Source organism: Gemmatimonas sp. UBA7669, from assembly GCF_002483225.1.
Classification (GTDB): domain Bacteria; phylum Gemmatimonadota; class Gemmatimonadetes; order Gemmatimonadales; family Gemmatimonadaceae; genus Gemmatimonas.
The window spans coordinates 57,672-113,149 of the sequence record NZ_DLHL01000037.1 but is presented as its reverse complement, the minus strand read 5'-3'; the positions used below and the strand labels follow the sequence as shown (position 1 = coordinate 113,149).

The following is a 55,478-nucleotide window of genomic DNA, read 5'->3' as shown; positions in this document are numbered from 1 at the left end:
AGCGTGGGGAGCAAACAGGATTAGATACCCTGGTAGTCCACGCCGTAAACGATGGGCACTAGGTGCTTGGGGGAACGACCCCCCGAGTGCCGGCGCTAACGCATTAAGTGCCCCGCCTGGGGAGTACGGCCGCAAGGCTGAAACTCAAAGGAATTGACGGGGGCCCGCACAAGCGGTGGAGCATGTGGTTTAATTCGACGCAACGCGAAGAACCTTACCCAGTTTTGACATGGCCGGGAAAGCCTCTGGAAACAGGGGCCCCTCTTCGGAGCTCGGTCACAGGTGCTGCATGGCTGTCGTCAGCTCGTGTCGTGAGATGTTGGGTTAAGTCCCGCAACGAGCGCAACCCTTGCCCTTAGTTACCAGCGGGTAAAGCCGGGGACTCTAGGGGGACTGCCGGTGCCAAACCGGAGGAAGGTGGGGATGACGTCAAGTCATCATGGTCCTTACGACTGGGGCTACACACGTGCTACAATGGCCGGTACAGAGGGCTGCTACGTAGCAATACGATGCCAATCCCTAAAGCCGGCCTCAGTTCGGATTGTCGTCTGCAACTCGACGGCATGAAGCTGGAATCGCTAGTAATCGCGGATCAGCGACGCCGCGGTGAATACGTTCCCGGGCCTTGTACACACCGCCCGTCACGCCATGGAAGTTGTGAGCGCCCGAAGTCGGTGTCGGAACCCGCAAGGGACCAAGCCGCCTAAGGCGAGCGCAATGACTGGGGCGAAGTCGTAACAAGGTAGCCGTAGGGGAACCTGCGGCTGGATCACCTCCTTTCCGGAGCGATGAGTAGACGGCCTCTTCGGAGGATCCGCTGAAAGTCCCGGATTTTGTCGTCCGCCTCGCACGTTCGCGATCTCTGCTGGATTTGTTGCGCTGCTCTGCGGAGTGGCGCCGCTATTTGACAACGGAAGTGGGAAGTGATCGTGGGTACTCCTGCCAGCATACGCGGCGGTCGAAAGACCGACCCGGGTATGGGTGGCAGCGAGGACGAAGAACCTCAGTGAGGCGTAGTACCGATTCCGCGGATCGCGAGATCTGCGGTTCTGTTAACGCATCACTCGTTCGAAATAGCGCGTGCTTTGCTTGAACGATTTGCACCAGAGGATTACCCGAAAGGGTGGATCGGCTGGGAACGAGTCAAGCGAACGAAGGTATGTGGGGGATGCCTGGGCACACAGAGGCGATGAAGGGCGCGGTAAGCTGCGAAAAGCGCGGGGGAGCGGCACACACGCATTGATCCCGCGATGCCCGAATGGGGAAACCCGGCCGTCCGAAGGGGCGGTCACCACGCAAGTGGAGCAAACCTGGGGAACTGAAACATCTCAGTACCCAGAGGAAGAGAAATCAACCGAGATGCCCTCAGTAGTGGCGAGCGAACGGGGTAGAGGCCAAACCGATCTCCTTGTGGGATCGGGGTTGTAGGACCTACGGACGCGGCAGGGAACGGTATTCGAAGTCGCCTGGAACGGCGCGCCAGAGACGGTGATAGCCCGGTAGGAGAAACCTAGTAGTTGTCGTAGTAGTGTTCCTGAGTAACGCCCGACCCGAGTAATCGGGCGTGAAGCCGGGGGGACCACCCTCCAAGCCTAAAGACTCCTGTGTGACCGATAGTGGACGAGTACCGTGAGGGACAGGTGAAAAGCACCCCTGTGCGGGGAGTGAAAGAGATCCTGAAACCACATACCTACAAGCGGTCGGAGGTTGGCATGGGCAACCATGCACGACTGACGGCGTGCCTTTTGCATTATGATCCGGCGAGTTACTCCTCAGATGCGAGGCTAAGGTGCTCAGCACCGGAGCCACAGCGAAAGCGAGTCCTGTCACGAGGGCGCATGAGTATCTGGGGGTACGACCCGAAACCAGGGCGATCTACCCATGAGCAGGGTGAAGCTGAGGTAACACTTAGTGGAGGCCCGAACCCGTACGGGTTGAAAACCGTTGGGATGACTTGTGGGTAGGGGTGAAAGGCCAATCAAGCCTGGAGATAGCTGGTTCTCCCCGAAATCTATTGAGGTAGAGCCTCGAGGCGTGTTGACAGGGGGTAGAGCGACTGGCAGGGCGCGGGGGGTCGTAGACCCTACCAACCCCTACCAAACTCCGAATACCTGTCCAATGGACCTCGGGAGGCAGTCGCTGAGCGATAATGTCCAGCGGCGAGAGGGAAAGAACCCAGAACCACAGCTAAGGCCCCGAAGTGGCCGCTGAGTATAGCGAAGGATGTCGTCGTGCCGAGACAACTGGGAGGTTGGCTTAGAAGCAGCCATTCCTTGAAAGAGTGCGTAATAGCTCACCAGTCCAGCGTGATGGCGCCGAGAATGGTCGGGATTAAGCGGCCCGCCGAAGCTTGGTCTTGCGACTTTGTCGCAGGGGTAGGGGAGCGTTCTCTGTGCGTGGAAGCGAGCGTGGAAACGATACTCGTGGAGCGAAGAGAAGTGAGGATGCCGGATTGAGTACGCGCAAATGCGGGTGAGAACCCCGCACACCGTAAGCCCAAGGATTCCTGCGCCATGGCAATCAGCGCAGGGTGAGGCGGACCCTAAGGCGAGGCCCCAGAGGCGTAGTCGATGGATAGCCGGTCAAGATTCCGGCCCCATGGGGGAGACGTTGAAGCGATCAGGGACCCTGGAACGAAACGCGAGCGATCTTGTGGATGGTCGTTCAACGCGGTAGGCGCAAGCCGAGAGCGGAGTACGAGACGGCGGGGCAACCCAACGTCAAGTCGTGTGGAGTCGGCAGGCAAGAAAAGCTGATCGGGGAGTCTCTTTCATGTCCGTACCGCAAACCGACACAGGTGGGCTAGGCGAGTAGCCTCAGGTGAACGAGTGAAACGTGGTCAAGGAACTCGGCATAATGATCCCGTAACTTCGGAAGAAGGGATGCCGCTCCTGGTAGCCAGCCTCGCGCTGGTCGCTGGGGGAGGCCGCAGAGAATCGGCCCAAGCGACTGTTTAGCAAAAACACAGGTGCGTGCCAAGCCGCGTAAGGCGCCGTATACGCACTGACGCCTGCCCGGTGCCGGAAGGTTAAGGGGAGATGTTCGCCGCAAGGCAAAGCATTGAGCCGAAGCCCCGGTAAACGGCGGCCGTAACTATAACGGTCCTAAGGTAGCGAAATTCCTTGTCGGGTAAGTTCCGACCTGCACGAATGGCGTAACGACTTGGGCACTGTCTCGACCACGCGCTCGGCGAAATAGCAGTCTCGGTGAGGATTCCGAGTCCCCGCGACAGGACAAAAAGACCCCATGCACCTTTACTGTAGCTTGTCATTGGCGTTTGCATAGGACTGTGTAGCATAGGTGGGAGCCGTTGAGCCGGAGGCGCTAGCTTTCGGGGAGGCACCAGTGAAATACCACCCTGTGCTGTGTGAACGCCTCACCGCGGTAGGCAAACCCTATCCGGGACCGTGGCAGGTGGGCAGTTTGACTGGGGCGGTCGCCTCCGAAAGAGTAACGGAGGCGCGCAAAGGTTGGCTCAGCGCGGTCGGTAATCGCGCTTATAGAGTGTAACGGCAGAAGCCAGCCTGACGGCGAGACCGACGGGTCGAGCCGAGACGAAAGTCGGCCGTAGTGATCCGGTAGCCCGGTGTGGATCGGCTATCGCGCAACGGATAAAAGGTACGCTGGGGATAACAGGCTTATCGCGCCCGAGAGTTCATATCGACGGCGCGGTTTGGCACCTCGATGTCGGCTCGTCACATCCTGGGGCTGGAGAAGGTCCCAAGGGTCCGGCTGTTCGCCGGTTAAAGTGGCACATGAGCTGGGTTCAGAACGTCGTGAGACAGTTCGGTCTGTATCCGTCGTGGGCGTTGGAGAATTGAGGGGAGCGGACTTTAGTACGAGAGGACCGAGTCGGACGATCCGCTCGTGTCCCGGCTGTGGCGCCAGCTGCAACGCCGGGTAGCGATGATCGGTGGCGATAACCGCTGAAAGCATCTAAGTGGGAAGCGCCCCCCAAGATGAATTCTCCCTGGAGCCTTGAGCTCCCTGAAGGGCCGGAGGAGACGACTCCGTCGATAGGCAGCACGTGGAAGCCCTGCGAGGGGTTCCAAGCGCAGCTGTCCTAATCGCCCGTGCGGCTTGACTCTCCCCCGCTGGCTCCGCGCCAGTGTGGGGGCTGTAGCATCACCGCAAAGCACGCAACGTCTGAGAGCCCGCGTGGCTCTCCCTACGATCACCCCACCCGTTTGTCGAATCGTCATCGCGACTTGTCGCAACCGATTCGCTGGCAACTAGAGCGTCAGGGCCATACCCGTTCCCATCCCGAACACGGTCGTCAAGCCTGACAGCGCCGATGGTACTCCGGGCGAGAGCTCGCGGGAGAGTAGGCCGTTGCCGGCACCCTTAGCAACGCCCCCGTCATACTCCGGTATGGCGGGGGTTTTGCGTTGTTGTGATGCTGACTTCGCAGAGAACGGCAGTCCGTGAGCTACGCATGAATCACGGATGAATCATGTGCTGCAGTCGCCGCACCGCTTCCGTTACCGCCTCTTCGCTTGGTCCGAACGAGAAGCGCAGATACTGACGGAAACGCGACGCATGATTGCCGCGGCGCTTGCCGGGATTGATGTCGAAGAATGTGCCAGGCACGGTGATGACCCGCTGCGCGAGCGCGGCCTCAAAGAACGCATCACCGTCATTGAATGGCGCCGGCAGATTGGCCACGCTGGCCCACACATAGAAGCCGCCGTCGGGCTCGTGCTCCACCACCAGGCCCGCGGCACGCAGACCATCGATGAGCAGTCGACGCTTGCGCGCAAATGCCTCGTGAATGGCCACCACTTCCACCCTCGCCCTCGATGGCTCCACCAGCGCACAGGCGGCCTCCTGAAGCGGCCGGTTGCCACCACCATCGAGGAAGCTGCCAGCGCTCGTCACGGCCTCAATGACCGACGCCGGACCCACGATCCAACTGATGCGCCAACCCGGGCAACGCCAACCTTTGGTGAGTCCGTCGAGAATCACCACGGGATCACTGTTCACATCATCCACGAATTCAGCGGCGCTCACCGTCGCGCCCTCGACCAGTCCTTCATCCCAGAGGTAGTGGCTGTAGAACTCGTCGAGGATGAGTGAGCAGCGGAGCTCACGGGCTTCGTGGACCCAGGCCGAGAGCGCACTGCCACGCAGCACTCGGCCGGTGGGGTTGGCGGGATTGCTGAGCAGCAGCGCACCGAGTCCGCGGCCGGTGATTTCGCGGCGCAGGTTCTTGGTGCTGAGTGCGTAGCCGGCCTCGGGCTCGAGCAGCAGCGGGATGGCGCTGAAGGTGCCGAAGATCTCGAGCAGTTCTTCGTACGCGGTGTAGTCGGGCAGCACGTGACCAAGATTCACGTGACCGAGCGACGCCACGACGCGCGTGAGCGAAGAACGACCACCACCGCAGATGCACACGTTTTCGGGCCCGTACTGCGACGCTTTGCCCTGGCGGTAGCGCGCGTTGTAGAGGTTGGCTACCGCGCGACGCAGTGCATCAATGCCACCGACCGGCGCATACTCGTAGTCGTCCGGATCAATGCGCACGTCGGCCGGCCGCGCCGGTGAGCCCGGGAGTTCACCGGTCTCGGGCTGTCCCTGACCGAGGTTGCACCAGTCCGCAGCCCCCGGCGTGTAGCCGTGCTCACGGGCGCGGTCCATGACGTAAATGACGCCGGTGCGCGGGACCGGGCGGAAGGCGGGGATGAGCGATGGGCTGGAGTCGTTCATGATCTGAATGTAGTGAGACCCAGAACTCACGACTTCAACTCAAAGCTCAGAGCTCACCGGTCGTGCGGTCAGCTCTGAGCTTTGAGTTCAAGTTCTGCGTTGCCAGTTGCCGCGGCTGGCCTACGGCACCACCGCCCGCGCCGGCTCCACCTTGCCCCCCTGCTTCACGTGCACGTCCATCCACGCCACCCAGCGTGCCCAGAGATCGAGATCGCTGGCGTAGGTGGCCACGCTGTGATCCTCGTACGGGTACATGTACAGCGAGGCCGGCTTGCCCAGTCCCTGCAGCGCGGCGAAGAGCCGCGTGGATGACATCGGGGCCGTGCCCTGATTCTGGTCTTCCCAGGCATGATAGAGCAGCAGCGCGCCCGCGATCTTGTCCGCGCGCAGGAACGGCGACATGTCGAGGTAGGTGGCCTGCGCCTGGAAGAAATTGCGGCGCTCGCTCTGGAAACCGAACGGCGTGAGCGTGCGGTTGTACATGCCGTCGCCGGCAATGCCGGCCTTGAAATTGGGCATGAGCGACATGGCGTTCACGGTGCTGAACGCGCCGTAGCTGTGACCACCCAGCCCCATCCTGTCGCGATCCACGAAGCCCGAGTCGACCACGGCGTCGAGCACCGCGTCGAGATTCTCCTTGAGGTCACGCGTGTAGTTGTCGTTCATGCGCCCGGCGTCACCGTAGATGGGGATGTCGGGCTGAATGAACGCATACCCCTGTGATACCCACAGCTGCATGCTCGACGCCGGACGCGCCGACGGCACGACCGGGAAGGCGTTGATGTTGGTGCTCCACTTCGTGCGCTCGTAGTCGCTGGCGCTGGTGAATTCACGCGGATAAAACCAGATGATGCCGGGCAGCTTGTTGCCCGGCTTCCAGTCGCGCGGCAGCAGCACGTCCACCCAGAACTTCGTACCGTCGCGTGGGCGACTGACCTGGAAACGCTTGCTCAGCGCACCGCTGACCTCGGGCCCCACGTCGATGTTCCGGGTCAGCTGCTTCGCGTCGCTGCTGCCCGCCGTACGCAGCCACACATCGGGCAGTACCGTGCGCGATTCGCGTGTCACCAGAAAGCGTGACACATCTCGGTCAAGCGCGGCCACGAAGTCCTCGAACAGGTCGGACGGACTGTCCATGACGCGCGTACGATTGCGCGTGGCAAGCTCCAGTCGGTCCACCCACGGACGCGGCGCCTGCTGGTGCCAGTTGGCACCGGGTACTCGCGTGCCGCTCAGCGCCACCTGCTTGCCGTCAGCCGAGAGCAGGATGTAGCTGGCGTTGCCTACGCGACGCGAGAGCAGAGTGCCGGCCGTGGAATCCGACGTGGCATTCGCGCCACCGCCAAATCCGCCGCCGGGGCCACCGCCAAATCCACCACCGCTCGAGGGAAGACGTACGTTGCGCCCCAGATTGTAGCGTTCCGCGGCATTCCCCACCCGCACCGCAATGACGGCGCCACTGTCGCTCACAAAGAGCGTCGTGCTGTCCACCGAGTACAGGGCGTTGCTGAGTTGCGGCCCGCCCTGATACAGCACCGTGGTGTCGTTGGCCCCAAACGGCGGACGCCACAGCACCAGTTGGGCGCGGGGGGCCTGCACACGAATGGCCGTGCCACCCGCGGCGCCCCGTGCCGAGGGCCCGCCTTCCGCGCCATTTCGGGACGGCGGTGTGGTCGTGCCCGGAGCGGCCGCGACGTTCTGCAGGTACACGAGACCCGGACCGATCGGATTCCACTGCAGGTTGCGCTTGCCGGTATCGGCGCCCGCCAGAGCGGCCACGTTGGCACCACCCTGCGTTTCGCGCAGCGGCGTGACGGCCAGCGTGGTGACGACGCGGCCCGCCGCATCCCACAACTCCGTGCGGCCACCAAAGTTGTTCACCGGCACCAGATACGAAAACGGCTCCAGCATGCGTGTCACACGGAGATAACTGCCGTCGTGATTGGCGTCGACACTGCGCACCATGGTGGGACTCCCCACGTTGCGCACGGCGCGGCTCCGCACGTCGAGCAGTGCCACCTGGCCGGTGGTGAGGTACTTGAGACGCTCCTTGTCGTACGGATCGGCCAGCAGCGAAAAGTGCACCGGCTGCGGCACGGCGCGCGACTCGGTCAGGCGCACCTGCGGGCCGTCTTCAATGTCATCACCGCCGCGTGTGGGGGCCGGGCCGCGATTGCCGGGCACCAGCACGGCCACCACGTAGCGCCCGTCGCTCGTGAAATCGATGTCGGTGACGAGCGTGGCCAGGAGGGGCCGCTCGCTGAGCCGTGTGCTGCGTCCGCTGCTGGCGTCGGCCACATACACGTAGCTGCCGCCCGGGAAATTGGCGATGAACGCCACGTGAGTGCCGCGTGGCGACCAGATGGGGGACGACAGGGTGGCGCCCGAGGGGACCTGCACGCTGGTGGTGCGGCCCGTGCCGGGTTCAACGATGACCAGACCCGTGCGCGTGCTGGTGGTGAGACTGCGCGCCCGATTGGCGCGCGTATCGATCTGCAGGCCGCCCAGCCAGATGTGCGGCGCCCCGTAGGCCAGAATGTCACCGCGGTCCGCACCGGTGGCGCGCAGGAAGCGCGTGCCGTCGGGACTCTGGTTGGTAAAGCTGATGTCCACGCGCGGCGTCATGATCATGCGCTCGATGTTGGCCGGCGGCTTGACGAAGGCCTCCGTGCGCAGGATCTGCTGCGGGTCCCAGCCACCAGCGGCCGGAGAGGCGTTGCTGGGCCCGTTCTGGGCGGACAGGGAGACGGTACATGGAATGGCCAGCGCGAGGGCTGCCGGCAGGGCGAGAATACGGCGGGACGGGCGGGACATGCAGGCTCCGATTGAGGGGCAACGGAAAATTACGCGCGAGCGGCCCCCACCGTTTGTCTGCTCATCGCGCGCATTGCGTCACGCATTGCGCTCGGCGTCCCGGGCAGTAGTTTCGCGCATGGACCGTCGTCACTTCTTTGCCCTGTCGGCCGCCGCACTGGCCGCCCGCCGCGTGCCACATCACTGGGGCGGCGCGGGCCGCCTCGAGCGCATTGGCCTCGAACTCTACGCGGTGCGCGGTGCGATGCGCGCCAACCCGGAAGCCACGCTCGATGCCATTGCCGCCATCGGCTACACCGACGTGGAGCTGCTCTGGAGCTTCAAGAACTTCGATCGCTCGGTAAAGCAGGTGAAGGCCGCGCTCAAGGCTTCGGGGCTCAAGGCGCCCTCCGCGCACATGGCGCCGGAAACCATTCTCACCGAATGGGAAGCGCGGCTGGCCGAAGCGAAGGAGTTGGGGCATCAGTATCTCGTGGCGCCGAGTCTGCCGGCCGAGGCCAATCGCTCCATTGAGGCCGTGCGGCTCTGGGCCAATCGCTTCAACGTGGCCGGTGAGGTGGCGCGTCGCAACGGCGTATGGCTGGCGCTGCACAACGAGCCCAATCACGAGAAGCCCATCATGGGTGAACGGCCCATGGACGTGTTCCTGCGCGAGACCGATCCCAAGGTGGTGCGCTTTCAACTCGACGTGGGCAACATGCTGCTCGGCGGCGGCGACCCGATGGCCTTTCTGGCCAAGCATCACGATCGCTGCTGGTCGTTCCACCTCAAGAACGTGGCGGCGGGCGCCACACGTGACACGGAGCTGGCCAAGGGTCGCTTCGACCTGCGGGCGTTTCTCGCGCAGGTGAAGGACCTGAACAAGAAGCCGTGTTTTGTGGAGCAGGAGGGGAGCGCGGATGAGCTGGCGAGTGCGCGGGAGAACTACGGGTATCTCAAGTCGCTCACGTGGTAACCAAGCATTTGCAGTCTGCGAGCGACTCAGGACACGAAACCTGAACCCAAAACTCAAAACTGATCAGTTCCGAGTTTTGGGTTCAGGTTTCGTGTCATAGGTTCGTTGGTCGCCTACCAATCCGTCGGCTTGTAATCCTTGAGAAACTTCCCCCACACATGCTGGCCGGTGTTGATCCCGTCGATGATGGGATCGACAATGCGTGCCGCGCCATCGACGATGTCGAGCGGCGGATGGAAGCGATGCTCCTCCACTTTGCGCGCGGCAATGTGCACGGGATCTTCGTCCGTCACCCAGCCGGTGTCCACGGCATTCATGTGGATGCCATCGTTGACGTAGTCGGCCGCCGACGTGCGCGTCATCATGTTGAGCGCGGCCTTGGCCATGTTGGTGTGCGGGTGACGCGTGGTCTTGAACTTCCGGTAGAACTGGCCCTCAACGGCACTCACGTTCACGATGTGCTTGTCGCGTTCGGGCGTGCGCATCATGAGGGGCTTGAGTCGCGCATTAAGCAGGAAGGGTGCGATGGCATTCACCAGCTGCACCTCCAGCAGTTCCACGCTTGGCACCTCGTGCATGAGCAACCGCCACGAGTTGCGTTCGCGCAGATCGACCTGCTGCAGGTCCTGGTCGAGACGACCCTCGGGGAACAGGTGCGCCTGGTCCTGATACTCCTCGGCCAGGAGCGCCACCTGCGAGAGCTCGGCGGCGTGCGTGATGCCTGCCACCTCCGCGAGTTCGCGGGGCAGCGTGGCGGGGGTGATCATCTCCTGCTCACGTGAGACGCCGGCTTCAGGCAGCAGGTGATAGCCGCGCACGCCCTCGTAGGCACCCAGCAGCTTGCGCGCAGGCTCCGGCATGTCCGACAGCGACGCTCGCTCGAGGTCCATCATGTGCTTGTAGAAGTCGGGCGGGCGCCGGACGGTCTGACAGGCGTTGTTGACGATGAAATCGAGACGGTTGTGCGTCTCCATGAGATGGTGGCAGAACGCCTCCACACTCGGCGTGTGTCGCAGGTCGAGCCCGTAGATCTCGAGGCGATGCTTCCACTGCTCGAAGTCGGGTTCGGCCGCGTAGCGCTGCGCCGAATCGCGCGGGAAGCGCGTGGTGACAATGAGATGGGCACCGGCGCGCAGCAGCTTGATGCCGGCCTGGTACCCGATCTTCACGCGACCGCCAGTGAGCAGCGCCGTGCGTCCGTGCAGATCGGCCAGCTCACCACGCTTGCGGAAATTGAACTCCGCGCAGCTCGGGCAGAGCTGGTCGTAGAAGTGGTGCAGCACCGTGAATTCCTGCTTGCACACGTAGCAGTGCTGCGCTTCGAGTGCCTCGCGGAACTCCGGCTCGTCCACCGTGTCCTGCGCATCACTGCCCGGCGGCAGGTAATTGGGCGTGGTGAACACCGTCTGGCGGCGCAGACGACGGATGCCCGTTTCCTGCAGCTGATTCTCGGCTTCGCGAATCTTCTCGGTGCGCTCGGCCTTCTTCTGGCGCTTGGTGGCCTTCACCATCTGCCGGCGCAGAATGGCATCGGGGCGCGAGACTTCACCGGCTGCCTTGAGCAAACGGGTGCGCTGGTCTTCGGGAATGTCGAGCAAGCCCGCGCGGTCGTTGGCCAGTTGTTCCAGCAGACGCGTGGCGGCCGCGACCTGGGCCGCGAGGACCTCGGGATCGGACGATGCGTCGGGCTGGGCGGATGACGGAAGCGGGGGCGTTTCGGACATAGCCTTGAAATCTAACCAGTCCAGCTCCCGAACCAGCGTTCCCGCGCGTCAGCCTTCCGGAAACGCCGGTCCGGGGTGAGTGGGCAGGCGCCAGTAGTACCAATCCCGCTCCCGGTCCCAGCCCTCGGCGTCCGCATTCTCATCCCCCCACACGCAGGCGCCGGAGGGATAGCTGTGGGCCTTGAAGCGGGTATCGAGCTCACGCAGCACGTCACGTCGTGCATCGTCGTCGGGCAGGGCGCGCAGTCCGTGGCGGAGGTCGAGATCGTTGAGGTAATCGTCGAAGGTCAGCGAGTACCCGCTTTCGATTTCCGCCACGATGTGCGCCCAACGATCGAGCAGGCGATCCAGCGGATCCGGCGACGCCTCGTGCGCTGCACTCCGCGCATCATGCGAATTCATGGTCCGGCTGGGCTGGACGACGGGCGTCGTCGCGCCTGACGACGGAAGTAGGCCTCGCCGTCCTCCGGCTTGAAGAAGGTCCGAATGGTGCCGTCCGGATCGTAGGCACCAAACGCCCCAGTGCGGCGATCAAATCGGGAGATGACGCCGTCCACGGGCCGCACGATCTCGAGCACATCGCCGCCAACGATGGCGTCGCGCAGGGCCTGGGCACGTGCTACGTAGGCCTCGGGAGTCGAAGCGCCCACGTCTGCCCCGTGCCGCGCGAAATGATCGGCCAGCTGTGCGGCGCCGCGGAAGCCTCGGCCCTGCGGAGCGGGCGCAGCCTCAGTACTGGGCCGGGCTCCTGTCGATGTCGGCGCGGCGGGCACCGACACAGGGACCGACTCAGGGGCGGATGCCCCGTCCGGCGGCGGGCCTTGTCTGGGACTGCACAGCGCCCAGGTGCCGAGCACCAGGCAGATCAGAGCCAGCAGAAACGAACGCATCGCGCGATTCACCGGCGCTCCATGGACAGAAAGTGACCGTGAAATGTTCCGCGGCTTCGGCAATATTGCAGAGGAGCTCGGGGCACGCCATGTGCTTCGCGCAGATCCCTTGCGGCCGATCACCCCGCACCGAGGCGCCCGATGTCACAACTCCCCATTCTGCACCGCGTGAGATGGCGTACTCTGCCACTCCTCGTGCTCCTGTGGGTGGTACCGGTGCCCGTCGTCGCGCAGGCCCCCACACCACAATGGACCGTCGGCCTTGCGGTCGGTGGCGCGTTCAGCCGGGTGCGGCGCGATCGGGAGACCGCCCGCGGGGGGGCCAACGTGGCGCTGGCCTGGCGGATCATGTACCACGTCAGTGATCACGCGGCGCTTGGCATCCACGCCGGAGCGACCCCATATCGACACACGGGAGAGGGACGCGCCCGCCGTCGTGGCTTTGAAGGCGTCTACCCGGCCATCGAGTGGCATCCTGATGCTGAGCACTGGGTGGCGGCTGGTGTCGGGCTCCATCTCGATGCACCCGTCTTCTACGACGTGCGCCCCAGAACTCCCGGCGAAGCCCGCTTTCGCGTAGGGCTCGGCGGTATGGTGGCGGCGGCGCGGCGAATCAGTACGCCAACCACCGGCTACTCGGCTGGTGAAGTGGTGGCGAGGGCCTGGGCAGGCCGTGTGCACACTACCGACGGTCGTCTCTCGGGATGGGCGACCGCCTTGTTGGCCGGCGGGCGCTTTGCGCCCGAGTGAGCGCGTCGATTTTTCCCTATCTCCGTCTCCCATGCACATCGTTCACGAATTGCTGTCGCTTCTTGAACTCGAGAAGCTGGAAGTCAACATCTACCGCGGACAGAACCGCGACCTCGGTACGGGGCGCGTGTTTGGCGGTCAGGTGTTTGCGCAGGCCCTGGTGGCGGCGCGCCGCACCGTGGACGACGCGCGGGAAGCGCATTCGGTGCACGGATACTTTCTCCGCCCCGGTGATCTCAAGGCGCCCATCGTGTACTTCGTGGACCGGCCGCGTGATGGCGGCACGTTCACCAGTCGGCGTGTCACGGCCATTCAGCACGGCGAGGCCATCTTTCATCTCTCGGCGTCGTTTCATGTCGTGGAGCCCGGGCTTGATCATCAGGTGCCCATGCCCGATGTGCCTGACCCGGACAGCCTGAAACCGGAGCTCGAGCAGATTCGCGAAAAGGCGCATCGCCTGCCGCCCGAAGTGCGGCATGTGCTCACGCAGGACCGGCCCATCGACTTTCGCTCCTCTGAGTCGCACGTGGGCGGTGCACCGGGCCTGCATGAGCCTGAGCGCTTCGTGTGGTTCCGCGTCATCGATCAATTGCCCGATGATGCCATCACGCATCAGGCCATTCTGGCGTACGCCAGCGACTACGGCTTTCTCCCGACGGCCCTGCTGCCACACAACGTGGCCTACGGTGATCCGCGATTGTTTGTCGCGTCACTCGATCACACGCTGTGGATGCACCGGCCGTTCCGCACCGACGAGTGGTTGCTGTACGTGATGGACAGCCCGTCAGCGGCGGGCGCACGCGGCTTTGTGCGCGGTCAGGTGTTCACGCGAAGCGGCACGTTGGTGGCGTCGGTTGCGCAGGAAGGCCTGTTGCGCATGCGGGAGCGCGAGACCAGGTAGATCGCGTACCGTATTGCGCGACGCGCTACGGTCGCACGAACTGCACGATACGATTGATGACGCCGGGGGTCTGGCTGGGCGACACGATGCGTCCAGCCAGCACGTGCCCGCTCTCTCCATCGAGCGGATAGATGGGCACCCGCTCCACGGCAGCCGTACCCACCGTGGAAATGGCGGACATCCACGCGTCGGTTTGTCGCGTGTCCACCACGTCGTCCTGTTCATTCACCAGCAGCAGGGTGGGCACGGCATACCGTCGCCAGTTCATGGCGCGCACATGCTCCACGAGCGCCTGCATGGGCACGAGCGCCGCCGTGGGATAGCGCACGGTCCAGTAGCGGCGCTGCTCTTCGTTGGCGGGTGCCCATTCGCGCACCGGCGAGAGCTGCGGCACCAGCACATTGAGCCAGGGCCACGTCATGAACTTCGCGCGGCGATCTGCTGGCCCAAGGTTGGGTGAGATGAGCACGAGGCGACGCAGACCCGCACGCACGTCGTCGGGCTGAGTGGCCAGCCAGATGGCCAGGGTACCACCGGTGGACGTACCGATCACCAGCACCGAGTCACCAAGGCGCCGGCCAATGGTCATGGCCTCCACCACGTCGCCCAACCACTGCCCGGCCTCAATGTGCGAGAGTGAATCGCCGGGCAGTCCGTGTCCGGTAAGCCGCGTCTCGAAGAGATTGGCGCCGAGTGAATCGGCGACACGCTCGGCCACGGGCGCGGTTTCCTGACGCGTGGCCGAAAATCCGTGCAGATACACCACGCTCCACGGGGTGCGACGCGGCGCGGCTTCGTTGAAGAAGCGCACGCGCTTGGCCACCGAGGTGTCGGCGACACCGGCGTCGAGTTCGCGTCGCATGACCCAGGTGCGCAGTGATGCGAGCTGTTCGGGAACGCCGGCCATGATGGGCGCGGGATCCGGACTGCGCACGGAGGTGCGCGGTCCGGCCGCCAGCACGAGTGCGGCGATTCCCACGATCCAGAGCCATCGCGTCCTCCGGCGGGCAAGCGGCATGTGATGAATTTATCACATATTGCCGCCGCTGGTACGAACTGTTTGTCGGCCGGCAAGCGCACGTTCGATTGCGGCTCGTGCCGCCGGCAGCGCTCCGTGAATATTGCCTGCGGTCTTCCAGACGACGCGGCCAGTGCCGTCAATCAGATAGGTCTCGGGCACCCCGACCACACTGAACGCCTGCTGAATGCTGTTGAGCGGATCGTGCGCGACGGAGAAGCCGAGCTTTTCGCGAGCCACGTAGCGCAGCACCTTGTCCGTATTGCCCTGGTCGACGCTCACGCCGAGGACGCGGAGTCCCTGTGGGCCATAGGTCTGGTGCAGGCTGTCGAGATCCGCCATTTCCTCGCGGCAGGAGGTGCACCAGGTGGCCCACACATTCAGCAGGGTCACCGTGCCGGGCTCGGCGACCTGCAGACTGTCACCCGCAAAGGCACCGTGGCGCACGCGCGCTCCATACGCCGGTGCGAGGTCGCCCACAGCCAAGGGTGTGAACTGGTCCGCGTTTGCCGTGGCGCTGCGCGCGGCGGACGTGAGCGTGCCCGTGCGCAGCAGGACCTGCGTCTGTCCGACGCTGGGCAGCGGCATGACCGCCTTGGGGTCGCGCATGTTGGGGCGACTGGCCACAGCCTTGCTTGCCGTCTCGGGAGCCTGCTGCGACCACGCGACCATGACGGTGGCGCGTTGTGCATCGACGGCCAGCACGGGAAAACTCGCCGCCGGGCCGTTCTCGCTGACTGATATGGCTTCACCAAACGTCGCGCCGCCGTCGCCTGAGCTGCGCAGCATGACCTGTGGCACGCGACGGGTGCCATCATCCCATGCGGCGAGCACGCGCGGGGCGCTGCCCGGTGTGCCCTCCATGACAGCCAACTGCACGTGCGCTGGTTGTGAGGCGCTGGCCACCCCCAGTGGGGTGGCGTTCGCAAATGAGGCACCGCGGTCGGTGGACTGCGTGTAGAACACGCCCGCAGCGCCAGGCTTTCCGGTCCACCATGCGGCATGCAGCGTGCCCAGCGCATCAACCGCGAGCGACGGACCAGCGTGCGGGCATCCATCGAAGACCCAATCGTCGGAGTGCACGCGGACAGGCGCTTCCCAGGTCGCGCCTCGATCGGTGCTGCGCGCGACGACAATGTCGCGAATGGTGGGGCCGTTCGCACCATGCTGGCCATGCTGCGCATGATTGCCAGCCTGTTCTCCCGTTGCCTCACCGGACGCCGCGCTGGCACGTGCCGTGGCCACACCACCTGCGGTGTCGGCAGGCAGCACCGCACGCCATGCGAGATACACATGGCCGGTTGCGTCGGCGGCAATGGCCGTGCGGCAGCAGGGGCAGGCCTCGGTCATGGGCGCGGAAGGCGGCACGACGCGCACATTGCGCGCCCAGCTGCGTCCACCGTCGATGGAGTGCGTGGTGTACACCGCCGACTTGCCGGCACGTCCGTCCAGCCACGCCACATGAAAGGTGCCATCCGGTGCGCCATGCAGTGCGTGAAAGTTGTGCGAGCCAAAGTGTGCGCCGTCGGCCAGTGTAGCGGTGGTATCGTCGGTAACGGTCACGGGTGCACTCCAGGTGCTGCCCCCGTCTTCCGACCGCACAAAGCGCAGGGCGCTGGCCGGAAAGCGCTTCCCCGGAACCAGTCGGCCTACCACATACAACGCCCCCAGCGTGCGCTGTCCCGCGGCGTTCTGTACCCAGGCCAGCTTGGGCGGCGCTTCACCATGTGGTTCAATGGGTCCGAGGGGATCGCGGAGTTCGCGTACGACACCGGCACTGTCGGTTGCACTCGTGACCAGCACATGCAACCGGCCATCGGTGCCCCCATCGGGCGCCGATACCCAGGCAGTGGCACGTTCACCGCTCGGGGCGATGGCCAGAATGGGCGCTGCGCCCACCACGGTCATGGCGGAGATCGCGCGCGCACTGTCGAAGGCCACCGTCATGGCGGCTGCCGTCATGGCGGCCGCCGCATTCCCGTCGCTCTGCGCGGCATTGCTGCGACGCTCGGCGCCGCAGGCGGTGATGACGAGTACCGCCATGGCCTGCGCGGCGACGCGCGGCACACGCGCCGCATGCTGCAGGCGGTTGTACATCCGTTGCGCGTTCATGCGTTGCACGTTCATGCTCAGCGTCCTCCCGTGAACAGCGTGAGCCCGGCGTTGATGACACGACCGGCGCCGGGGAAGAAGAACCGTCCGTTGCCACTGTTGGCCGCGACGGCCGCCACGTAACGACGGCCCAGGATGTTCTCCACGTTCACGAACATCTCCGCACGTGAGGCCCCGGTGCGCGTGCCACGCAGCTCGGGCAGCTTGTATGCCACGGTGGCGTGCGCCAAGGCATAGCCCGGTGCGGCGCCGAAATTCACCGGGACAATGGCCGGCGGACGACCAGCCTGCGTGACCTGCGTGAACAACGTGCCGCGTTCGGTGTTGGCGTTGTCCACGAACACGGCGCTTTGTGCTTCGCCCCAGAGCGTGATGCCAAGCGAGGAGGCCGGGCGGAGGCGCAGCTCCACGGCCGCGCGCTGCGACGGTACACCGGGGATGCGCTTGCCGGCGTAGTCGGCTGCAACCGACTGACCCTGGGCATTGATTTCCGTGCCGGTGAACTGCGTCATGACGTAGCGCGCGTAGGTGTACGACGTCACCACATCCATCCACGGCGCCACGAGGGTGGTGGCGCTGAGCTCGAGTCCCGTGCGGCGCGTGCGGCCCACGTTCTCGTAGATGGTGCGCGGGAACTGCACACCCGGAATGACCACCGTGCGCGAGAGGAACTCGCCGGTGACATTGGTGCGGTACAGCGCCGCATCAAAGAGCACGCGGTTGGCCAGCAGGGTCTTGGCGCCCACTTCGTAGTTGACGAGCGACGACGGCTTGAGATCGGTGTTGATACCGCGCAGCGTGTCGGGACTGGCCGTCAGTTCGGAGTTGGTGGGGACTTCAAAGCCACGGGCCACGCTGGAGTACACACTGGCGCCCGGACGCAGATCGTAACGCAGCGCCACGCGCGGCGACACCTGGTCAAAGCTCTGCGTGACCGACTGCGACGGACGAATACGATCGTCGATGTCGTAGCTCACGCGGTCGTAGCGCGCACCGGCCGTGAGTGTGGCACGGCCGCGGGTGATGTCGGCCGAGCTGTACACACCCACGCTGGGAAGCACGATATACTGATTGGTGCAGGGCAGGGAGCGGATGTTGCGCACGGGATCGTTGACGCAGGGTGTGCTGCGGCCCTGTGTTCCCGCGACATTGGTCCATTGCCGTGAATCACCATACCAGCGGTCCACATCCAGCCCGGTGTTGAACCGCGTCGTAATGGCCTGCGCTCCGGTGCCGGTGCGGAAGCCGATGGCATGGCGCAGTCCGCCCTGCACACGGTGGGTGTTCTGATCGACCACGCGAAAGATGGGATGATCGATGCTGCGCGCGGTTCCGAACACAAAGGCGTCGAGCGAACCGAGGCGACTGCCCAGCCCCTGCGAGGCTCTGAGCCCCGCGCGATAACGCTGCTCACGGCGCGCATAGGCGCCGGTCACATTGAGCGGATCGGCGGCCCAGGGTTCATTGCGCCAGCCGGCGTCGTTGAGTGACCCGGGGATCTGCATGTCGAGATCGCTGTAGTTGAAATCGACCCCAACGCGCGTGGCCTGTGTGGCGGGTGCGGGGCGCCCGTCCACCTGCCGCACCCAGTTGAGCCGGACGTTAGCGCGCTGCATGGTGTTGGCGTTTTGCACGCGCATCCCGGCGAGGTCGGTGTAGCTGGCCTGTACCAGCGCGTCAAAGGCACCGCGTGCCCCGCCGGCCTGCAGGTCCATCTTGCGCAGATTCACGCTGTCGAAGCCAAAGCCACCGCCGGTCAGGCGCAGTGACACGCCCTGCATTTCGCGGCCGCTCTTGGTGATGACGTTGACGACGCCGCCCGATGCGGCACCACCGTACATGGCGCTGCCGGGACCACGGACGATCTCAATGGACCGCGCTGCGCCCAGGTCGAGCTGATCAAGACGGGTCTGGCCATCCGGCTCGGTGATGGGGACGCCGTCGAGCAGCATGCCCACACCACGCACACCAAATCCGCCGCGCGCGCCCGATCCACGAATGGAAAGGCGCACATCATCACCGCCAAACAGGTTGCCGGCCACCACGCCGGGCACCGTGCGCAGCGCCTCGGTGAGCGACACGGTGCTCGTGCGGTTGAGTGTGGTCGTATCGATGACCGTGATGGACACCGGAAGCTTGCGCAGCTCGCGCGCGTCGCGAGTGGCGGTGGTTACCACGGGGTTCAGGGCACGCGCGCGTGCCGTGGAATCTTTGGTGGCGCTATCGGACGCGGCGGCAGGGCGCTGCGCGATGGCCGTTGAAGGCAGCGCCGCGACACAGGCGGCGGCACACGCCGCGGCAAAAAACACGGCCCGGGCGATGGGCGCGCTGCACGGCAGCGACAGGCCACACCGTCCCTCGGCCGCCATGGGCGAGGACGTCATGTTGGATAACCGGTAGATGGAGTCAGTCAGACCGCAGGCCGTGGGCGCGCGGTCGGGCATCGAAGACAGAGCCGGCGATGGCGCCGGCGATCAGGCGATGCGGACTACCGGTGGGGCTGTGGCAAAGGGCAGGACAAAGTCCACCCAGGACGCCATGAAGGCGTGCTGGGCGCGGCCGGGCTGCACGACGTCCACCTGCCGCACGGCGGCCAACACAAAGTCGTGCGCCATGGGCACCTGGGTCGGCGCAACGGGGCAGCAGTGGCCCAGACAATGACATTCGGTATCGCCATGATGCGACCCGTGAGAATCCTGAGAGTCCTGATGCGCCGGTGCCGCTACGCCATGATGTGCATGCGCATCATGGTCCGCCGGCGCTGCGACCGCGGCGGTGGATTGCGGAGCAGCACCGGAGTTACAGGCATGGAACAACCCGGCGTCACTCTGCACGAGTGACAGCCAGCAGGCCAGCACCAAAGCCAGCCACCGCTGTACCGGGGAAATCCGCATGAATGGAGCCTAATGAAATCAGACGGCGTCTGACAAGCTGGTGAAGTTGAAGTCGCGAACCTTGAGGGGCGGCATGGCGATGCCGGGTCCGCCCTCGTTGCCGGCCGTGCGCACGCTCTTGCCCACGCCTTCAAGGTTGTTGAGCATGAACAGCGGCGAGTCGTTGAACCGGAAGTTCTTGATAGAGCGCAGAATCTTTCCGTTTTCGATCAGGAAGGTGCCGTCACGCGTCAGGCCCGTGTACATGAGCGTGCGCTGATCGAGCGGCCGGAGGTACCAGAGGCGCGTCACGAGTACGCCCCGCGTGGTGGACGCGATGAGTGACTCGAGACTCTCGTTGCCGTCGGCCATGCGCAGGCCGGCCGCGCCACCGGTCGGGGTCTTGTTCTGCCGCGAAGCCCAGAACCGGTTGTAGGCCAACTGATTCAGCACGCCATCCTTGATCCAGGTTTGGCGGGAGAGCGGCAGGCCTTCGCCATCGAACGGTGACGCCAGAATGAGCGGGTCGGAGGGGTCGGAGTACAGGGTGACGCGCGGATCGACGATGCGCTCACCCAGCTTGCTGCCACCGGGCTTGGAGAAGGCGCTGCGTCCTTCGTCGGCCGCGCGGGCCCGCAAGGCGTTGGCCATGAGTGACACCAGATTGGCCGTGGCCTCGGGCTCGAAGATGACGGTGTAGCGTCCCGGCTCGAGCGCCACCGGATTGCGGCTGCGTCGGGCTTTGTCGATGGCGCGCTCGGCCACACTCCGAAAATCTATGCGATCCCAGTCGGTGTCTTCCGCGCCGACCCAACCGGAGCCCGTCCCGTCGTTGGTGCGCGCGGTGAGGGTGTAGTTGGCGGTGGTACCACGATGGTAGGCAAAGAGTCCGGCATTGGTGCCAATGGCCGTGGCTGATGCGCTGCACACGATGTAGCCGGCCACCGTGAGTTCGTTGCCCGCACGCGCCGGTGTCAACGCGGTGAGTGCGGCGCGCGCCCGATCATCGGCGCTCAGCGAGGCGGTGCGTTCCGACCAGGCGTCCACACCCACATAGGTTTGCGCGGGCAGTTCACCGAGATACTCGGGGTCTTCAGGCGCCAGCTTGGCCAGGGCCTCCGACTGCTGCACGGCGCGGCGCAGACCCTCGTCGCTGCGATCGTTGGTGACCACGCTGGCCTTGCGCTTGCCGAACACACTTTGCACACGCACCGTGGTGTTCGTCGTGGCGCCGCTGGTGGACATCTGATTGTCGGCAAAGCGCAAGTTGGTTTCGCGGCTGCTCTGCACGGTGACACGCACCGCGTCGGCGGTGCTGAGCTTCACGGCTCGTTCTACCAGCGCCTGCGCTTCGTCGCGCGTGAGCACGCCGGTGGCAGCGGCGGACGCTTGCGCGCGCGGCGCAAACAGGGAGCGCGGGCCGTCGGACATGAAATGGCTCACAGCGTGCGCCCCGTGTTGATGATGGTGGCGTTCTTGAAGCGGGTCGGCGGGCAGCCGTGGCTTACGGCATTGGCCTGGCTTGGCTGGCCTTTGCCGTCGTTGAAGGTGCCGCCGAGCATGTAGCTCGACTTGCCGCCCAGCATGTCGAGTGTGTTCCAGAAATCCGGCGTGCGCATCTGGTAGGCGGCGTCTTTCACCTGACCGACGATCTTGCCGTTGCGCACTTCGTAGCAGAGCTGCGCGCCGAACTGCGCGTTGTAGCGCTGCTGATCGATGGAGTACGAGGCGCGACCAATCATCGCGATGCCCTTGTCCGTGGCCGCAATGAGATCGTTCCACGACAGGTCCTTGTCGCCCGGCAGCAGCGACACGTTGGGCATGCGCTGGAAGGACACATCCGCCCAGCTCTGCGCGTAGGCGCAACCGTGCGAGCGCACGGGCTTGCCGTTCTTTTCATACCAGGTGCGCAACCACGGCGCCTGTTCGCGCGTGGTCTGGTAGTCCACGAAGATGCCATCCTTCACGATGGCAAAGTCATCGGGCTGCACGCCGTCATCGTCGTAGCCAATCGTGGCCAGCGCGCCCACTTCGCTGCGGTTGCCCACCAGTTGCATCATGGGCGGCCCCAGCTTGAGCGAGCCCAGCACCTTGTCCGGCGGTGAGATGAAGCTGGTGCCGGCGTAGTTGGCCTCGTAGCCCATGGCGCGATCGAGCTCGGTGGGATGCGCCAGCGATTCGTGAATGGTGAGGAAGAGCTGCGAGGGATGCAGAATGAGATCGTAGCGTCCCGGTTCCACGGGTTTGGCGGTGAGCTTCTCTGCAGCTTCACCGGCCCACACCTTGGCGTTGTTCACGATGTCCGCTTCGAGCACATACTCCCAGCCGCGCCCGGCGGGTTGCACCACTTCCGGCCCACGAACAGCTGTCCCCGTGCGATCGGGAGACACCGCGGTGCACGACATGGTGACCCAACTGCGCACATAGTCCTGCACAATGACCGAGCCGTCGGTATTGGCGTAGTTGCGCTCTTCCTTCACGAACGACAGGCCGCTGTTCACGAAGCGCACATTGGCCACCGTGAGCGCCGCCGCGTTGGCACGCAGCAGGAGGTCGGCCTTTTCTTCAATGGCAATCGTGAACGGATCGATGGTGTACGACGATCGCCAGGTCTTGTCCACCTGCGCGGGCGCCGGCGCGAGTTCCACGCGGCGATCGCGCGCCACACGGTTGGCCTTGGCAATGGCCACGGCTTCCTGCGCGGCTGTCCCTACTCCAGCCTTGCTCAAATCCTGGGTGGCCGCAAAGCCCCAGCAGCCATCCACGAGCACGCGCACGCCGCAGCCCATGGTGTCGGTGTCCACGACGTCGGTGACCTGACGTTCGCGCGTCTGCACACTGTTGTTGCGATTGCGCGAGATGCGCACGTCGGCCCAGCTCGCGCCCGCCCGTTTGGCGGCGTCGAGGGCCTCCATCATGAGTTCGCGCGTGGGCGCGTCGATGGTGAGGGCCGGAAGCGGGGCCGGTGCGCCCGGCAACGCCTCGAGGAGGCGGGGACCCAAGGCCAGTGCGCCGAGTGCCGTGCCCGAGGTCGTGAGGAAATCGCGGCGGGAGGTCATGCCTCAATAATGCACGAAGGCGCCGATCGTTGAGTGGCCCTCTGGTCTCTCGTTTCTCAGACCCGGGACTTGAGAGGGTGAGAAACCAGTGGCTTCGCCCAGATGGTGTGAGGATGAGACTGAAATGGACGATGAGAGATGGGCAACCAATGAGTTGAGAGACGCGAATCTCGGCGGCAAGGGACTGCGGTTGTGGTCGACCTCGGCCCCGACCCCGACCCCGACCCCGACCCCAACCCCGACCCCGACCGCGGCCGACCACAACCTCGACCGCGGTCCCCGGTCCAACTCGGTCCGGACTCTCACCTCATTGGTTGCTCACCTCTCATCGTCTATTTCAGTCTCGTCCTCGCACCATCTGGGCGAAGCCACGGGCTTCCCACCCTCTCAAGTCTGAAATCAGAGATGAACCCTTCAGCGAAGGTTCGCCGCGAAGAAGGCCAGCGTCTTCTTCCAGGCGTCTTCGGCTGCCGGGGCGTTGTAGGCCTGCCCGCTGGGATTCGCGAAGGCGTGATCGGCGTTGGCGTACACCTCGATGGTCACGGGGCGGCCGAGCTTCTTGAGCTGCGCCTCCATGGCGCGGACACTGTCCACCGGGATGCCTTGATCCTTGCCACCAAACAGGCCGAGCACGGGCGCCTTGAGACGAGCAAGCTGCGTCGCATCGGTGATGGGGGCGCCGTAGTAGATGGCGACGGCGTTCAGGTTGGCGCCGGCCGCGAGGCCGGTGCGCAATGACCAGTGGCCACCGAAGCAGTAGCCCACGCTGCCCACCTTGGTGGCGCCCTTGCTGCGGAGGTACTGCACCGCGGCGGCCACGTTCTGCTCACCGGCACCGATGTTGGCCATACCAGCCTGGTACAGCTTCATGGCCGCCGCCGAGGTGGTCGCGACTTCTCCGCCAAAGAGGTCCACGGCCAACACGGCGTAGCCTTCACCGGCATAGCGGTCGGCCATGGCCTTGATGTTGTCGTTGAGTCCCCACCACTCGTGCACCATGACAATGGCCGGGCCGCCGCGGTAGTTGGCGGGTGTGCTGAGGTACCCACGCACGGCCTTGCCGCCGATGGTGGCGTACACCACCGATTCGCCGCTCACGGCCAGGCGCGGCGCAATACGCGCGGCGCCGGACGCCGTGGGTGTCTCGTTCGCATGCGCCCGGTGCATGGCCTCGGCGTAGTCAGGCGAGGTCTTGGCGTTGGACGTCTTGTTGGATGTCTGGTTGGTGGACTGGGCCAGCAGGGGCAGGGGAAGCAGGGCAACGGCGAGCGCGCCCATGCGGGCGAAGCGCGTGTTCATGATGGCAGGTCCGGTGGTGAGGGAAAGCGGGAGGTGGCGCGTCACGGGTCAAGGTGGCACCCGACGCAGGCTTCACGTGTCGTAAATACCCGATGCCGCCGCTGCGTTCCGGCTATCCGCGGTGGCCTGCGGGACCTTGCAGCAGAGGGAGCAGCGCTTCGAGAAACGAACCGGGGGCCTCTTCGTGGGGCCAGTGTCCGACCCCTGCCAATGTGTGGGGTGTCGCATGGGGGAAGGCGGCTGTCCACATTTCAAGAATCGATGGTGGAAAAGCAGAATCGGCCAGTCCCCAGATGAAATGCAAGGGCACTGACGACAGCGCGGCGCGCCGGGCCCAGAGGCCTTCAAACCACGGCGCACTCTCGGTCAGTGACCGGGCGAGCGCAAAGAGCACCTGCTCGCGGCCATCGGGGTCGGGGAAGCGCTGCTGGTAGGCGCGGTGTCTGGCCGGTTCGAGTCGGCGCTTGTCCCCGTAAGCCGCCGGGATGAGCCAGCGCGGCGAGGCGTTGAAGTGGCGGTACAGAAAGCGTACCAACCCCGAGTTTGCCAGGCGGGCCCGTTTGCCCAGTGCAGGGTCGCGGGCCAGGTCCCAACACCAGGTGTTGACCAGCACGATGCGGGCGAGGCGCTGCGGCTGGGACGCGGCCACCTGCAGGGCCCAATCCAGCGCGATGGGGCCGCCAAAGTCGTGCAGCACGAGTGTCAGTGGCGACGACTCATCGCTGGCTGCGAGTCCCAGGTGGGCGGCCCAGTCGGCGAAGCGCCTCGCGTGCGCCTCCGGCGAATAGTCGGCCGTGGCGGGACGCGCGCTGCGCCCAAAGCCCAGATGGTCAGGGGCCAGTACGCGGTGCGTGGACGCCAGCGCGTCGATCACATGGCGCCACTCAATGCTCCACGTGGGCGTGCCGTGCACCAGCACCACGGTCGGGCCCTGGCCGATATCGATGTACCGCAGCACCCCGTCCGGATGGGCATAGTCGAGGGAGGGGCGCTGCCATTCGTCGGCACGGTAGGAGGGGGGCTGACTGTCTGCAGAGTCGGGCGTCATGTGGCGTGTCACGTGATGGGTCATGAAGCGTTCCGCGGATTCGCCCACACACTCGTCCACTGCGCGATGACCGCTTCGGCGACGTCGTCCACCGGATAGCTGGAGGGATTGGCGGCAAAATGCTGGCAGAGGCCGTCAATCTGCGCAAAGAGCGCGAGGGCTTCGGTCTCGGTGGCCTGATCGGCAAGAATGCGTTGAAGATGCTGCACGATGTCCTGCTGCCAGGCGGTGAGTGCGGAGCCCAAGGCACCGAGGACCTCAGGCTGGTGGCGAAGCGCGTAGGAGAGCTGCCAGAAGGGGAGGTGTGCCCGCACGGTGCGCACGGCCGCGCGAATGAGGGTGGCGACGGGCTGCCCGCCGGGAGGCACGCTCAGGGCTTCGGCAAAGGTGGACTGCACCTGCTGCATGTTCTGCGCGAAAACCGAGAGCAGCAGGGTGTCCTTGCTGTCGAAGTGGGAGTACAGGAGGCCCGTGGCGACGCCGGCCGTCTGGGCGATGTCGCGGATGCTGGTGCCGGCGAAACCCCTGCTGGCAAAGCAGCGCATGGCCGCGTCGAGCAGTCGCTGGCGGGTGGCGAGGCGGATGGCGTCGTTGGCGCTTGGAGAGCGGGGCATTCTTTACATTGATTGAACGATCGTTCAATAGCAAGGTTGCTGCTAAAGGAAAGGATGAGTTTCGGGTTCGGGGTTCAAGTTTCGAGTCTTGAGTTGCTGCGAGGACTCTGCAGAACCCAGAACTCGATACCTGAACTCAATTCCCGAAACTGATCAGTTCGCCGCAGACCTAAGCGGCTCCGGGCACCCCGACCGCCCTCGCCAGAATGGCCGGGTCGATATTGCCACCTGTGACCACCACCAGCGTGGTCCGGCCGGCTGTCGGCAGTTGTCCGCTGAGTGCCGCAGCCAGGGCCGCGGCCCCGCCCGGCTCCACCACCAGCTTGAGTTCGCGCACGGCAAAGGCAATGGCGGCCAGTACCTGTTCGTCGCTCACCCGGAGGCCGGGCCCGACGCGGGACTGGCAGATGCCAAAGGTGAACGCGCCCGGCATCGGCGTGACGATGGCATCGCAGATGGACTGATGACCGGGTTCGTTCTGCACGCGCCGGCCCTGCTCAAGTGAACGCGCCATATCGTCGAAGTGCACCGGCTCCACCGGGTGCACGCGCGTGTGCGGCGACACGCCTTCTGCCGCCAGCGCACAGCCGGCGGTGAGGCCGCCTCCACCGCAGCACACCAGCAACTGGTCCACACGGTGTCCGCGCTGCACGGCCTGCTCAAGGGCTTCGAGAGCCAGTGTGCCTTGCCCAGCCACCACCGCCGGATCTTCAAATGGCGGCACGACAATGGCGCCACGCTCGGCCGCAATGGCGCCGCCAATGGCCTCGCGGTCCTCGGTGTAGCGGTCGTACAGCACCACCTCGGCGCCGAAGCCACGCGTGCGCTCAATCTTGATGGCAGGAGCGTCCTTCGGCATGACGATAACGGCCGGCATGCCGAGCAGCCGCGCGCTGTAGGCTACGGCTTGCGCGTGGTTGCCAGAGGAATAGGCCACGACGCCGCGTGGCCTGTCGGCTGCGGGAATTTGCAGCGTACGGTTGAGCGCGCCTCGCAGCTTGAAGGAGCCGGTGTGCTGCAGGACTTCCGCCTTGACCAGCACGGTGCCACCCACCGCAGCGTCGAGCGCTGGCGAGTGCAGCAGCGGCGTAACGGCGGCGTGGCCAGCAATGCGCGTCCGGGCCGCGCGCAGATCGTCGAGCGATGGAATGGGCAGGGGAGAGGTCATATCCGAATCTGGGCGGGACACACGCGTTCGGTCCAGTCGGGGCCGCCAACCGCGACGAAATGGCGCACGCATGACGCAATGCTCACCAGCAAAGCGTTCTGGCGCACTGCACATTCGTGACCACGATGGCTTGTTGGTTACCCGATGTCGGGAGGCGGCATGCAACACACGTCGTGGAAGCGTTGGTGGCCCGTGGCGGCAATGTTTCTGGGCGCGACCGCGTCCGACAGAGGACGCGGTCGTGACGTGGAGACGGAAGCCGAAGCGCATGACAATCGTCAGACGGCGCTGTCCGATGGGCGCGCGACGCTTCGCATTGCGCTGCGCGCGGTCACCTGGCACCCTGAGGGCAGCGCGGGCCCGACGCTCAAGGTGTGGGCTTTTGAAGCGGAGCGCGACGTGCCGCGCATTCCTGGCCCGCTGCTGCGCCGAGCCCAGGGCGCTGCGCCGGTACGCCTTGAGTTTGTGAGCGAGTTGCCGGACACCGTGGACCTGCATGGCTTCACCACGTCCGACGCACCGCTGGTTGTGGCGCCGGGAGCGCGCGTCAGCACCACGCTGCGCTTTGACAAGGCGGGCAACCGTCTCTACTGGGCGGCGCGTCATGGCACGGCGTTCGATTCACGCGGCTGGGAAGACGGACAGCTGACCGGCGCCATTGTGGTGGATGCGCCGAATGAGGTGGGTCGGGCCGATCGTGTGCTGGTGGTGACCGAGTCCTTCACGTTCGACTCGGTAAACGGACGCGAGGAGATCAAGGCGCAACTCGCACTCAACGGTCGGTCCTGGCCGCACACCGAGCGCATGACCTATGCCGCCAATGACTCCGTGCGCTGGCGTTTTCTCAATGGCGCCACGGTGCCCCATCCCATGCATCTGCATGGCTTCTACTATCGGGTCACGCGGCGCGGCAACGGCACAGCGGATGACGCCATTGCTGCGGCGCGACAGCCGCTGGTCGTCACCGACTTCGTGCCGCCCGGGCACAGCATGTCCCTGGCGTTTCAGCCGCACGAACCCGGCAACTGGGTCTTTCACTGTCACTTTGCGACGCATGTGAACGCCGTGTCGAGCGCCGACACCGCGTATCGGCACGTGGAGCGCACGCGTGGCTACACCCCCGACGGCCGGCACATGGGCGGACTGGTGATGGCCTTCACGGTCACCTCGCCTACCGAAGTCAATCGGGGGGCGGCGGCGAGGCAGCTGCATCTCGTCATCGACAAGAAGGGCGAACCCTTCTTCCATGGGGGATCAGGGTTCTCGTTTGCATTGGCCGACAGTGCGCAGCAGCTGCTGCCTGTGAGCGCACGGCGCGTGCCGGGGCCCTTGCTGCTGCTGCGCAGGAACGAACGGGTGGCCATCACGCTGCACAACCGCCTCGATCGCGCCACGAGTGTGCACTGGCACGGTCTTGAAATCGAGAGCTACCCCGACGGCGTGCCGCACGTGAGTGGGCAGGGTAGCCGTGTGCTGCATCCGGTGCTGGCACGGGACTCGCTCACGGTCACGTTCACGCCGCCACGCACGGGCACGTTCATGTATCACTCGCATTTCAGCGAAGCCGAGCAGATGAACGGCGGGCTGTATGGTGTGATTCTGGTGCTTGATGATCCCGCGGCGTATGACCCCTCGCGCGATCATGTGCTGGTGATCGGCGGGGGCGGCGTGCCCGACGTGCCCATGGGTTTCGAGAGTCCGTGGGCCCTCGTGAACGGCCGACGCTTCCCACGTCCGGTGGTGATGCGCGTGGGCGAAACGCATCGCCTGCGCCTGGCCAGCATTCATCCCGACTGGCAGATCCGCGCTACCCTGGGCACGGAGGAGGCGGCATGGCAATGGCAACCCGCGGCCAAGGATGGAGCCGATCTGCCGGTCGCACTGCGAGTGCCGACGGCCGCCACCTGGGCGGCCGGGCCGGGAGAGACCGCGGACTTTCTCGTCACACCCAAAGCAGCGGGACAGTTCCGTTTGCTCGTGCGCAGTGAAGATTCCGGGTGGATGATTCGCGTACCGGTCGAAGTCAAACCCCGATGATGGATGAGCAGAGCCAAGGTGTCGATGAAAACGACGAAGTCGAGCGTCATGGGCGCCGTGTTGTTCGCGCTGACGGCAATGCAGGCGCTGAGCATGAGCGTGGTCAATCAGGTGTCCGCGCAAACAAGCGGGCGCGGCACGCTGTTCATTGTGGGTGGCGGCACGCAGCCGGCGGCGCTGGTCAGCGATTTTGTGGCGCGCGCCGGCGGGCCGGGCAAGGCGCACATCGTCGTGTTTGCGCAGGCGAGCGTGAACGGCGAAAAAAGTGGCGAGGCCAAGGCCGAGGACTTCCGCCGTTTGGGTGCCAGTTCGCAGTCGTTGTGGATCACGCGAGAGCAGGCCGACATGGACTCGGTGGTACGGCTGCTGGATCGTGCCACGGGCGTCTGGTTTGGTGGCGGTGATCAGAACCGCCTGATTGCCGCGCTGCGCGGCAGCAAGGTGGAGCGCGCCATTCGGTCGCGTTTTGTGGCGGGCGCCGTGGTTGGAGGCACCTCAGCCGGCGCGGCCGTCATCTCCACCCCCATGATCACCGGTGATGAACTCGGTGCGCGTCGGGATTCGTCGGAAGCCTGGACGCGCGTGGCACGGGGCAGCGTGGCGACTGACAGCGGCTTCGGTTATCTCACGGACGCCATCATCGACCAGCATTTCCTGCGTCGCAAGCGACACAATCGTCTGCTCAGCCTCGTGCTTGGCGACGGGCCGCATCTTGGCGCGGGCATCGATGAAGGCACGGCACTCATTGTCGAGCCCTCTGGTCTGTGGCGCGTGGCGGGCGCGAGTTCGGTGCTCGTGGTGGATGCACGTCAGGCGCAGCGCACGGGCGCGTCAGCGGCGGTGCTGGGAGCCGCGGGGGCCAGGCTGCATCTGCTGCCCGCTGGCGCGACGTTCGATCCGAAGACGGGCGAAGCGAAGATCCCGTAGTCAGGCCGTGGTCGTGCGAACCACTGTGCAATCAGGCAGGTCGGGCAACTCAGGTACTGTTCCCGTCGGATGCAGCACAAAGCAGGTCGCGCCGCTGCCGCTCATGCGGCCGATGGCGGGGTGACCGGCCGCGCGCAGTTGCGCGGCGGCGTGCATGACGGCGGGCAGGGCCTGTGAGACGCCGGCGTGCATGGTGGTCACGACGGGCTCAAAATCATTGTGCGCCGCACGCGCAATCTGCTCCCACGACATGAGCGCGTTCAGGTCTCGCGCCATGGCCTCAATGCGCGTGCCCTGCGTGTTGCGCGCCGCTGCTACCGCTCCATACGCCGCCGCCGTGTTCACCCCCTCGCGAAACGCCAGCAGGGTTACGGCCATGTCGGGCAGCGCGGGCAAGGTGAGCAGTCGGTCGCCGCGGCCCCAGGCCCAGGCGCGCGAGGCGCCCGTACACAGAAATGCCACGTCGGCACCAAGGCCGCCGGCCAGTTCAAGCAGACGGGCCTCGCTGAGTGGCGCGGGGTTCAGCCGATTGAGTGCGCGCAGCACCGCCGCCGCGTCGGCGCTGCCACCACCCAGCCCGCCGCCCACCGGAATGCGCTTGTGCACCGCAATGGCAAACCCCGTGGGCCACGCAGCCGCGTCGCAGTACTGCACGGCGGCTCGCCACGCGAGATTGCTCCCGGTGGGGCCAAGGCCACTGGCGGGCATGCTCGGGCCATCGCAGTGCAGTGTGCGATTGCCGCTCTGCACCGCAACGGTCACGTCGTCGTGCAGCGCGAGTCGCTGAAACAGCGTCTCGATGCCGTGATAGCCGCTGGCCTCGCGCGCCAGAATGTGCAGGATGATGTTGATCTTGGCGTGCGCGGCTTCGGTCACACGCCCCGCTTCACGGGGCTGGATGCGATCACTCACGGTGTGTGCACTTACGTCGTGACCGCGAGATCCAGCAGGTCACTCAGCTCGGCAAAGAGCTCCTGTGCCTCGGGCTCTCCCAGTGTGCCGCGCTGGCGATGCACGTTGAGATGGTCGCGCACTTCGCGCGCGCGCGATACGGCCGAGTGCCCGCGATAGAGCAGGGACTCGATGGGCACGATGGCCGGCTCGGGTTGCGTCGCACCGGCCCAGGTGAGACCGGCCTGCTTCACCTGCTGCGCGAGCTGCAGATCGCTCAGCTCGCGGTCCATCAGCAAGCGCGCAAATCCCTGCACGCCCGCGCGTTCGCTGGCCGTCGCCAACGGCGCGCGTGCCATGCGCGTGGCGAGTGTCGTAATGCTGCTGGCGCCATAACTCTCGGCCACATCAGCGAGGCCCAGCAGCGCGCGCCGGAGGCCATCGAACACCGCCAGCTGCGCCGGCCCGGCGGGTGTGGTGGCCAGGGCGGCGGATTCGCGGGCCACGCCGTCGGCGGCGCCGGCAATGTCCTGGCGGAAGCGCTGCGCCAGCGTGATGGGCGGCGCGGCGTTGCGCTGCACGATGTTGGGCAGGCCATCGTCCGGGAAAAAACGGGCGATGGGTACAATGGGCATGGTGGGTGAGTCGGTAGGTACCGCGAGAGCGAGATAGCCAGCGGCCACCGCCGCAAGGGCCACCGACTGCGTGCGGCTTCGCCGCGTTTCCCCCTCGCTCCACGCGCCCGCGCGTTCCACCAGCGAGCGCAGCTCGGCGAGCGCCCCGCGCACCGCAAAGTGCAGGCGCTGATCCCAGCGCAACTCGCGATCGCGCCAGCCGGCGGCAATGCGCTCCACGGTGGACGCAAAGTCCGCCAGACCCTCCAGCCGGGTCATGCTGGCACTGCCACGCAGAGCGCGGGCACTGGAGAGAAACGCCGCCGCGTCGGGCCCCTGGGTTTCCCCGGTCGCCAGCAACTGTTCGAGCCGGTCGAGATACTCGGCCGCCTCCTTCTGGAAGAACTCGATCAGCGCGTGCGGGGCAGTCATGGCGTGGGGGCAGTCAGGTCAGAAACGGTCGGCTCGCCCGCGTCGGCTCAGAAACGGTCTGCCGCGCGGGCTTCGTCCATGGCGTCGCGGATTTCCCGCACCGCCCGTTCGAGTCCCACAAAGATGCTGCGTCCGACGATGGCGTGCCCGATGTTGAGCTCCTCGATTTCGGGAATCGCGGCCACCGGTCCCACATTGTGTACAGACAGGCCATGGCCGGCATGGACCGCGAGGTCCAGCGAGCTGCCCAGCGCGGAGGCCTTGCGCAGGGCCATGAGAGGCACGAGCTCGCGCGGATGATGCGAGTAGGTGCCGGTGTGCAGCTCAATGGCATCGGCGCCCACCGCCTGCGAGCAGCGCACGGCCGCTTCGTCCGGGTCGATGAACAGGCTGGTGCGAATACCCACGGCCTTGAGCCGTGCCACAGCCGAACGCACGGCGGCCTCGTGGGAGAGCACGTCCAGTCCGCCTTCGGTGGTGATTTCTTCGCGGCGCTCGGGCACCAGCGTCACTTGCGCGGGCCGAAGTGTTTCGGCAAGGCGGAGCATGTCGTCGGTTATGGCACACTCGAGGTTCAGCACCGTGGTGACGGCGGCCGCCAGGCGATGAATGTCATCGTCCTGGATATGTCGTCGGTCTTCACGCAGGTGCGCCGTGATGCCGTCGGCCCCGGCCTGCTCGCAGAGCACGGCAGCGGCCACGGGGTCCGGTTCACGCCCCCGCCGGGCCTGCCGGACCGTGGCAACGTGATCAATGTTGACATACAGGCGCTGATAGCGGAGCGACGTCACAGGCGGATGTCCGGCAAAAGGGTGCAGGGCGACCACGGCGACGCCCCTGGGGTACTAGCTTATCAATTTCGTGGCGGACCAGCGGTAAGACCATGTCCCCCACCAGTTCACGACGAAGGAAGGAGACGCAGGTGGAACACCGGATCCCGACACCGACGCTGCGCCGGGCCCGCCCGGTCCGCTTTTTCGGACTGGCCGCGCTGCTCGGCGCGTCCCTGACGCTGGGGGGCTGCGCCCGCCAGATGGTTTCGTCTGAAACGTCGTTGCCTGGTGCGGCGGTGCCCAGCGTTGGCAGCATGCCGTCGGATGCCGGTGCGCCCAGCGGAAAGACGGCCATTGACGCCTTCCTGAAGGCCGTCAACACCCAGGATCTGCAGGGGATGTCGGCCTATTGGGGGAACAGCAAGGGCCTTGCGCGCGACCAGCTCAAGCGCGATGAGCTCGAAAAGCGACTCATCGTCATGCAGTGTCTCATGCAGCACGACAAGTTCGTGTACGCCGAAGACCGGCCGCGGTTGATAGCCGGCGGCTTGCAGGAGTACCTGGTGGAATTGACCAAGGGCAAGGTCAGCGCCCGCACGACCTTCACCACGGTGACCGGCCCCGGTGGCAAGTGGCTGGTCCAGGATGTGGACGTTTCCAAGCTGCGGGATTTCTGCACCTGAGGCGCTGACCCAAGGGGCTGACCAGGGGCCCACACTCCCGCCCCGTGCCCGTCCGACTAGTATTCGGACAGTTCGACGAGCACCCCGCCGGTGCTGCTCGGGTGGAGAAACGCGATGCGTTTCCCCTCGGCACCAAGGCGTGGTGTTTCGTCGATGAGCCGGAGGCCCGCATCCCGACAGCGCTGCAGCATGCCGTCGAGGTCGTCCACCGCAAAACACACGTGATGAATGCCGGGCCCGCGCTTGGCGACGAACTTGCCGATTGGCGTATCGTCAGCGTTGGCCTGCAGCAGTTCCACCAGTGATTCACCGGAGGCCAGACCGACAATGGTCGCGCCGTCGGAGTCGCCGAGTGGAACCTCCGGCATCTCCAGCACGTCACGCATGATAGGCAGCAGCTCGTCGATGGCGCGAACGGCAATCCCGATGTGGGCGATGCGCGTGCCGCGGCGAACGGATTGGGTCATGGCGGTCTAGTTGAGGGCGTCGGTGACAACATCCGAATTCTAATCCCGCACACGGGGCGCGTGGCCGGTGGCCGCAACCGCGCCCCAACGGAGCAGACGATGGCCAACGCAGTCGAAGTGAAGGACGATACGTTCGCGAACGAGATCGAGCAGCATCAGGGCCTGGCCGTGGTGGACTTCTGGGCCACCTGGTGCGCGCCGTGCCGCATGATCGCGCCCATCGTCGAGCAGCTCGCGGTGGACTATCAGGGCAAGGTCAAGGTCGCGAAGCTCGACGTGGACAACAACCAGCGCACGGCCGCGCGGTTCAATGTGCGTTCCATTCCGACCATCCTGTTCTTCAAGGACGGCAAGCTGGTTGATCAGGTGGTGGGGGCGGTGCCGCGTCCCGCCCTTGAAGCGAAGTTCAAGGAGCACGCCTGACCGAGTCAGCCTCGTCGCTCGAGTCGCTGGCACACGCGGCGGCGAGGGAATGGCCCCAGGCGGCAACGCCTGGGGCCTTGCACATTGTCAGCACCCCCATTGGGAACCTTGGGGACATGACTTTGCGCGCGCTGGCCGTGTTGCAGCAGGTGGCGGTGATCTGCTGCGAAGACACGCGCCACAGTCGGCCATTGCTCGACCGCTTCGGCATTCGCACCGCCACGGTGGCGCTGCATGAGCACAATGAAGCCAGTGTCCTGCCGCGTGTGCTGGCCCGATTGGCGGCCGGCGAATCCGTGGCGCTCATCAGCGATGCCGGGACCCCGCTGGTGTCCGACCCGGGCGCCCGACTCGTCGAGGCAACCCTCAGCGCCGGCCATCGTGTCGTACCCGTGCCTGGCGCCTCTGCCACCCTTGCCGCCCTGGTGGCGTCGGGACTCACGCCGCATCCCTTTACCGTGCTCGGCTTCCCGGCACGGAAGGGCAAGGAGCGGGAAGAGCAGTTGGCGCTGGCGGCGCGCTCGCCCCATGCTGTGGTCTTCTTTGAATCGCCCAACCGCTTGGTGGACACGCTGCGGGACCTGACGACCATATGCGGGACGACTCGACAGGCAGCCGTGGCGCGGGAGCTCACCAAGCACTTCGAGGAGATCCGGCGCGGAACGCTGGTCGAGTTGGCTGCGTATTACGACACGGCCCCTCCGCGAGGGGAAATCGTGCTCGTGCTCGCTGGCGGTGTAACTGAGGCGCCCTCGGAGGACGGTCTGCACGCCATCGCGGCGGATCTGCGCGCCCAAGGCTTCCGTCCGCGTGATATTGTCCGCATGCTGATGGACGAACACGGCGCCAGCCGAAATCTCGCCTACCGCCTCGCCCACGACACCTGAGTCGCCCCGCCATGCCACGCCCACCGCACGTGCTTCGTAAGTTCCTGTTGTCGGTGTGCGTGCTCGGGCCGCTCGCCGTCGTCATGGCGGCCGCCGCGCCCAAACGCGGCGACTCGGCTGCGGGGCCCGGGCGACTCGCCATTGCGCGGTTGCAGTACGATGGTGGTGGAGACTGGTATGCCAATCCCTCCAGTCTGCCCAACCTCATTCGCGCCATCGCCGAGCGCACCTCGCTGCCCATAGAGCGCACGGAAGCCAAGGTACGACTCACCGACTCGGCCCTCTTCGACTTTCCCTTCCTGCACGTCACAGGGCACGGGGAGATCAAGTTGAGTGAGCGCGAAGTGCAGCGCTTGCGCGAGTATCTCACGCGCGGCGGCTTCCTGCACGCCGACGACAACTACGGGCTCGACGAAAGCTTCCGCCGCGAGATGGCGCGGGTCTTTCCCGATCGCCCGCTCGTCGAGGTGCCCACGTCACATCCCATCTACCACCTGGTGTACGACCTGCCGGGTGGTGTGCCCAAGATTCATGAACACGACGGCAAGCCGGCCAAGGGCTACGGCATCTTCATCGGCAACCGTCTCGCGGTGTACTACACCTACTCGGCTGACCTTGGCAACGGATGGGAAGACGTGGGGACATATCCGGATCCGCCCGCGCTGCATGAGGCCGCACTGCGACTCGGCATCAATCTCTTCACGTACGCGACCACGGCGCGGGTGACCCCATGACCGCACCGGCACTGCGAACCGCATCATCCGCGGAGCGCTCTCTCGATACCCGCCTCGCCAACGAGCAGGGCGGGTTGCAGGCGCGTGTGCATGCCGGATCCGTTCTCCTTGTGTTGGCTGTTTTTGCCCTGGCCATCGCGCTCGGCGCGCTACTGCTGGCTGATGGGCGCTGGATGCGCGCGCCGCGCATCGCACCATTTGTCATGTGGGCCCTGGGGCTCGGTGGGGCGTGGGCCGGTGTGCGTTGGTGGCGCGCGCGTCATGCCACGCTGCTTTCACGCGCGGGGCTGGCCGGTGCCATTGAGACGGAGCAATCGCTGCGGGCCGGTGCGCTCCGCGGCGCGCTGGAAGTGGCGGAGCAGGGCGTGCTGGGCGCGCGCGCTGCAGAAGACGTGGCACGTCAGTTGACGGCCGGTCCACTGGTGCCGCTGGCCGCGGGTCGCGTGCTGCGCGGTGTCACGCTGGCCGGTTGTGCAGCCGCCCTTGGTGTGGCGGCCGTCGCGACAGCCGCGCGTGTTGTGCCCGATGGTTTGTCGGTCATGCGTCGTCCGTTTGCGGCATGGCGCGGCACGCTGCTGCCTGCCATGACGTTTGATCGATTGCCCTTGCGTGTGCCCCGGGGCATGCCGGTGACGGTGCGCGTGGTGGCGCCGTCGCGTGAGACGGTGCAGATCGCCTGGCGCGCCGAAGGTGAGGCCTGGCGCGATACCACACTCCAAGTGGCCGATGACGGACGTGTGCAGTTGCCGCTCGGGCCCGTGCGCGCCCCCACGGCGCTGCGTGTGAGTGACGGACGGGCGCCGGAACTGCAGGCCGCACTCGTCATCGAAGATCGGGGCTGGATTGGCGACGTGTCGTTGCGCGCGTTGTATCCGGCGTATCTCGGCCGCAGCGATGAGTCGCTGGAACCGGTGCCGCCGCTGCGCGTACCGCGGGGCACGCGCGTTCGTGTGCGGGTCATGCTGCACGCCGGCGCGCGCGACGCTCGTCTCGTGAATGGCAGCGATACCATCGCCATGCAGCTTGCGGGCGATGCCGTGGGGACGGGGCAGCCTGCCGAGGCCTTGCTGCCCATCGATCGCGACGGCACCTGGCAGTGGCTTGCCGAGGCCACACCCCGTGCTGATGGGGCGGTTCTGGCGCCCGAACTTCCGGATGCCCTGCCGTTCACGGTCATCCCCGACCAGAAGCCGGCGGTCGAAATCGTGGCGCCCATGACCGACACGGCCATCGGCCCAACGGGCCAGGTGGCGGTGCTGGTTGATGCGAGTGATGACCATGGCGTCGCGCGCGTGCATCTCGTGGTATGGCGTGAACGCGCTGGCGCCGATGGCGCAACGGGTGCCGTGGCACGCGAGCGTGTGGACGTGGCGGCGCCCGGGTCGCCGGTGTTTGAGGGGGGCGCCACGCTCACTCTCGATGGGCGTCAGCTGGAGCCGGGTGACAAGCTGCACGTGACGGCGGTGGCCACCGACGACTCGCCCTGGGCGCAGGAGTCGGTGAGCGCCGAGATCATTCTGCGCATGCCCACCCTGGCCGAGCAGCGGTCGATGGCACGCGCCCTGGCCGATTCGCTGGCGCAGCGCGCGGCGCAGCTGGCGCAGCAGGAACGCCGACTGCAGCAGAACACCAGCGACGCCTCACGCAGCCGCGAGTTGCAGGGCAGCGCCGCCGAACAGAATCCATCGGCCGGAGCCAAGAGCGAAGGCAACAAGTCGCAGTCGATGTCGTTCAGCGCTGCCGAGAAGGCCAAGCAGATGGCGCGTGAGCAGCAGCAGTTGGGCGCGCGCGTGGACTCCCTGCGGCAGAGTGCCCAGGAGCTCGAGTCGCGGCTGCGCAACGCCAATGCGCTCGATACCACGCTGGCCTCGCGCATGCGCGACATCCAGAAGATGCTGCGTGACGCGATGACGCCCGAGATGCAGAAGCAGCTCGAGGAGCTCAATCGCAATGCGGACCGGTTGAGCGGCACGCAGGCGCAGCAGTCCATGCAACAGCTGTCGGAGCAGCAGAAGCAGATGCGCGAACAGCTCGAGCGCAGTGCCGAGATGCTCAAGCGGGCCGCGCTCGAGGGCGCCATGCAGACGTTGCGTGACGACGCGCGCGATCTGTCCAAGGAGCAGCGGCAAATGGCCGATCGCATGGATGGCGCGCAGCGCCGTGATGCCAACGGCAAGCCCGGCGAAGCCAAGGACGGCGCAGAGCAGCGCAGCAGCACGGACCCACGCTCGCTGGCTGAACGTTCGCGCGACATCGAGCGCGAAGTGCAGAATCTGGCCAAGCGTCTCGAGGAGGCCGGCGCGCGCTCCGGCGCGGAAAAGACGCGTGAGGCGCAGCCTCTGGCCAAGCAGGCCGCGGATGCGATGTCGCAGGCGGCGCGTGACGCGGCGCGTGAGGCCGCGCGCCAGCAACAGGCACAGCAGCAGCAAGGCCAGCAGCAGCAAGGCCAACAAGGTCAGCAGCAGCAAGGCCAGCAAGGCCAGCAAGGCCAGCAAGGCCAGCAAGGCCAGCAGGGCCAGCAGGGCCAGCAGGGCCAGCAAGCGCCAGCAAGGCCAGCAAGGCCAGCAAGGCCAGCAGGGCCAGCAGGGCCAGCAGGGCCAGCAGGGCCAGCAGGGTCAGCAAGGTCAGCAGGGCAACCCGTCAGACCAGGCGCGTCGTGCTGCCGACGCCATGGACAAGGCCGCGCAGCAGCTCGGACAGGCGCGTGATGCGCAGGTAAACGCCTGGAAGGGTGAGCTATCGGATCGACTCGATCAGGCCATCAACGAGACCATGCAGTTGGCCAGGCAGCAGGCCGAGCTCGAGCAGCGCATGAAGCAGGACGGCGCGCAGGGCATGCAGGGTGAGCAGAGTGCACTGCAGCAGGGCGTGCAGCAGACAGCGGAGAAGCTCGAAGAAGCCGGGCGCTCGTCGTCTCTGCTGTCGCAGCGTTCGCAGAAGGCCATGGGTGAAGCCCAGCGCCGCGTGCAGCAGGCCACGCAGGCCATGCAGCAGTCGGGCCAGCCGGGTGGATCGCAGCAGGCGCAGAGCGCCATGAAAGACGCCAGTGAGGCGCTCAATCAGGCGCTGTCATCCTTGGTACGCGATCGCGAGCGCGTCAACAACGCGCAGTCGGCCTCCGGATTCACCGAGATGATGGAGCAGCTCAAGCAGCTTGCACAGCAGCAGGGACAGCTCAACAGCCAGATGCAGGGACTCAATCTCATGCCGGGCGGCGCCAAGGGTGATCAGGCGCAGCAGCAGGCACGCGTGCTCGCGCGGCAGCAGCGAGAAGTCGCGCGCAACCTCACGGACGTGTCCGATCTCGATGAGACCGGACGCACCGATGCCCTGGCGCGTGAGGCCCAGCAGTTGGCGCAGCAACTCGAGCGTGGTGGACTCGATCCCAACGTCGCGCAGCGTCAGCAGTCGCTGTATCGCCGTCTGCTCGACGCCGGACGCTTTCTCGAGCAGGATGAGCGGGATGATCAGGGCCCGCGCGAAGCCAAGGCCGGCACCGGTCAGGGTACCGGTCGTGTCGACGGTTCCGCCTCGGGCCGTGCGGCGGGGCGCTATCAGCCACCCACGTGGAACGACTTGCGTGGGCTGGGGCCTGAAGATCGCCGTCTGGTGATCGAGTACTTCCGTCGACTCAATGGCAGCGTACCACCGCAGTAAGCGTGTGGGGCGGGGCCTCGTCATGAAGCGACTGTCTCAACTCATTCCGGCGGCGCTTCTCACGGCGCTGTGCCTCATGCCGCTCGAGGCGCAGACGGCGCGCGCCGGCGGCAGCGTCCCAACAGACCCGCTGGCTCGCGCGCTCGATGCCGAAGACAAGGGCGAGCGTGCACGCGCCGCCGACGCGTACAAGGAAGTCGTGTTGCAGGTGCTGGCCGCAGGTGCCACCGACGGGGATCGCTTGGCGGTGGCGATGCTGGGGCTCGAACGTGTGTGGTTCGAGCAGGGAGCGCTGGATTCCATTGTACCCATGGCGCGTCGGGTGCTGCAGCGCCGCCCGACCGATCCCACGGCCCACCAGATCCATCTTCGGACGCTCGTGTCCATGCGTCGTGATGATGAGGCGCGCACGGCCTTTCAGATGTGGCGGCGCGCCGATGCCAACGATGGTGCACCGTACCGCGAGTATGCGCGCCTGCTCATGCAGCAGGGGCGGAGTCTCGCCGCCGATTCGCTCTTGCAGGAGGCTACGCGGACGCTGGGCGCTGCGGGCGCCGTCACCGGCGAGACGGCGCAATTGCATGTGTCGCTGGGCCGATGGGATGCGGCGGCGCGTGCCTATCGTGAAGCGCTGATCGATCAGCCGTGGCTCGAGACGGCCGCGCTGTATGGCATGCAGCGTGCGCCGGTTGCGGCGCGCGATTCCATTCGCAGCGTCCTCGAAGCTCCGCCTGCGCAACTGGGGCGCCGTCGTCTGCTGTCTTCGCTGGAACTGGCCTGGAGTGAACCCCGTCGCGCGTGGCAGGTCATGGCCACATTGCCGCCGGACGACAGCACTTTGGCGGCCTGGCGCGCCTTCGGTGAGCGTACCGAGTCCGGTGAGCACTGGAGCGTGGCTGCCGAGGCCTGGAGTGCGGTGTTTGCGCAGCGTGGCGATCTCGAGAGTCAGCAACGTGCTGCGGATGCCCGCTTGCGCAGTGGCGATGCGGCTGCGGCGCTCGCCATGGTGCGCCGAACACCACCGGCGCCATCGCGCGGCGCGCGTGACACGACATCGGAGCGCACGCGCCGCAAGGCCTTGCTGCCGCTCGAGATCGCAGCCCTCGGTGAGGCTGGTCGTGTGGCCGAGGCCCAGTCTGTGCTGGATCGCGAACGCGGCAGCCTTGATGAGGTCACGCGGGCGGCGCTGACCCGACCGCTGGTCACGGCGTGGCTGCGGGTCGGGGAAGTGGAGCGGGCACGCCGCGCAATGAGCGAAAGCGATTTGCAGGACGACGACGAAATCGCCGGCGCCTTGGCGTTGTACGATGGCGACCTGGCCACCGCGCGGCGTCGTCTCGTGCGAGCGTCCACGCAGCGTCCTGAATTGGTGGACGCGTTGGGGCTGCTCGCGCGTGTGCGTTTGGACCGCTCGCCGGCGGTCGGGCGGGCTTTCCTCGCGTTCGCCCGGCGTGACTCGGCGGGAGCGGCCAAACAGTTTGCTGCGTTGGCTGACTCCGTTGGCGCGGCGGCGCCCGCCGTGCTGGCCATCAGTGCGCGGCTGGGTGCGCGCGATGCCGCGCCGGCGGTGTGGAGTCGCATCATCACACAGTATCCCACGAGTCCCGAAGCGCCTGAGGCCCTGCTGAGCTGGGCCCGTCTGCAATTGGCGCAGGGCGACAAGGACGGAGCCCGCGCGCATCTCGAGCAGTTGCTGGTGGACTACACCGGCAGTGCCCTGGCTCCCCAGGCCCGCCGTGAACTCGAGAAACTCAAGGGGACGGTGCCGCCCGTGGCCTCGTCGCCCGTGGCCCCCTCGCCTGGCCGCCCCTTCGCATTCCCTCCCGCTAGATTGCCCGCATGATGCTGCGCGCGCTGCTTGCCCTCGCTCTGTTGTGCGTCCTTCGGCCTGATGTGGCCTCGGCGCAGCACCTGATGCTGCCCATGGACGACGCGCAGCGCAATCACCTCAAGGCCTACGGCGTTGCCTTCCAGGCACTCAAGTCGGGACAGAAGGCCGAGTGGTTTCTGAATTTTCGCGGCGGCGCGTTTCTGGTTCCCGACGCACCGGACCTGAGGAAGCGCGCGGCACTCGACGGCGTGTCGGTTGAACCGTGGACCGATGCCGACGTGGCCCGCGCGCGCGCGGAGATCGCTGGCGGCAACATGGACGCCGTGGTGCTCGAGCGCGCGCCGCGCATTGCCATCTATCGTCCGGTCGACCAGCCACCCTGGGACGATGCCGTGACGCTCGCGCTCACCTACGCCGGCATCGACTTCACGTCCGTGTGGGATGACGATGTGTTGCGTGGTGACCTGTCAAAGTACGAGTGGGTGCACCTGCATCACGAGGACTTCACGGGGCAGTACAACAAGCTCTACCTCGCGTATCGCGATGCACCCTGGTTCATCGCGCAGCGTGAGCGCGATCTCGCCACGGGACGTCGCTTCGGCAAGGGTGATGTGCCCACGCTCAAGAAGGCGGTGGCCGACGGCATCCGGACCTTCGTGGAGCGCGGGGGCTTTCTCTTTGCCATGTGTGGAGCCACCGAGTCGCTCGACCTGTCCATTGCGTCGTTCGCGGTGGACATCGCGGGGCCGTTCTCCGACGGCACGCCGCCGGCGCCAGACGCGGATGCCCGGCTCGACTGGACACGCGCCCTGGCGTTTCAGGGTGCGCACATCGAGCCGTCGCCCTACGTGAATGCGCTCAGTGACATCGACGGCCATCAGGTCAACGTGCCGTCGCGACGCCAGCCACTCGGTGCGTTCAGCCTCTTTGAGTTCTCGGCCAAGCTCGATCCGGTGGCCAGCATGCTCGTGCAGAATCATCGCACGGTCGTTTCGGATTTCTATGGCGTCACCACCAGTTTCAATCGTGCCGTGGTCAAGAGCGGCGTGACCGTGCTGGCGCAGGAAGAAGGCGCGCCGTGGACCAAGTATCTGCATGGCGACTACGGCAAGGGCTCGTGGACCTTTCTGGGTGGTCATGACCCGGAAGATCCGCAGCATGCCATTGGCAGCGCCCCCACGGATCTGTCGTTGCATCCCAACTCGCCGGGCTATCGTCTGATTCTGAACAACGTGCTCTTTCCGGCCGCGAAGAAGAAGCCGCGCAAGACCTGAGGCCGGGGCAGGTCGGCACGTTCATGGCCAGCACCACGTCGGGAGAACCCCGCCTCGCCAAGGCGGCCGCACAGGCCGTGCGCACGCAGATTCTGCTGCATGGTGGCAACGAAGTCTGCTTCGTCTGCACAGTGGACAAGGACGGCATGCTGGCCACGGCGCGCAAGGTGGCCGCCGGTGATGTGCAGAGTGTGCTCGCACTGCCAGGCGTGGCGGAGCGCGGGCAGATGCTGCTGCACAATCACCCCTCGGGTGAGCTGACGCCCAGTGAGGCGGACCTCGAGGTGGCGTGGCGTCTGCATCAGAATGGCGTGGGCTTCGCCATCTGCGACAACGGCGCCACGCGTGTGTATGTGGTCACCGAAATTCCCACGCAGCGCGAACGGGTGCCGCTGGCCATCGAGGCCATTCACGAGACGCTGGGCCCCAACGGTCCCATCGCGGCGGTCATGCGTGGCGTAGGCAACGGCACGTCGTCGGCGCGCGACTACGAGGATCGTCCGAGTCAGCGCGACATGGCCGCGGAAGTTGCGCAGCGCTACAACCGGGGTGGGGTGGCGCTGCTTGAAGCCGGCACCGGCGTCGGCAAGTCGCTCGGGTATCTGGTACCTGCGTTGCGTTGGGCGGCGGCCAATGGTGAGCGCACGGTGGTAAGCACCAACACCATCACGCTGCAGGAGCAGCTGGTGGCCAAGGACCTGCCGTTTCTCAAGCAGGCGCTCACCGACCAGACGGTGACCTTCGCCTTGCTCAAAGGCTGGCGCAATTACCTCTGTCTGCAGCGTCTGGAGCAGGCCACGGGTGCCGGCGCCGCGCTGTTCGACGACGGTGTCGGCGATGAGCTCGAGAAGCTTGTCGAGTGGGCGGCGCGCACGAGTGATGGCTCGCTGGCCGACCTTGCCACGCCGCCACGTGCCGATGTGTGGGATGAGGTGTCCGCCGAGCCGGACTTGTGCACCCGCATGAAGTGTTCCCACTACAACGACTGCTATCTGTTCAAGGCGCGGCGTGAGGCGGCGGCCGCGCATGTGGTGGTGGTCAACCATCACCTCCTGCTCAGCGACGTGGCCGTTCGGCGCCAGGTGCAGAACTGGGAGGAGGCGGCCGTGCTGCCGGCCTATCGTCGTCTGGTGGTGGACGAGGGGCATCATCTCGAAGACGCGGCGGCCGCACACCTCGGGCACAGTGTCACGCGTCGCGCGCTTGCGCGATTGTTTGCCCGACTCGAGCGGCGTGGACGTGGTCTCCTGCCCACACTGGTGTCACGTCTCGTGGGTAAGCGCGACCTGCTCAGCACAGCCAGCCTCGATCTCATCGAAAGCGGCCTCTTTTCCAGCACGGTCACCGCGCGTGATCGCGCGCAGCTGCTGTTCGAACTGTTGGCGGCCGTGCTGGAGCAGGAGGGCCAGCCCGTCATGCGTCTGACCGACACGTTTCAACAGCATCCGCTGTGGCTCGGCGGCATTGGTGAAACGCTCGGCGAGTTGCTGACTGAAATCGACGCGCTGGGGAAGGGGCTCGCGGTGGTGCGCGAACGCTTCGAGAGCGACAGCAAGCGAGCACAGGAGATGGAGTCGCTGCTCAACGAGATTCGCGCGGTCATCCGTCGATTGCACTCGGCCGGCGACGCCCTCTCCAAGGGGCTCAATCCCACCGGCGATGGGCCCAAGGTGGTGCGCTGGATGGAGTATCAGGGCAAGCCCTCAGCCAACGGCGAACGCAATGTGGCGGTGCACGGTGTACCGCTCGACCTGGCGCCGGTGCTGCGCGAGGACCTGTTCGAGCGACTTGATACCGCGGTGGTGACCAGTGCCACACTGGCCACCGACGGCGGCTTCAGCTTTCTCGAGAAACGGCTCGGTGTCGATCAGGTCAAGCGAGAGCGCGTGACGGCCGTGTTTCCGTCGCCGTTCGATTATCCGCGTCAGGCCCTGCTGGTGCTGCCCACTGACCTGCCGGCGCCCAACGAAGATGCGCGTGCGCATTTCGCAGCCGTGACGCGGCATCTGACGGATCTCGCCACGGCCAGCGATGGCGGGCTGTTCGTGTTGTTCACCAGTCACCGCGATGTGCGGGAGATGGCGGCCGCCCTGCGTGATGCGGGCGCCGCGGGCCGCTGGCCGTTGCTGGTGCACGGCGAAGAACCGCGGGATGTGCTGCTGCAGCGCTTCCGTGATTCGGGGCGCGCCCTGCTGCTGGGCACCGCCACCTTCTGGGAGGGCATTGACGTGCCGGGTCAGGCGCTGCGTGGGTTGCTCATTGCCAAGCTGCCGTTTCGTGTGCCAACCGAGCCAGTGGTGGCGGCGCAGTGCGAAGCCATTGAAGCGCGCGGGGGCAACAGCTTCATGGAGTACATGCTGCCGCACGCGGCGCTGCGCCTCAAGCAGGGCTTCGGCCGTCTCATTCGCAGCGGGACTGACGCCGGCGTGGTGGTGTTGAGTGATCCGCGTGTGGTGACGAAACGCTATGGACGATCGCTGCTGGAGGGTTTGCCACCGGCGCGGCGGGTCTCTGGTGCGTGGGGTGAGGTGGTGGGCGAGGTGTCTGCCTTCTACCGGCGTCAACGCGGATGAGTTGGCCGGCGAGTAGTTTGACTCGAGACACGAAACCTGAACCCAGAACTCGAAACTGATCAGTTCCGAGTCGTGTGTTCAGGTTCAGAGTCTTGAGTCCGGCATCCCGTCCAATTCCAACCGGTTCACCCCGTGCCAACACCATCCAAGATCGTCTGCGTCGGCCGCAACTATGTGGCGCATGCCCGGGAAATGGGCAACGATGTGCCCAAGGAACCGCTGCTGTTTCTCAAGCCGCCCTCGGCCATCATCCGCGAAGGTGAATCGATCGTGTTGCATCCCGTCTCCACGCACATCGAGTTCGAGGGTGAGATTGCGGTGGTAATGGGTGCCCGGCTCAGCAAGGCCGGCAGTGAGGCGGAAGCGCGGGCGGCCATCGGTGGTGTGGTGGCGCTCAACGATGTCACCGCGCGCGATTTGCAGCGCAATGACGGCCAGTGGGCGCGGGCCAAGGGGCTCGACACCTTCTGTCCGCTCGGCCCGGTGGCGCCGGTCCCTGCCGATCTGGAAACCATTCAGCTCGTGACCCGTGTCAACGGTCAGGTGGTGCAGGAGGCCACGGGCGCTGACATGGTGTTCAAGATCCCGTTTCTGCTGCACTACATCTCGCAGTACCTCACGCTGGAGCCCGGAGACTTGGTGGCGACGGGCACACCGGCCGGCACCCGCAAACTCGAGCCGGGCGACGTGGTGGAGGTGGAACTGGTGGGCCTGAGCCGGGTCTCTAATCCCGTAGTGGCGCCTTCCTGACCCATCGTCACCTGGAAAACCGACTATCTTTCTCAGATGACCGATCGTGTCCCGCCTCCCTCACCTCCGGGTGCGCACGAGCCGTCCGGAATGGGCGGGGCGGGGCCACAGCGTGCGCGTACCAAGCCGCCGCTGGGGCAGCGGCTGCAAGGGCTGCCGCAGCAGGACAGGCGCTCGCCGCGTACGGTGCTGCTCGCAGTCGCGCTGCATGTCGTGGCGGTGGCCCTCCTGGTTCAGGTCATTCCCAAGGGCTACTCCTTCCGTCGGCTGCTTCCGTTTGGCAATGAAGAGCTGCGCCAGGAGCGGCTGACGTACATCGCGCCGCGCGAACAGCCTACGCAGGTCACGCCTCCCGTGGCGGTCAGGCCGCGGCCACAAACACCGCCGACGCAGGTTGCGCCGTCGCCACAGCCTGTCGGCGTTCCCAACGCGCCGGTGACAGCCGCTCCGGCTCCTGCGGTGTCCCGCGACACCGGCAGCGCCGCGCCCGGCAATGGGGTGGGGGCGCTCGACCCGAACGTGCGGGGCGTGCGGCCCGGCTACAATGACGAGCGCGTCTGGCGTGGTCCGGTCGGTGGTGGCGGCGGTGGTGGGGCCGTACAGGGTGATCGTGCGGACAACATCGGTGAGATGATGCGCGGCGTGCTCATGGCGGCGCAGGATTCGGTCGACTCGCTCGCCCGTGCGCGCGGACAGACGGGCCGTCAGCCCGGTGACTGGACGAAGACCGACGGTAACGGCAATCGCTGGGGTTGGGATCAGCAGGGCATTCGGCTCGGCAAGGTCACCATTCCCAATGCGCTGCTTGGGCTCCTGCCGCTCAACGCGGCCACCGCGGCGCAGTTCTCCGCCAATCCCACAGCCATGAGCAATGGCGCACGTCTCCAGCAGGCGCGCGCTGACATTCAACGCATGTCCTCGCGTGGCTTGGGTGAAGCCGAGTTCCGCCGTGTGGTCAAGGAAATGGATGCGCGTCGCGATACGGAGCGGCGTGACCGATTGCGTGCACCGAGCGCCAGCGTGGCGGCTCCGGTGCGGACGGCCGACAAGCAGGATCCGCCGCGCTAGCGCACTGGTTGCGTGCTGCGCCGATGGTCTGGTGCATCGGCGAGATCGTCAACAGCTCACGCAGAGCACAGCAAGAGGACCGCAGAGGGCGCAGAGGTGCGCTGCCCCGAGTATTGAATCGCGGCCGTTCATCCGTGTGGTTTCCGCCTCATCCGCGAAATCCGCGTCGAGGCAGTTCAACCCGGACTGCTGTTCTCTGCGCCCTCTTTGGTTCTCGTGCTGTGCTCTGCGTGAGCTGTTATGGGTCTTTGGGCCGCCACAAAGTCAGTGAACAGGCGGCGTACCGGCGGCAGATACCTTCAACAGCCTTGTCGCGGATGACGCGGATTGGGCGGAAACAACACGGATCAGTTTCGTTCTTCCGCAGAGTCTATTCAGGCCAGTTGGCTCCGTGATGTTGTTGCTGGTTCATTGCGAGCGGAAATCCTCGGTGACTCAGCGAGATCGTCAACAGCTCACGCAGAGGACAGCAAGAGGACCGCAGAGGGCGCAGAGGTGCGCTGCCCCGAGTATTGAATCGCGGCCGTTCATCCGTGTGGTTTCCGCCTCATCCGCGACATCCGCGTCGAGGCAGTTCAACCCGGACTGCTGTTCTCCGCGCCCTCTGCGGTTCTCTTGCTGTTCTCTGCGTGAGCTGTTGACGATATGGCGGTCAGCCAGGTGTCCGACTTTACGCGACGGACCCAGCGGCCCACTCAGCCCGCCCGCAGGTACTGCACCGCCGCCGCGATGCGCGCGAGGGCGCGATCGCGACCGAGGTAGTAGAGCACATCGAAGATGCCCGGGCTCACCGTGAGGCCAACAAGCGCGACACGCAGCGGCTGAAAGATCTTGCCGCCCGAAATGCCACGCACTTCGGCCAGAGTGCGCAGGCGCTCCTCCATGGCGACCATCTCCCACGCGGGCAGTTCGGCCAGCGCGTCGTGTGTGGCCTGCAGCACGTCGGCCGTGAGCGCCGCGTCCCGCCACTGCTTGCTCACCGCGTCGGCGTCGTATTCCACCGTCTCGCCGAAGAATGGCCGCGCCTGCGCCACGATCTCGTCGGTAAGCCGCGCGCGCACGCGCAGCAGTTCCAGCACCCCATGGTACCAGGCTGCGCGCGCCTCAAGCTCCGCGACGGTCGCGAGCCCCGCCTTCTCGAGCAGCGGCGCCACCACCGCCCCGAGCTCCGCGATGGGAATGAGCGCGAGATGCTGACCGTTCATCCACTCGAGCTTCTTGGTGTCAAACACCGCGGCCTTCTTCTGCAGGCCCTCGACGTGGAACTTGTCCACGAGTTGCGCGAGCGTCATGACTTCCGTGTCGTCACCGGGCGACCAACCCAGCAGCGCGAGGAAGTTGAGCATGGCCTGCGGCAGGAGTCCCTGATGCTGATAGTCGCCCACGGCGGTGGCCCCATGACGCTTGCTCAACTTCTTGCCATCGGTGCCGTGAATCATGGGCACATGCGCAAACTGCGGCACCGTGGCGCCGAGCGCGCGATACAGCAGGATCTGCTTGGGTGTGTTGGAAATGTGATCGTCACCGCGCATGACAAGCGTGATGCCCATGGCGATGTCGTCTGAGACGACGGCCATGTTGTACACCGGCGTTCCGTCGGAGCGGAGGATGACGAAGTCCTCGATGTCCTTGTTGGGAAACGCAATGCGCTCGTGCACGAGGTCATGCCACTCCGTGTGGCCCTCGGGCACCTTGAAGCGGATGGCATACGGCGCGCCGGCAGCCAGCCGCGCCGCCAGATCCTCGTCGCTCAGCATGGCCTGCGCGCGATCGAAGCGGTACACGTCGCCGCGCGCTTCAGCCTCTGCCCGCAGGCGCTCAGTTTCGGCCGGAGTGGTGAAGTCGCGATAGGCGGCGCCGGACTCGAGCAGGCGGTGTGCATCGGCGGCATGCCGCGCCACATTGGCGCCCTGATACACCACGTCCTCATCCCAGCTGAGGCCCAACCACTCGAGCCCCTCGAAGATGGCGCGCGTGCTTTCGTCGGTGCTGCGCTGCCGGTCGGTGTCTTCGATGCGAAGCAGGAACTGTCCACCGAACTTGCGGGCCAGCAGCCAGTTGAAGAGGGCGGTACGTGCCCCACCCACATGCAGGAAGCCCGTGGGAGACGGCGCGAAACGCACGCGCAGCGTCTGGGGAAGCGAAGACGTCATATGCACCACGACCTGAAGGTCGGCAGAGTCGGTGTCCGGCCACTGACCGGATGGATGACAGAACGCGATGGACACGTTCATGCCCGGAAAAACAAACGCGGGCCCGCCGGCATTGCAGCGGACCCGCGGAACGGAGAGAGCGGGATTCGAACCCGCGATAGGGGTTGACCCCCTATGCCGGTTTAGCAAACCGGTGCCTTCAGCCTCTCGGCCATCTCTCCAACACCCCACGGACCCGCGGTTTGCACCGGAGACTCCGTGCCATCGTGGCGCACGACAGGCGCGAACCATGACAGACCGGGAATCTACACAGCCGGGTACGCTCCGGGCAATGGCGGGTCGCTGGGGTCAGGGCGTCCGCTTGGCCAGCGTACTATCACGCTTGGCCTTGAATTCGGTGCCCGGCTTCCAGGTGGGCCAGGTCTCGCCATTCGCCACGCGGTAGCCCACGGCCAGCAGGGCGCGGGTATCCTCCACGGCACCGCTCAGGTCCCAGTCGGGCTTCACCTCGTCGCTCACCTGGTGATAGTCCTTCGACGTGTACTCGTCCCGCTTCTGCGCACCAAAGCTCGAGTCCTTGCCGATGAAGCGGCTGCCCGCCTCGGTGTAGAGTGCCGGCACGCCCTGCTTGGCAAACTCGAAGTGATCGGAGCGGTAGAAGTACCCCTTCTCGGGCTCTTCGTCGGGCCCGATGCTGCGTCCGGCCGGCCGCAGTACATCAGCCAGCACGTCATCGAGTGTGCTGTTGCCAAAACCGATGACCACCATGTCGCTGGTGCGGCCCCATTGATTGACGCCATCCATGTTGATGTTGGCCAACACCTGCGATAACGGCACCGGCGGTTGCGTGGCGAAGTAGCGCGCGCCCAGCAGGCCCTTCTCTTCGGCGGTGAGCGCGACGAACAGGATGGAGCGCGCCGGCTTGGTGGGCAGGGCCGCAAATCCCTTGGCGATGCTCAGCATCTGCGCCGTGCCAGAGGCGTTGTCGAGTGCGCCGTTGAAAATCTGATCGCCACTGAGCGTGGTGTCGCGTCCCATGTGGTCCCAGTGCGCCGAGTAGATCACGTACTCGTTCTTGCGCTCTGCATCGCTGCCGGGGAGCATGGCCACCACGTTGCGCGACTGCACCGTGCTGAGTTCACTCGCCAGGCGCACACGTGCGCGCGCACCCAGTGCGACGGGCCTGAAGTCCTTGCGCAGCGCCGCGGCCTTGAGCGCGGCGAAGCTCTGGCCTGCCGCGCTCAGCAGTTCCTCAGCCTTGGGCTGCGTGATCCAGGCCTCGAAACCGGTGCGCGACATGTTGCCGTCGGGTGCCTTGATGTCGAGGTTCTCGCGCGCGAGGCTCGAGAGCGCCGCAAACGGATAGCCGGCCGGGCCGGTCTCGTGAATGATGATCGCGCCTGCTGCCCCCTTGGCACTGGCGATCTCGTACTTGTAGGTCCAGCGGCCGTAGTACGTCATGGCCGAACCCTTGAACATGTTGGCGTCGAGCTTGGTCGAATCTCCGGCGTCGGGAATGGCCGGATCGTTGACCAGCATCACCAGCACCTTGCCCTTCACGTCGACGTCCTTGTAGTCGTCCCAATCATACTCGGGGGCGACCACGCCATAGCCAACGAACACCAGTTCGGCGTCGGCTTCCACGAGCGCCTGCTCGCGGCGTGTGACCATGTAGTAGTCGGCAGGATGCGAGAGCGGAATGACGCGGCTGCCCACATGGAACGATGCCTCAGGATGCGGCACGGACCGGAGCAGGGTGACGTTCTGTACGAACGAGCCATCCGGCATGCCACCCACGAGCCCCATGGCCTTGAACTGCTCCTCGAGGTAGCGCACCGTCTTGTCTTCGCCCGCTGTGGCGGGTGCGCGGCCTTCGAGCGAGTCATGCGCCAGCACCTGCGTGTGGCGCATGATGTCGTCGGCGGTGATGGCGGCATACGCCGGGGCGAGGGCCGTGTCGTCGACTGGAGCCGCGCTGTCTCCGCCGCATGCGGCCAGCAGAACCGCGGAGAGCAGAGTGCCACCGCGAGTCGCAAACGAGGCCCCGACTGTGCCCCACGAACGAAGGATGTTGGTCATGATGGGGAGGGAGTTCAGAATTCGATGCGCCAGATGCGACCACTGCCACCAACGAGTACGGCCGTGCGTCCGATCGTGGCCACGGAGGTCGTCACCTGATCGGTGATGCGGGTCCAGCTTTGCCCGGCATCCGTGCTGTAGCTGGCACCGCCATAGCTGGCCACCACCATGATGCGATCACCGTTCGCCGGCACCCAGGCCGCGCTCACCAGCGCGCCGGGCTGCGTGGGGCGTGGCAGCAATCGCCAGGACACACCGCCGTCTTCCGTTACGCCAATGACGCGACTGGAGGTGTCGGTGCGCAGCGCATTGATGTCGGCGGCCACTGCGACAGCGCGTTGCGGCGTGGCAAAGGTGATGCCGGTCATGCCGGCCACCGCACCGCGCACAAAGGGGGTGCTGTCGACACGCCAGGTCAGACCGCCATCACGACTGGAAAGAAGACGCGCGCCGGGTGAGCCGGTGGTGATGAACACGTGGTTGGCCGAGGCATGCGCAACACACTGACCACTGGCAGCAAATGCCCCTTCGCCCTCGAGCGGCGCGGGCACCTGCTGCGCATCACGCAGGGCCCAGCGTGCGCCGCCGTTGCTGGTATGCAGAATGTTGCTGCGACCGTTCGACGCATCGCTGAAGGCGACGCCCTGTTGTGCACTGCTGAACGAAAAGCAGTCGTAGAACGCGGCCGTATCTCGGTTGACAAACTGCAGCGCCCAATCGCGCCCACCGTTGACGGTGCGATAGATGCGCGATTTGCTGCCGGCGCCGGCCGACAGAATGAACGCGGTGTCGGCGCCAAAGCCGTGCACATCGCGGTACTCGAGTGAGTCGCCGCTCGGCGTGTTCAGTCGCTCCCAACTGCGACCGGCGTCGCGCGAGCGCAGGACCACACCGCGATGTCCCGCTGCCCAGAGAACCGAATCCCCGGCCGCATGCACCGCCTGCAACAGCGGACTCACGCCGGATACGACGGGTGTGATGCGCGGCAGCGGTGGCTGGCTCCGGGCGCTCAATTGCGCGCTCGGCTGCGTGCTCGGCTGCGTGCTCGGTTGAGACTGCGCGTCGGGTGCTTGTGCGGCAACGGCCGCCCCGCTCAGCATGAGCGTGACGGCCGCGACACCGGGCGACACGAGACGGAGACGCCGAAGCGCCAGGGTGGGGAAGCTGCGCATCGAGTCGGGCATAGCGGGGGGAGTGGGATTCGAACCCACGGTACCGTTGCCGGTACGCCGGTTTTCAAGACCGGAGCCTTAAACCACTCGACCATCCCCCCTGAATCCCGCGCCCCGCCCGAGGGCGGAGTGGGAGTGCGGCGAAATGTATCAGGGTGTCACGCACAGGCGAATTGTGTCGGCCCGATTCCATACCCGATTGACATACTCGGGTATCGGGTTCAATATTCGGAGTCTTTGTTGATGGCCGTTCTCAACTAACCCTGCCATGATCACTTTCGTTCCCTTCCAGCCTGCGGCCGGTCTCCCGATGCGTCGTGGTTTTCTGCCCCTGACGTCCGCGTTGTCGGCGCTGATGCTGGCCGTGGTGGCCCCGGCCACGGTTCGCGGCCAGGCGCAGGACCACAGCCAGCATGGGGCTCCGGCACCGGCGGTGGCCTCACCGTCGCCGGCGTCAAGCGCCGCGGCCAAGGCCTTTGCGGCTGCCGCCGGCACCCCGGCCACCATCATTGTGGCGCATGGTGGCGACTCGGTGTGGAACCAGCACGTGCTGGACGTGGCGCGGCAGGTGAAGACGGGCGCCCCGGTGGAAGTGTCCTTCCTCATGGGACCGGCCGCGGCCAAGACGCGCTTCCAGGACGTGGTGGCGCGCCTCGAGAAGGGCGGCGCCTCGCGCATCGTGGTCGTGCCCATGCTCGTCTCCAGCCATAGCGGCCACTACGATCAGATCCGCTATCTCGCAGGCGACAGCATCACGCTCGACGACATGATGCAGCATCACCTCCACATGGCGGGCATCGAGAAGCCGCGCACGTCGGTGCCAATGGTGATGACCAAGGCCATCGACAGTGCGCCCGAGCTGGCTGATGTGCTCACGGATCGTGCGCGCGCCATGACCAACACGCCGCGCGAACATGCGCTCCTGATCGTGGGGCATGGTCCCAACAGCGCCGAAGACTACGCGCACTGGATGCAGAATCTCCGTGTGGTGGCCGACTCGGTGAAGGCGCGTACGGGCTACCGCGATGTGCGGCTCGAGATGGTCCGCGACGATGCCCCCGCGCATGTGCGGGCCGAGGCGGTGATCCGCGTGCGCGAACTGATCGATCTGCAGAATCAGCTGACCGGCCGTGAGGTGATGGTAGTCCCGGTGCTGCTGTCGCGTGGCGTGGTGAGCCGCAGCAAGGTGGCCAATGACATTGCCGGCACGAAGTCGCGCTACGTCGCCGAAACCATTCTGCCGCATCCGGCGATGGCGCGCTGGGTGGAGTCGCGCGTGCGTGAGGCGGTGAGTGGCACCGCGGTCAAGGCAGCGGCCCAGCGCTGAGTAGCTGGGCGCTGCCGGGACGGCGCTGGCGGGACGGCGCTGCCGGGACGGCGCTGCCGGGACGGCGCTGGCGGGACGGCGCTGGCGGGACGGCGCTGGCGGCTCAGGGCTCCAGGCCTGCCGCTGGCGCCCACTTGGTTCAGATGCACAATTTGCGAGCATGCTGACTCTGCGCACGCCCTATCTGTTGTATCTCGGCGATTCCCGTCACGAGACCGACGCCAAGACGGCCAAGGGGCTGCGGGACTGGTGCCCGCAGCACGTGCTGGGTGAATGGAGTGTGCCGGGCTGCCCCGTGCAGCTTGGCCTGTCGCGTCTCTCGCCAGCCGAAGCGGCGGCGCAGGGTGCGGGAAGTCTCGTCATCGGCATTGCCTCGGTGGGTGGCGCCGTGCCCGACGCGTGGCTGCCGGACCTGCTCGCGGCCATCGAAGCGGGTCTCGACCTCGTGAGCGGTATGCACACGCGGCTGTCGTCGTTTCCGGTGCTTGTTGAAGCGGCGGCGCGGCGCGGAGTGCGCCTGGTCGACGTGCGGCACCTGCAGCAGCCGTATCCGGCCGGCACAGGTCGCAAACGCAGCGGACTGCGCATTGCCACCGTCGGCACCGACTGCGCCCTCGGCAAGAAGTACACGGCACTGGCGCTCACGCAGGCGCTGAAGGCGCGTGGAGCGAAGGCCACATTTCGCGCTACCGGGCAGACGGGCATCATGATTGCCGGCGAGGGAATTCCCATCGATGCCGTCATATCAGACTTTGTTGCCGGCGCCGCCGAGGTGTTGTCGCCGGACAACGACGCCGATCACTTTGACGTCATTGAGGGGCAGGGCTCGCTGTTTCATCCGGCATATGCGGCGGTGACGCTGGGGCTGTTGCATGGCTCGCAGCCGGACTTTCTCGTGCTCTGTCACGACCCAACGCGGCTTACCATCGAGCATCGCCCAGGCTTTCCCATCCCACCGCTCAACGAAGCGGCCGACCTGTATCTGCGGTTGGCCCGGCTCACCAACCCGGCGGTGCGGCTGGCCGGCGTGAGTATCAACTCCTCGGCGCTCGACGAAGCCGCGTGGGTGACGTATCGGGCCGAGGTGGAGGCGCTGCTTGGCGTTCCGGTGTGTGATCCGATGCGCGGCGGCGTGGACGCGATCGTTTCCACCTTGCCCGGGGTATGACTCGGGGTCGATACTCCAATCAGGTCGCCGTGACAGACGGCGCCAGGTTCTGCTTCTGAACGGTTCGTTTTCCCGTTGACTCCCAGGTGATCATGCGCAGCAACAACCCGGTACTCTCCAAGTTTGCCGACACGGCCCGCAACACGCTGGGTCTGGACGCAGCTACGCCCATGACGGTGGCCGGCACGGCCGGCAAGGCGGGTGTGCTGCTGCTGGTGCTGGCGTTCTCCTCGGCACTCACCTGGCAGCAGGTGTCGGCCGGCCGCGTGGAGCTCATCACGCCGGCCATGCTCATCGGCGGTATTGGCGGGTTCATTCTCGCCATGGTGACGGCCTTCAAGCCCATGTGGGCGCGCTGGACGGCGCCGCTGTATGCGTCGCTCGAAGGTGTGTTTCTCGGCGGCATCTCCGCGCTTTACAACCTGCGCTTTGCGGGTCTGCCGCAGCAGGCGGTGCTGCTCACCATCGGTGTGGCGGCGGGCGTGTTCGTGCTGTATCGCTTCCGCATCCTGCGCGCGACGGAAGGGTTCAAGCGCATGATGATGGCGGCCATGATGGGTATCATGCTGTTCTATCTCATCTCGTTCGTACTTGGCTTCTTCGGCGTGAACATCGGCTACTTCACGTCGT

At 66.0% G+C, this 55,478-nt stretch carries 41 protein-coding genes, 2 tRNA genes and 3 rRNA genes (1 of these 46 only partly in view); 22 read left to right on the top strand and 24 right to left on the bottom strand.

Annotated elements, in window-relative coordinates; genetic code table 11:
• From B2747_RS10585 to rrf, 3 genes are all read left to right on the top strand, one after another.
• Positions 1 to 780, top strand: a 16S ribosomal RNA gene (locus B2747_RS10585); the annotation flags it as partial.
• A gap of 361 nt (positions 781 to 1,141) precedes the next feature.
• Positions 1,142 to 4,088 (top strand): 23S ribosomal RNA (locus B2747_RS10580).
• A 136-nt stretch (positions 4,089 to 4,224) separates the two neighbouring features.
• A 5S ribosomal RNA gene (gene rrf / locus B2747_RS10575) occupies positions 4,225 to 4,341 on the top strand.
• A gap of 99 nt (positions 4,342 to 4,440) precedes the next feature.
• Here the strand turns inward: rrf and B2747_RS10570 are convergent.
• Both B2747_RS10570 and B2747_RS10565 read right to left on the bottom strand, forming a co-directional pair.
• On the bottom strand, positions 4,441 to 5,703 hold the full coding sequence (locus B2747_RS10570) for a pyridoxal phosphate-dependent aminotransferase (RefSeq protein ID WP_291160225.1): 1,263 nt from the start codon (positions 5,701 to 5,703) through the stop codon (positions 4,441 to 4,443).
• 120 nt (positions 5,704 to 5,823) lie between these two features.
• Complete coding sequence (locus tag B2747_RS10565) at positions 5,824 to 8,517, bottom strand: S9 family peptidase (protein ID WP_291160223.1); 2,694 nt, start codon at positions 8,515 to 8,517, stop codon at positions 5,824 to 5,826.
• 118 nt (positions 8,518 to 8,635) lie between these two features.
• On the opposite strand from B2747_RS10565, the gene B2747_RS10560 reads away from it, so the two are divergent.
• Complete coding sequence (locus B2747_RS10560) at positions 8,636 to 9,472, top strand: sugar phosphate isomerase/epimerase family protein (RefSeq protein ID WP_291160220.1); 837 nt, start codon at positions 8,636 to 8,638, stop codon at positions 9,470 to 9,472.
• A 113-nt stretch (positions 9,473 to 9,585) separates the two neighbouring features.
• Here B2747_RS10560 and B2747_RS10555 read toward each other — a convergent pair whose 3' ends face one another.
• Genes B2747_RS10555 through B2747_RS10545 form a run of 3 tightly spaced genes read right to left on the bottom strand, consistent with a single transcriptional unit; the run spans position 9,586 to position 12,098 of the window.
• Positions 9,586 to 11,196, bottom strand: coding sequence for an SDR family NAD(P)-dependent oxidoreductase (locus B2747_RS10555; RefSeq protein WP_291160217.1), 1,611 nt, complete (start codon positions 11,194 to 11,196; stop codon positions 9,586 to 9,588).
• A 48-nt stretch (positions 11,197 to 11,244) separates the two neighbouring features.
• A complete protein-coding gene (locus tag B2747_RS10550) occupies positions 11,245 to 11,598 on the bottom strand; it encodes a hypothetical protein (protein WP_291160214.1) in 354 nt (117 codons plus the stop codon).
• Positions 11,595 to 12,098, bottom strand: coding sequence for a hypothetical protein (locus tag B2747_RS10545; protein WP_291160212.1), 504 nt, complete (start codon positions 12,096 to 12,098; stop codon positions 11,595 to 11,597). The genes B2747_RS10550 and B2747_RS10545 overlap by 4 nt, the downstream gene beginning before the upstream one ends.
• Before the next feature lie 156 nt (positions 12,099 to 12,254).
• Between B2747_RS10545 and B2747_RS10540 the strand changes: the two genes are divergently transcribed.
• Together B2747_RS10540 and B2747_RS10535 are read left to right on the top strand one after the other, a co-directional pair.
• Positions 12,255 to 12,836: a hypothetical protein gene (locus B2747_RS10540; RefSeq protein WP_291160209.1), complete on the top strand. Its 582-nt coding sequence runs from the start codon at positions 12,255 to 12,257 to the stop codon at positions 12,834 to 12,836.
• Positions 12,837 to 12,867: 31 nt separating this feature from the next.
• Entirely contained in the window at positions 12,868 to 13,737 is an 870-nt protein-coding gene (locus tag B2747_RS10535) for an acyl-CoA thioesterase (RefSeq protein ID WP_291160206.1), read from the top strand.
• A gap of 25 nt (positions 13,738 to 13,762) precedes the next feature.
• Here B2747_RS10535 and B2747_RS10530 read toward each other — a convergent pair whose 3' ends face one another.
• The 10 genes from B2747_RS10530 to B2747_RS10485 all read right to left on the bottom strand — a co-directional run bounded on the left by B2747_RS10530 (position 13,763) and on the right by B2747_RS10485 (position 26,928).
• Positions 13,763 to 14,755: an alpha/beta hydrolase gene (locus B2747_RS10530; protein ID WP_291160202.1), complete on the bottom strand. Its 993-nt coding sequence runs from the start codon at positions 14,753 to 14,755 to the stop codon at positions 13,763 to 13,765.
• Positions 14,756 to 14,767: 12 nt separating this feature from the next.
• Positions 14,768 to 16,882 carry a redoxin domain-containing protein gene (locus tag B2747_RS10525; protein ID WP_291160198.1) on the bottom strand — a complete coding sequence of 705 codons (2,115 nt, stop codon included), beginning with the start codon at positions 16,880 to 16,882 and terminating at the stop codon, positions 14,768 to 14,770.
• 2 nt (positions 16,883 to 16,884) lie between these two features.
• Positions 16,885 to 19,251 (bottom strand): TonB-dependent receptor family protein, encoded by a 2,367-nt coding sequence (locus tag B2747_RS10520; RefSeq protein WP_291160196.1) that lies wholly within the window; start codon positions 19,249 to 19,251, stop codon positions 16,885 to 16,887.
• Between the two features lie 90 nt (positions 19,252 to 19,341).
• Positions 19,342 to 19,761, bottom strand: coding sequence for a hypothetical protein (locus tag B2747_RS10515; RefSeq protein WP_291160193.1), 420 nt, complete (start codon positions 19,759 to 19,761; stop codon positions 19,342 to 19,344).
• An 18-nt stretch (positions 19,762 to 19,779) separates the two neighbouring features.
• Entirely contained in the window at positions 19,780 to 21,171 is a 1,392-nt protein-coding gene (locus tag B2747_RS10510) for a TldD/PmbA family protein (protein ID WP_291160190.1), read from the bottom strand.
• Between the two features lie 8 nt (positions 21,172 to 21,179).
• Complete coding sequence (locus B2747_RS10505; protein WP_291160187.1) at positions 21,180 to 22,799, bottom strand: TldD/PmbA family protein; 1,620 nt, start codon at positions 22,797 to 22,799, stop codon at positions 21,180 to 21,182.
• Between the two features lie 414 nt (positions 22,800 to 23,213).
• The gene (locus B2747_RS10500) at positions 23,214 to 24,143 is read right to left on the bottom strand and encodes a dienelactone hydrolase family protein (RefSeq protein WP_291160184.1); all 930 of its coding nucleotides are present in this window, start codon (positions 24,141 to 24,143) and stop codon (positions 23,214 to 23,216) included.
• Positions 24,144 to 24,210: 67 nt separating this feature from the next.
• Positions 24,211 to 25,146, bottom strand: coding sequence for an alpha/beta fold hydrolase (locus B2747_RS10495; RefSeq protein WP_291160181.1), 936 nt, complete (start codon positions 25,144 to 25,146; stop codon positions 24,211 to 24,213).
• Between the two features lie 20 nt (positions 25,147 to 25,166).
• Positions 25,167 to 25,760 carry a TetR/AcrR family transcriptional regulator gene (locus B2747_RS10490; protein ID WP_291160179.1) on the bottom strand — a complete coding sequence of 198 codons (594 nt, stop codon included), beginning with the start codon at positions 25,758 to 25,760 and terminating at the stop codon, positions 25,167 to 25,169.
• Positions 25,761 to 25,929: 169 nt separating this feature from the next.
• Positions 25,930 to 26,928, bottom strand: coding sequence for a threonine ammonia-lyase (locus tag B2747_RS10485; protein WP_291160176.1), 999 nt, complete (start codon positions 26,926 to 26,928; stop codon positions 25,930 to 25,932).
• Between the two features lie 159 nt (positions 26,929 to 27,087).
• Between B2747_RS10485 and B2747_RS10480 the strand changes: the two genes are divergently transcribed.
• Together B2747_RS10480 and B2747_RS10475 are read left to right on the top strand one after the other, a co-directional pair.
• The gene (locus B2747_RS10480; protein ID WP_291160173.1) at positions 27,088 to 28,965 is read left to right on the top strand and encodes a multicopper oxidase domain-containing protein; all 1,878 of its coding nucleotides are present in this window, start codon (positions 27,088 to 27,090) and stop codon (positions 28,963 to 28,965) included.
• A gap of 24 nt (positions 28,966 to 28,989) precedes the next feature.
• Positions 28,990 to 29,892, top strand: a complete 903-nt coding sequence (locus tag B2747_RS10475) for a cyanophycinase (RefSeq protein WP_291160172.1) — start codon at positions 28,990 to 28,992, stop codon at positions 29,890 to 29,892.
• Here the strand turns inward: B2747_RS10475 and ispE are convergent, their stop codons facing one another.
• Genes ispE through B2747_RS10460 form a run of 3 tightly spaced genes read right to left on the bottom strand, consistent with a single transcriptional unit; the run spans position 29,893 to position 32,620 of the window.
• Complete coding sequence (gene ispE / locus B2747_RS10470; protein ID WP_291160170.1) at positions 29,893 to 30,804, bottom strand: 4-(cytidine 5'-diphospho)-2-C-methyl-D-erythritol kinase; 912 nt, start codon at positions 30,802 to 30,804, stop codon at positions 29,893 to 29,895.
• Between the two features lie 11 nt (positions 30,805 to 30,815).
• Complete coding sequence (locus tag B2747_RS10465) at positions 30,816 to 31,829, bottom strand: Hpt domain-containing protein (RefSeq protein ID WP_291160167.1); 1,014 nt, start codon at positions 31,827 to 31,829, stop codon at positions 30,816 to 30,818.
• 47 nt (positions 31,830 to 31,876) lie between these two features.
• On the bottom strand, positions 31,877 to 32,620 hold the full coding sequence (locus B2747_RS10460; protein WP_291160164.1) for a pyridoxine 5'-phosphate synthase: 744 nt from the start codon (positions 32,618 to 32,620) through the stop codon (positions 31,877 to 31,879).
• Positions 32,621 to 32,712: 92 nt separating this feature from the next.
• Here B2747_RS10460 and B2747_RS10455 point away from each other — a divergent pair, with 92 nt between their 5' ends.
• Positions 32,713 to 33,285 (top strand): hypothetical protein, encoded by a 573-nt coding sequence (locus tag B2747_RS10455; RefSeq protein WP_291160161.1) that lies wholly within the window; start codon positions 32,713 to 32,715, stop codon positions 33,283 to 33,285.
• 56 nt (positions 33,286 to 33,341) lie between these two features.
• On the opposite strand, the gene mce is transcribed toward B2747_RS10455, so the two are convergent.
• Positions 33,342 to 33,752 (bottom strand): methylmalonyl-CoA epimerase, encoded by a 411-nt coding sequence (gene mce, locus B2747_RS10450; protein ID WP_291160158.1) that lies wholly within the window; start codon positions 33,750 to 33,752, stop codon positions 33,342 to 33,344.
• Positions 33,753 to 33,851: 99 nt separating this feature from the next.
• On the opposite strand from mce, the gene trxA reads away from it, so the two are divergent.
• The 10 genes from trxA to B2747_RS10400 all read left to right on the top strand — a co-directional run bounded on the left by trxA (position 33,852) and on the right by B2747_RS10400 (position 46,949).
• Positions 33,852 to 34,175 (top strand): thioredoxin, encoded by a 324-nt coding sequence (gene trxA, locus B2747_RS10445; protein ID WP_291160154.1) that lies wholly within the window; start codon positions 33,852 to 33,854, stop codon positions 34,173 to 34,175.
• A 77-nt stretch (positions 34,176 to 34,252) separates the two neighbouring features.
• Positions 34,253 to 35,062 carry a 16S rRNA (cytidine(1402)-2'-O)-methyltransferase gene (gene rsmI / locus B2747_RS10440; RefSeq protein ID WP_291160148.1) on the top strand — a complete coding sequence of 270 codons (810 nt, stop codon included), beginning with the start codon at positions 34,253 to 34,255 and terminating at the stop codon, positions 35,060 to 35,062.
• Between the two features lie 29 nt (positions 35,063 to 35,091).
• On the top strand, positions 35,092 to 35,796 hold the full coding sequence (locus tag B2747_RS10435; RefSeq protein WP_291160136.1) for a DUF4159 domain-containing protein: 705 nt from the start codon (positions 35,092 to 35,094) through the stop codon (positions 35,794 to 35,796).
• Entirely contained in the window at positions 35,793 to 38,504 is a 2,712-nt protein-coding gene (locus tag B2747_RS10430) for a DUF4175 family protein (protein ID WP_291160133.1), read from the top strand. The genes B2747_RS10435 and B2747_RS10430 overlap by 4 nt, the downstream gene beginning before the upstream one ends.
• Entirely contained in the window at positions 38,467 to 39,453 is a 987-nt protein-coding gene (locus B2747_RS10425; protein WP_291160130.1) for a hypothetical protein, read from the top strand. Before B2747_RS10430 ends, B2747_RS10425 begins: the two co-directional genes overlap by 38 nt.
• A 22-nt stretch (positions 39,454 to 39,475) precedes the next feature.
• Positions 39,476 to 41,296, top strand: coding sequence for a hypothetical protein (locus B2747_RS10420; protein WP_291160129.1), 1,821 nt, complete (start codon positions 39,476 to 39,478; stop codon positions 41,294 to 41,296).
• Positions 41,293 to 42,558 carry a hypothetical protein gene (locus tag B2747_RS10415; protein WP_291160126.1) on the top strand — a complete coding sequence of 422 codons (1,266 nt, stop codon included), beginning with the start codon at positions 41,293 to 41,295 and terminating at the stop codon, positions 42,556 to 42,558. The genes B2747_RS10420 and B2747_RS10415 overlap by 4 nt, the downstream gene beginning before the upstream one ends.
• Before the next feature lie 23 nt (positions 42,559 to 42,581).
• Positions 42,582 to 45,131 (top strand): helicase C-terminal domain-containing protein, encoded by a 2,550-nt coding sequence (locus B2747_RS10410; protein ID WP_291160123.1) that lies wholly within the window; start codon positions 42,582 to 42,584, stop codon positions 45,129 to 45,131.
• Positions 45,132 to 45,263: 132 nt separating this feature from the next.
• A complete protein-coding gene (locus B2747_RS10405; protein WP_291160121.1) occupies positions 45,264 to 45,881 on the top strand; it encodes a fumarylacetoacetate hydrolase family protein in 618 nt (205 codons plus the stop codon).
• A gap of 36 nt (positions 45,882 to 45,917) precedes the next feature.
• Positions 45,918 to 46,949, top strand: coding sequence for a hypothetical protein (locus tag B2747_RS10400; RefSeq protein ID WP_291160119.1), 1,032 nt, complete (start codon positions 45,918 to 45,920; stop codon positions 46,947 to 46,949).
• A 695-nt stretch (positions 46,950 to 47,644) separates the two neighbouring features.
• Here the strand turns inward: B2747_RS10400 and gltX are convergent.
• The 5 genes from gltX to B2747_RS10375 all read right to left on the bottom strand — a co-directional run bounded on the left by gltX (position 47,645) and on the right by B2747_RS10375 (position 52,454).
• Entirely contained in the window at positions 47,645 to 49,183 is a 1,539-nt protein-coding gene (gene gltX / locus B2747_RS10395; protein ID WP_291160116.1) for a glutamate--tRNA ligase, read from the bottom strand.
• Between the two features lie 50 nt (positions 49,184 to 49,233).
• Positions 49,234 to 49,323, bottom strand: a tRNA-Ser gene (locus B2747_RS10390).
• 127 nt (positions 49,324 to 49,450) lie between these two features.
• Complete coding sequence (locus tag B2747_RS10385) at positions 49,451 to 51,181, bottom strand: M28 family metallopeptidase (RefSeq protein WP_291160113.1); 1,731 nt, start codon at positions 51,179 to 51,181, stop codon at positions 49,451 to 49,453.
• Between the two features lie 14 nt (positions 51,182 to 51,195).
• On the bottom strand, positions 51,196 to 52,365 hold the full coding sequence (locus B2747_RS10380; protein ID WP_291160110.1) for a WD40/YVTN/BNR-like repeat-containing protein: 1,170 nt from the start codon (positions 52,363 to 52,365) through the stop codon (positions 51,196 to 51,198).
• A 2-nt stretch (positions 52,366 to 52,367) separates the two neighbouring features.
• Positions 52,368 to 52,454 (bottom strand) — tRNA-Ser (locus B2747_RS10375).
• A 167-nt stretch (positions 52,455 to 52,621) separates the two neighbouring features.
• Here B2747_RS10375 and B2747_RS10370 point away from each other — a divergent pair.
• The 3 genes from B2747_RS10370 to B2747_RS10360 form a co-directional block, all read left to right on the top strand.
• Complete coding sequence (locus B2747_RS10370; RefSeq protein ID WP_291160105.1) at positions 52,622 to 53,680, top strand: sirohydrochlorin chelatase; 1,059 nt, start codon at positions 52,622 to 52,624, stop codon at positions 53,678 to 53,680.
• Between the two features lie 160 nt (positions 53,681 to 53,840).
• Positions 53,841 to 54,848 carry a DUF1611 domain-containing protein gene (locus tag B2747_RS10365; RefSeq protein ID WP_291160103.1) on the top strand — a complete coding sequence of 336 codons (1,008 nt, stop codon included), beginning with the start codon at positions 53,841 to 53,843 and terminating at the stop codon, positions 54,846 to 54,848.
• A 92-nt stretch (positions 54,849 to 54,940) separates the two neighbouring features.
• A protein-coding gene (locus B2747_RS10360) for a Bax inhibitor-1/YccA family protein (protein WP_291160100.1) crosses the window boundary here: on the top strand, positions 54,941 to 55,478 show its 5' portion. 212 nt of this gene lie beyond the right edge of the window; 538 of the gene's 750 nt are visible here — the first part of the coding sequence; the start codon lies at positions 54,941 to 54,943; the stop codon falls past the right edge of the window.

What these genes read in the sequence shown, in the direction of transcription:
- B2747_RS10365 (WP_291160103.1), top strand. Translation starts at nt 53,841, where the DNA reads ATGCTGACTCTGCGCACGCCCTATCTGTTGTATCTCGGCGATTCCCGT.
- B2747_RS10385 (WP_291160113.1), bottom strand. Translation starts at nt 51,181, where the DNA reads ATGACCAACATCCTTCGTTCGTGGGGCACAGTCGGGGCCTCGTTTGCG.
- B2747_RS10455 (WP_291160161.1), top strand. Translation starts at nt 32,713, where the DNA reads ATGTCCCCCACCAGTTCACGACGAAGGAAGGAGACGCAGGTGGAACAC.
- gltX (WP_291160116.1), bottom strand. Translation starts at nt 49,183, where the DNA reads ATGAACGTGTCCATCGCGTTCTGTCATCCATCCGGTCAGTGGCCGGAC.
- B2747_RS10520 (WP_291160196.1), bottom strand. Translation starts at nt 19,251, where the DNA reads ATGACGTCCTCGCCCATGGCGGCCGAGGGACGGTGTGGCCTGTCGCTG.
- B2747_RS10430 (WP_291160133.1), top strand. Translation starts at nt 35,793, where the DNA reads ATGACCGCACCGGCACTGCGAACCGCATCATCCGCGGAGCGCTCTCTC.
- B2747_RS10570 (WP_291160225.1), bottom strand. Translation starts at nt 5,703, where the DNA reads ATGAACGACTCCAGCCCATCGCTCATCCCCGCCTTCCGCCCGGTCCCG.
- B2747_RS10495 (WP_291160181.1), bottom strand. Translation starts at nt 25,146, where the DNA reads ATGACGCCCGACTCTGCAGACAGTCAGCCCCCCTCCTACCGTGCCGAC.
- B2747_RS10465 (WP_291160167.1), bottom strand. Translation starts at nt 31,829, where the DNA reads ATGACTGCCCCGCACGCGCTGATCGAGTTCTTCCAGAAGGAGGCGGCC.
- B2747_RS10370 (WP_291160105.1), top strand. Translation starts at nt 52,622, where the DNA reads ATGATCACTTTCGTTCCCTTCCAGCCTGCGGCCGGTCTCCCGATGCGT.
- B2747_RS10410 (WP_291160123.1), top strand. Translation starts at nt 42,582, where the DNA reads ATGGCCAGCACCACGTCGGGAGAACCCCGCCTCGCCAAGGCGGCCGCA.
- B2747_RS10550 (WP_291160214.1), bottom strand. Translation starts at nt 11,598, where the DNA reads ATGAATTCGCATGATGCGCGGAGTGCAGCGCACGAGGCGTCGCCGGAT.
- B2747_RS10555 (WP_291160217.1), bottom strand. Translation starts at nt 11,196, where the DNA reads ATGTCCGAAACGCCCCCGCTTCCGTCATCCGCCCAGCCCGACGCATCG.
- B2747_RS10565 (WP_291160223.1), bottom strand. Translation starts at nt 8,517, where the DNA reads ATGTCCCGCCCGTCCCGCCGTATTCTCGCCCTGCCGGCAGCCCTCGCG.
- B2747_RS10510 (WP_291160190.1), bottom strand. Translation starts at nt 21,171, where the DNA reads ATGTCCGACGGCCCGCGCTCCCTGTTTGCGCCGCGCGCGCAAGCGTCC.
- B2747_RS10475 (WP_291160172.1), top strand. Translation starts at nt 28,990, where the DNA reads ATGAAAACGACGAAGTCGAGCGTCATGGGCGCCGTGTTGTTCGCGCTG.
- B2747_RS10525 (WP_291160198.1), bottom strand. Translation starts at nt 16,882, where the DNA reads ATGAACGTGCAACGCATGAACGCGCAACGGATGTACAACCGCCTGCAG.
- B2747_RS10490 (WP_291160179.1), bottom strand. Translation starts at nt 25,760, where the DNA reads ATGCCCCGCTCTCCAAGCGCCAACGACGCCATCCGCCTCGCCACCCGC.
- mce (WP_291160158.1), bottom strand. Translation starts at nt 33,752, where the DNA reads ATGACCCAATCCGTTCGCCGCGGCACGCGCATCGCCCACATCGGGATT.
- B2747_RS10530 (WP_291160202.1), bottom strand. Translation starts at nt 14,755, where the DNA reads ATGCCGCTTGCCCGCCGGAGGACGCGATGGCTCTGGATCGTGGGAATC.
- B2747_RS10400 (WP_291160119.1), top strand. Translation starts at nt 45,918, where the DNA reads ATGACCGATCGTGTCCCGCCTCCCTCACCTCCGGGTGCGCACGAGCCG.
- trxA (WP_291160154.1), top strand. Translation starts at nt 33,852, where the DNA reads ATGGCCAACGCAGTCGAAGTGAAGGACGATACGTTCGCGAACGAGATC.
- B2747_RS10535 (WP_291160206.1), top strand. Translation starts at nt 12,868, where the DNA reads ATGCACATCGTTCACGAATTGCTGTCGCTTCTTGAACTCGAGAAGCTG.
- B2747_RS10485 (WP_291160176.1), bottom strand. Translation starts at nt 26,928, where the DNA reads ATGACCTCTCCCCTGCCCATTCCATCGCTCGACGATCTGCGCGCGGCC.
- B2747_RS10380 (WP_291160110.1), bottom strand. Translation starts at nt 52,365, where the DNA reads ATGCCCGACTCGATGCGCAGCTTCCCCACCCTGGCGCTTCGGCGTCTC.
- B2747_RS10515 (WP_291160193.1), bottom strand. Translation starts at nt 19,761, where the DNA reads ATGCGGATTTCCCCGGTACAGCGGTGGCTGGCTTTGGTGCTGGCCTGC.
- B2747_RS10560 (WP_291160220.1), top strand. Translation starts at nt 8,636, where the DNA reads ATGGACCGTCGTCACTTCTTTGCCCTGTCGGCCGCCGCACTGGCCGCC.
- B2747_RS10420 (WP_291160129.1), top strand. Translation starts at nt 39,476, where the DNA reads ATGAAGCGACTGTCTCAACTCATTCCGGCGGCGCTTCTCACGGCGCTG.
- B2747_RS10505 (WP_291160187.1), bottom strand. Translation starts at nt 22,799, where the DNA reads ATGACCTCCCGCCGCGATTTCCTCACGACCTCGGGCACGGCACTCGGC.
- B2747_RS10415 (WP_291160126.1), top strand. Translation starts at nt 41,293, where the DNA reads ATGATGCTGCGCGCGCTGCTTGCCCTCGCTCTGTTGTGCGTCCTTCGG.
- B2747_RS10480 (WP_291160173.1), top strand. Translation starts at nt 27,088, where the DNA reads ATGCAACACACGTCGTGGAAGCGTTGGTGGCCCGTGGCGGCAATGTTT.
- B2747_RS10425 (WP_291160130.1), top strand. Translation starts at nt 38,467, where the DNA reads ATGGACAAGGCCGCGCAGCAGCTCGGACAGGCGCGTGATGCGCAGGTA.